This window comes from Citrobacter amalonaticus (assembly GCF_018252635.1).
Taxonomy (GTDB): domain Bacteria; phylum Pseudomonadota; class Gammaproteobacteria; order Enterobacterales; family Enterobacteriaceae; genus Citrobacter_A; species Citrobacter_A amalonaticus_E.
On the sequence record NZ_JAGTXM010000009.1, the window covers coordinates 1 to 57,671 of the forward strand.

Here is a 57,671-nt window from a genome sequence, read left to right on the forward strand (position 1 = left end):
GCCATAACGCCATGGATGACGGCAAAGACCGTACCTTCCAGCCGTTCGTCGAAGCCAACTGGATCCACAACACGCAGAACTACAGCGTGCAGATGGATGACATCAACAACGACGTGAAAGGCAGCCGCAACATAGGTGAACTGAAAGCCGGTGTTGAAGGCCAGTTGACGAAGAACGTCACCCTGTGGGGCAACGTCGCCCAGCAGATTGGCGACAATGGCTACAGCGATACGCAAGGTATGCTGGGGCTGAAATACAGCTTCTAATCCCTCCCCCGTGGCAACATGGGGGATTTCCACTAACTTTTATGATTTATCAGGCCAGACCGGTTTTGAAGGATCAACACAGTAAAGTTTAACTGTATAGATTTCCCATAATTCCAGCCTTGCAACCTCCTCACGTGTCGCGATGCCGAACTTTACAGCTCTCTCAAGCGGTAAAATCACACGCTCTGCATCTGCCATCAGTCCCGCTTTCATGGCTTCAGCTTGCGCAATGGCTAATTCGTGATCCACTTCAGGCGGAACATAATCAGCGACCCCATCAGTGAAATTGGTTATACACCCGTCAAAAATAAAACGGCCATTATCATCTGAATCGTCGACCATCGCCGTGTATGGTACAGAGAAATTCATTTCTTTGAACTTCACCATACAATCAATCGCGGTTTGCTCCGCATTAGCCCACACAGGAGCGCTGATTTCCTGAATTTCCATGCTGACTCCCGGCGTAAATCCCCTGAACAGAAAACCCCTGCGCACTGGTGACCGGCACAGTAATCCAGCCACCGTTGTCTTTTCTTCACTGGGCAATGTAGCGAATTGCCCCCTCTGGACGGTCTCTTGGGACAACGGACAAAAGGCAAGCGCAGGAGCTCTATGATCAGCTGAAAGCCGAAGCCTGTTGTTATTTTTGCACTGGCGACGGGGTTGCGCAGATCGAACATCACCGATCTGGAGTGGTCGCAAATTGATATGCAAAGGAAGGTCGCGTGGATTCATCCGGAAGACGCGAAAGCAGGGAGGGCGATTGGGGCCGCCCTGAATGAATCGGCCTGCAAGGTCCTGCGGGATCAACTGGGGAAACATAACCGGTGGGTCTTTGTTCACACTGAATCATCCGTTCGCCCGGATGGAACCAGAACAAAGGCAGTACGCAAATGCGATCTGATGCTAACACGGCGTGGCGTGCGGCGTTAAGGCGGGCTGGGATAGAAAATTTCCGCTTCCATGACCTGAGGCATACCTGGGCAAGCTGGCTTGCACAGTCCGGCATGCCACTCAGTGCACTACAGGAAATGGGCGGGAGGGAGAGTATCGAGATGGTGCAGCGTTATGCACATCTGGCACCGAATCACCTGACGCAACATGCCATGCAAATCGACTCATTCCTGGCGGGGAATGGCACAAGGCACTTTTGCTGAACGGGTGTATATGGCGTGAAGCCATGTAGTTGTTGGTGCGATAATAGGAACAAAACAAACAAAATCAAGTTATTGAATTATATGTTATTACATATATTACCGTTTGGTAGATACCCCCAAAAGTACCCCCGTAAGAATTTATGCTACACCATCAGATCACAAAAAAGTTTTGCCGTGGTCATCACACGCTCACGAAGCACCTATTTGGTCGAAATTCCAAGTTACAGAAGACACAAACCTTAGTAAAAAAAGTTCAAAAACTTGAATTTTCGTAAATAACATTTAGATCACAAACAAATAAGTAATCAACAAAAGCATAGATAGGAATAAATTTTTATAATTTATTGAAAATTCTATAAATTAAGAGCACAAAAAAAATAATAAAATTTGTGCTCTTAAGAATACCTTAACGCAAAGAAATTATAGATGATAATTTATCTTTTAAAACCTTAGCTCTGCCTTTTGGTATATAAGAAACATCTAATCTCTTACACATTTCTTCAACCTCAGCATTATCATGAACTGAATAAACTATTATTCTTTTCCCAGAAATCCCTTTCGTTCTTGCTTGCTGCGCAATGAACAAGCCTCTAAAATCCTGAAACACCTTAGGTTTCTGCTGAAGTAGTACTTCAATCTCAGGGGATACAGGTACGTTCAAATCAATTATCAACGCTAAAAAATCTTCGTTATCAGTATATTGAAGCACTTTATAAGCATCATGAACTGATGTTATGAAGTTTGCAGAATGGCCTAAAGATTCAGTGAAATCTTCTAACCAATCAAGAAACATAGGTTCATCGTCAAGAATAAAAATTTTTTTCATTTTATAAATCCATTTGGTATTCTAATTTCAAATTTCGTAACCCCTGCTAATGAATGATGAGCAGAGATTGTTCCGTTAAATGCGTTTTCAATTATCAACTTGCATATATGAAGCCCAAGACCTGAGCCTGATGATGTCCTTTGCTGTGCACTTTTGGCTCGATAACCAATCTCAAATAGATCTTCATCATTTGAAAATGGTTCGCTATAACCTTCAAATGTTATAATGAGATCATTAGTTCTTTTTTGTAAATTATTCTTGATAGTCAAAGTTGAACCAGGCTTACCATACTTCACTCCGTTATCAATCAAATTCATAAAAACTTGTTTCAGTAAATTTGGATCTCCATGAACACAATTTTGAATTGTTCTATTTTCCAATTCAATTTTTATATGTTCATTCTGACCTTGGTCTTGGAAAAATTGAGCAGATTCAATGACCGCTTGAGGTATGACAGTTGTCTTAAGAGATGAATGCGATATAGAGGCTGTGTTACCAGAGGCATACTCAGCAAAATAAGAAAGATTTCGGATCAGTGACACTGTATATTCTAACTGTGATCTGGCACGCCGTAGTCGCTGCTCTCTTTTGTGCTCGGGCACAACTCCATCGATCAGATTATCAAGTGCCCCAATTACACCACTCATTGGATTTATTGCTTGATGTGTAATATTTTGTATTAAAAATAAAGTTTCTTTATTATCCATTTTATCCGCCTTTCAGATTAACTCTAAAATAATACTTCTTTGCTCTATGGTGATAATAAAATTTGACAATCCAGATATTACTTTTAGATGACTTAGCTCTGATTCCATTAGCTCTCTCAAAAAAATAAACTTAATTATTTTTGATGATTCCTGAATAATAACTGGCTCTTTTTTGAGAACAAAATACAAATATGCTAATAATGCTCTCATGGAGTATTTGTCAAAAGGTAAAAAGCTAACGTTGTCAGTATCAACCCAATCGAAATAATCATTTGCCGTATGCTCTTTGAAACAAAATCCATAACCTGATTGGACATCTAGCATGCGGTTGGTGATCAGTTCACTAAATGCGTGTAAGAGCAATAACTTTGCCTGCGAAACCTCGCCTATTTCAGGAGATAGAGAATTTGTTATCCTAAGGAGAAAGTCTATAGATGGTAAAAAAGCCTCGAGCTTTGAGTCTACCTCAGATTTCAAACCATACTTCTTAGCAATTTGCGAATGTAAATTTAATTTCGCACAGAGTTCGACTTCCCCCCAAAATCTAATTGTAGGTTTTTTATTTGAATCATTCCAAATTCTTACCTGATCTACCGCTTGTGGGGACAGTGAGGAGCTCGTTACGAATAAAAGAATATCTGCATTATGATTTTCAGCATAAGCAATTTTATTCCAAACAGTTGGCCAATCTACTGAAGATGCATAACGTTTACACTCAACATACCATTTTTGCCTTTGATATTGCCCAGACAGGTCGGATATAAAGAACTCACCTTCAATATCCCTACCCAAATCACTACCCGGAGTTCTCCAGACTGCGTTTCTTAATCCTAATGCAGTAACAATATCGAATGTCAAATTTTCGAATTGTTCCGGTGTTAAGTTCAATATATTCAATTTATAGCCTCAAAATTAGTTTGATACTTCGCAGCTTACCCGTGGTATAAATTCTTAGCTTGGTTTATTGAGTTAAGATAGCATGTTGAGTATTTAAACAGCCAGACCATAACTCAGGTGCACAGCTCAACTTTGTAAACCAGGAGACAATTACAAAAGAAACTATTAACATTCAGGGCTTTGTAAAAATACTACTTACACTAGTTAATTTTTACAGCCCCTTAAAATATATATACTTTTCAGAATGAAGCAACGGTTACTTTCAATCTGGCTGCGGGAAAATACCAGGTCGTCACCGATGAGATTGCGCTCCATGCGTTCACGCAGTCGTTTGATGATGCCCGGCGGCAGCTGCTTGGTGTCGTGCTTAACTTCAGCCTTTGCCACCAGCTCAAACACGATCGCCTGTTCTTCTCCCGTCATGCCGGCGGCCAGCTCGTCGCAGCTCACGCTATCCCAGTGCATGTACCCAATGTGATCGCCAGCAAGCCGGGCAGCATCCTTGCGCTGCTGGCGAACAATCTCGATCCCCTTCCGGGTCGCTCTGGCTTCCGCTGCTTTGGTCTGCTTCGCTACGATGATTGTTGCAATGCCGGTTTCCCAGTTGATACAGGAGTAACGGAAGTTGCACACGTCGCTGGTACGCCAGCCGGTAACGGTCGCAATATCCCACCAGAGTAAAACCCAGTCCGGCTGAGTCTGCTGGATGCGCTCGCGCAGTTTGCGCTGCTCTTCCCGTTCGTAAACGGGGGTCATGGTGCGGGAGCCTTTCGTGGTAGTGGCTTTTACCACGTTACCGCGCAGCTCGCGGGCTTTTGCTGTCAGGGTCTGGAGGTTAAACATGCTGTACCTCCTCAACGCGAAAACGACACGCCAGAATACAGACACATCCTGCGGGCGTTTTTTCGCGTGCTTCGCGCTCGGTGGAAGCAGTAACATTGACGATCTGATTTGTGAATTCGCCCAAGGTGAGAAAACGCCATGTAAATTCAGGGCGTGTTTGGGTAGACTTAGTGCAAGCCATAATGTTACCTCAACTAACGTTTTGGTTAGACGCCCTGAAAGTGTTACCGCACCTCGGGGCGTTGTTTTTTTTACTTTCTGTGTGTAATGTGTCATTACACATAAACACATTACATCGGGTGTAATTGACGTGTCAACACACAAAAACCAAAGACGTGGTAATCCTCCGTTCCAGTTTCGGCTCGATCCAGAGTTACGAGACATGATGGAACAAGCGCAGCAGCAAGACGGAGATGAGTCTTTAGCTGCATGGCTGAAAAGAATTATCCGTAAGGAACTACAACAACGTGGTATCGAACCAAAACAGTAGAATATTTTGAAATCAATACTGCCCTGTAAAATCCGTTGAGATGGAACTTTAAAAAACATGAAAAGATTTAGAGAGTTATTACTAAAAACTTTAGGTGCAAAAACCTCACTTTTTTTATTGGTAGTTTTTTGTATCCTTAGTTTTGCCTTTGGGCAAGCTTTAAATGATATGAACCTATTTGCTAGCTCTGGGGCTATCATTTCTGTCTTTGGGCTTTTGTATACAATAAAATATACAACGCTCAAGAAGTTGTCTAACCAAGAGGCTGAAGTCTCTTCAAGAAGTGGTGTTACGGGACCACCACTCACAGAGGAAGAATACAATAAAATTGTCGAAGCAAACCTAAAACAAGCTAGGATTGACGTTCGTGAAGAACTTAAATCTGAGATTCTTGGTGTAGGTCTTGCGATTTTTGGTACTTTTGTTTGGGCGTATGGTGGATATATTACAATCATCCAACCCTTTGCAGTATGGATGCAAACTATTCTCGGCATGAGATAATAATTGAGTTTTCCGTTCAATGTTATATTGAAGGAAGCGGCGTTTATACTCGCTTCCTTCATACCTATAAATCCAAGTTTCTTTGCTAAGTAAAATGAAGATATGACTTTCTCGAGATTGGGAAAATTAAGCATTCTCTCCTCCATTTCGGGAGGCATCAATACAAGAATTTATCCAATCATCAATTTCACTTTCGATAAAGGCAATAGCACGCGCACCAATCTTAATGGAAGAAGGGAACCTTTTCTGAGCCATGAGTCTATAGATCCAAGCCTTGCTATAGCCGGTTCTGCGCTGAACTTCAGGTAAGCGGATAAGGGATTGGGACATATATACCTCTCGAAGTCTAATGTGGTCTACGAGGTATATTTCAGCAAAAACATGCGGGTAGTTGTGGAAGTCACGGTAAATCAGTTGGAAGCAGCTCTTCCACTGAAATAGAAGTACGGCCAGAAGTTTTAGAACATGTAGATCGACTTTTTGGAAATCCTTACGAGCTATTTGGAAGCGTATGTGTTCAGAGCTTCATTAATTAGCATAGTCAATGCCTTATCTGTAACATCAATGCCATCACCATGTTCCAATATGCTTCTTGAAGCACTCCTAGCAACTTCGGATTTGTTCAAATTTTTACCGCGAACATATTTACCACCGGATTTTTCAAGCGCAATAGCCATTCCAGCGGTCAGTTTTAACGCAGTATCTTTACCAGCAAACTCGCCCCACCCGCTTCGTAAAGGCTGGTACTTTTCGCTAGAGCTATCTGGATCACATCCAAACCAACTATCTGTAGCTGATATTTCTTTAACAGCCCAAGGCCAAATTTCATTGGAATAAAAATCAGCTCCAGTGATATCTCCGCCAGGTAAGCTAGACCATGTTCTCTTGGGATGTAGTTCTTCCTCGTTTACAGCACTCAAAATTATCCTCAAGTAACTGGAAGCAATGTTGTAGATCTCAGGAGGGAATTTAGCTTTCAACTCATCTAAGCGTGAACAACTGTACACGCCAGCCATAGCCATTGCAGCCTGCTCAGCAGTGACCACACGTTGTCGGCGAAGATGATGGGGCATGTTGAGAATGTTTTCTCGCATAAAAGCTTCCTGCTAACGATAGTCTACAGAAGTCTACTACTGTCAATTAGCACTGTCTATACATACAGTCAAGTGCTTTTCCCAAACGTTCCGTGCACTACATTTTCGCCGTTTTCCAACGCCTCCATATAGTCGGCATACCACTGGAGCATTTCGCGGCGGCCATCCAGATACTGGGCGTGGTTGTACGTTCCTCGTATAGAGTTTTTGTCGACGTGTGCCAGCTGCGTTTCAATCCACGCGGTGTTGTAGCCCTGTTCGTGCAGGATGGTACTCATGGTGTGCCGGAAACCGTGCCCGGTGACTTTTCCGTTATAGCCAATCCGCTTAAAGACTTGGTTTATGCTGGCTTCACTCATTGTTTTTCGCGGATCGTTACGACCTGGGAACACAAGCGGGTAATTGCCTGTTAGCTCTTGGATCTGACCAATAAGCGTAAGAGCTTGCCTGGACAATGGAACCACATGAGGGCGACGCATTTTCATGCGTGAGGCGGGTATTTCCCAGACCGCCTTACTGATATTGATTTCATCCCAAAATGCCCCACGGAGTTCGCCGGGACGCAATCCGGTGATAATCAGCAAACGAGCAGCCAAAACCACTAACTCGCTTCCTGAATATCCTGACAACGCATTGAAGAAATCAGGCAATTCTTTAGGTGTGAGGAAAGGAAAATGATTGGACTCGTGCCCTTGCATCGCGCTGGTGAGATCCGGGGCGGGGTTATACTCAGCTCGACCGGTGACTATTGCGTAACGGAAAACTTCCCCACAGCGCTGCCTAACTTTTCTTGCCTTTTCGGTAGCGCCGCGCCCCTCAATGCGCCGTAGCACATTCAACAGTTTAAGCGGTTTGATTTCGGCTATTGGTTTTTTGCCAATGTATGGGAACACATCTTTATTGAAGGCTTCGAGGATGTCTGAAGCATAACCAGCAGACCATTTTTTTAGTTTGCTGCTGTGCCATTCAAGCGCAATATCTTTGAAGGTGTTGTTTAACTGAATTTCACGGGCAATCTTCTCCTCCCGTTTCGCTTCCATAGGATCGATACCCCCAGCGATACCCCTTTTCGCTTCTTCACGTTTTGCCCGAGCATCGGCCAATGTGACTTCAGGATACACACCAAGCGCTAACAGCTTCTCTTTGCCGGCTACACGATACTTGAGCCGCCAGTATTTGCCGCCATTAGGTTTAATCAGGAGATACAAACCACCACCATCAGCCAGCTTGTAAGGCTTATCTTTAAGTTTGGCGGCATCCACCTGCCGGGCGTTTAGTTTCACTTGGGGGTACCTCCTCTAGACCGAACAGCATATACCCCCATAAGTACCCCCAAACGACCGTAGATTTCAGGGAACTTTAGTAGACGTAGAAATACTAAAAGGGGCTGTAAAGCGCAGAGTACAAGGGGTTTCAGTGAACTTTAGTAGACTTGGGGAGACGTTAGAATGGTGCCGATAATAGGAGTCGAACCTACGACCTTCGCATTACGAATGCGCTGCTCTACCAACTGAGCTATATCGGCCCTGATTAGGACGTGGCCACGAGTGTGAACACGGGGTAGAAGGTTAAAACTAACCGAGTGATGCGTCAATAGCCTTGCGAATCAAGTGGCTGATTTTGCATCACCCGGCATTAATTAGGCACGAATCGTATCGTCACCAAAGCCAATCCACTTGTAGGTGGTCAGCGCTTCCAGCCCCATTGGACCTCGGGCATGTAATTTTTGCGTGCTGACGGCGACTTCCGCCCCGAGACCAAACTGCCCGCCATCGGTAAAGCGGGTCGAGGCGTTGACGTATACCGCAGACGAATCCACTTCGTTCACAAAACGGTTCGCGTTGTACATGGTACGCGTCAGGATGGCGTCGGAGTGTTGAGTGCCGTGCTCGCGAATATGCGCGATGGCGTCATCCAGGTCAGCGACGATTTTGACGTTCAAATCCAGCGACAAGAACTCGTCGTCAAATTCTTCTGCCTTCACTGCCACCACGTGTGCCGGCCCTGTGCTCAACGAGGCGATCGATCGCTCGTCCGCATGCAGCGTCACGCCGCTCTCTGCCATCTGCTGGCTCAGCGCAGGCAGGAAACGCGCAGCGATATCCTGGTGCACCAACAGTGTTTCCACCGTGTTACAAGTACTCGGACGTTGCGTTTTCGCATTGACGATAATCTTCAGCGCCGGGGCAATTTCTGCGCTGTCGTCGACAAAGATATGGCATACGCCAATTCCACCGGTGATAACAGGAATAGTCGACTGCTCACGGCACAGCTTATGCAGCCCCGCGCCGCCACGCGGAATCAGCATGTCGATATATTTGTCCATGCGCAGCATTTCATTCACCAGCGCACGGTCAGGGCTTTCAATGGCCTGAACCGCCGCTTCCGGTAGCCCGCAGGAGGTTAACGCCTGTTGGATCACGCGCACGGTGGCTGCATTAGTGCGATATGTCTCTTTGCCGCCGCGCAGAATCGCCGCATTGCCCGTTTTCAGGCACAGGGAGGCGACATCGACGGTGACGTTTGGACGCGCTTCATAAATGACGCCAATCACGCCCAGCGGCACACGGCGACGTTCCAGACGCAGCCCGCTGTCCAGCAGCCCTCCGTCAATCACCTGCCCGACCGGATCCGCCAAATTGCAGACCTGACGGACGTCATCAGCAATTGCCTTCAGGCGCGCAGGCGTCAGCGCCAGGCGATCAAGCATCGCCTCGCTCAGACCGTTCGTACGCGCTTCGGCCACGTCCTGCGCATTTGCGTTCAGGATAGCGTCCGTTTGTGCTTCAAGTGCATCAGCTATTTTTTCCAGCACGCGATTTTTTTCGCGACTGGAGAGCAGCGCCAGTTTGTACGACGCCGCTTTAGCAGCAATGCCCATTTGTTCCAGCATTTATGCTCCTTAACGGGTAATCATGTCATCGCGATGGACAGCGACCGGGCCGTATTCATAGCCAAGAATCGCGTCGATCTGCTGCGAGTGGTGTCCGGCAATGCGGCGCAGCGCGTCGCTGTTGTAGCGGCTCACGCCATGGGCGATATCGCGCCCTTCCAGGTTACAGATGCGGATTACTTCACCACGTGAGAAGTTGCCTGTCACGCTTTTAATGCCTTTTGGCAGCAGGGAACTGCCGCGTTCCAGGATAGCCGCCGTTGCCCCTTCATCCACGGTGATTTCACCAGCAGGCGGCGCGCCGAAGATCCAGCGCTTACGGTTCTCCAGCGGAGAAGCCTGCGCGTGGAAGCGAGTACCGACAGAGATACCTTCCATCACGTCACCAATCACCCCAGGCTTGCTGCCAGCGGCAATGATGGTGTCGATACCGGCACGGCAGGCGACGTCAGCAGCCTGTAGCTTGGTGCCCATCCCTCCGGTTCCCAGCCCCGACACGCTGTCACCGGCGATGGCACGCAGGGCGTCATCAATCCCGTAAACATCTTTAATAAGCTCGGCCTGCGGATCGGTACGTGGATCGGCCGTAAACAGTCCCTGCTGATCGGTTAACAGCAGCAGTTTGTCCGCCCCGGCCAGAATCGCCGCCAGCGCGGAGAGATTGTCATTATCCCCCACTTTAATTTCCGCCGTGGCAACCGCATCGTTTTCGTTGATGACGGGAACGATATTGTTATCCAACAGCGCGCGCAGAGTATCGCGCGCATTCAGAAAGCGTTCCCGATCTTCCATATCCGCACGCGTCAGCAACATTTGCCCGACGTGAATACCGTAAATCGAAAATAGCTGTTCCCACAGTTGAATCAGTCGACTCTGCCCGACCGCCGCCAGCAGTTGCTTGGTGGCAATGGTCGCGGGCAACTCCGGATATCCGAGGTGTTCACGCCCGGCGGCGATAGCGCCCGACGTGACGATAACAATACGATGCCCTGCGGCATGCAACTGCGCGCACTGACGAACAAGTTCTACGATGTGGGCACGGTTAAGGCGGCGCGATCCGCCCGTTAGCACACTGGTGCCGAGTTTTACCACCAGCGTCTGGCTGTCACTCATGATTCTCTGCCGTTCAAAATAGGGAAAATGATAGTAAACGAACGTTTTATCAGGACTGACCCCGGTTGCCAACAAGCAGCGCACAAAGCATGGAATTTTGTTGTGCTGGATCAGCAAGCGTAGCGGCAGCGTTTGACGTTTTTATTACCGAAACAGAAAAACATTCTTTTTTAAACTTATTCTTACTTTGTCATAAAACCTTCACCCCAGAACGATAAAACCCCTCCTGTCTTTCAACGGGGATCACACCCAGTAAATAGTAGCGCGTACTTTAAATCAGGACTGAAAATGAAAAAGAGCACTCTGGCATTAGTGGTGATGGGTATTGTGGCATCGGCATCCGTGCAGGCAGCGGAAGTGTTTAACAAAGACGGTAATAAACTGGATGTGTATGGCAAAGTTAAAGCGATGCATTACTTCAGCGATAACGATGACAAAGACGGCGACCAGACTTATGTCCGCTTTGGTTTTAAAGGCGAAACGCAGATTAACGATCAACTGACCGGCTACGGTCGCTGGGAAGCTGAATTTGCGGGCAATAAAACCGAAAGCGAATCCGGTCAGAAAACGCGTCTGGCGTTTGCCGGGGTCAAACTGAAAGATATCGGCTCATTCGATTACGGTCGTAACCTGGGCGCACTGTATGACGTTGCCGCCTGGACTGATATGTTCCCGGAATTTGGTGGTGACGGCCTGGCGCAGACCGATAACTTTATGACCAAACGCGCCAGCGGCCTGGCGACATACCGTAATACCGACTTCTTCGGCGCGATCGACGGCCTGAACATGACTCTGCAATATCAGGGCAAAAATGAAGACCGTGACGTGAAGAAACAGAACGGTGACGGCTTCGGAACATCTTTGAGCTACGACTTCGGCGGCAGCGATTTCGCAATTATTGGCGCCTACGCCAACTCTGACCGAACCAATGAGCAAAACCTGCAGGCGCGCGGCCATGGGCAAAATGCGGAAGGTTGGGCGACCGGTCTGAAATATGATGGAAACGATATCTATCTGGCGACCATCTATTCTGAAACCCGCAACATGGCGCCGATCTCCGGTGGTTTTGCCAACAAAGCACAAAACTTCGAAGCCGTCGCGCAATATCAGTTTGATTTCGGCCTGCGTCCGTCCATCGGTTACGTTCAGTCGAAAGGTAAAGATATTGAAGGTATCGGTGATGAAGATATCGTGAAATATATCGATGTCGGCGCAACGTATTATTTCAACAAAAATATGTCAGCGTTTGTTGATTATAAAATCAACCAGATTGATGACAACAACAAACTGGGCGTCAATAGCGATGACATCGTGGCGCTGGGTATGACGTATCAGTTCTGATTCCTGAATAGGCCGGATAGTCTGACTTATCCGGCGAATAAAATCGTGAGGCCGGATAATTCATCCGGCCTCTTTTTGAATTACGCCGTTAGCTTTACCGGCTCATCACGGAAATCGTCAGCCGGTTCCAGTGACAGATGCAGCGTGTTTAACAGCTCGCGCAACTTCTCATGAAACTCACGCAGGGTATATTCCAGTCGCTCAACCACTTCTTTATCTTTGATCGGTACTGTCGTCCAGTTGCCTGCTTTATCGAACAGACCAAATTTGTAGCTATAGGTAAAACGCTTTTCCTGCGCTTCCAGTTCCATCCACCAGCCCCAGAATTCGCGAAGTTCAGGCGCGGGCTTCACGTTGACGCAAACGGCCAGACAATCGAAAAAGAATCGATTATCTTCGCACTTCCCTTCCCGGATATAGGGGCCAAGCGCGGTGAATTTCTTGATCAATCTGCTCTTCGGGTGTCCACTCGGTAACGTCATTGCGATCTCCTGTTGTGAAGCAACTGTTTTACCAAAACAGTAGAATTTAGCAAATTTTTAACACAATCTCTTTTCAATCCAGCGGGTGATTTCCTGTAACGCGTTGTCAAAATTCCGATACACCGGATTGAACGGAATCTCCAGCAGCTTACCGTCAGAAGATGAAGAGGTGATTAAGCGCGACTCCTCTTCCGGACTGAACGGATCGTTTTTCCAGAAGCCCGACAGCATAGGCGTCGGGCAACGTCTGCCGAGCAGTCCTTGCACCTTCAGCGAATAACGATTGAGCTCCACGCGCAGCGCTTCATCGGACGCATCGTGCATTCCTAGCCGGCTCGCCAGAACGTCAAGATACATTTCCGGTACCGCCCCCTGACGCAGAGGATCGCTCAGCAATGCATGGACAACCGGACCAAGGCACGCCACCGCTTTCAGACGCGATGATTCAAGATAGGCCAGGCGCACCGCCACGTTGGCACCAAAACGGAATCCGAACGCCGCCACCCGGGTATGATCCACCCACGGCACATTCGGCAGCGCTTTCAGCACGTGCTGATGCAACAGGCTGGCGTCCTGAGAGAGTTTCCACTTTGAAGAGAAACCGACGGAAGGCATGTCCAGCGTGAGCATAGCAATGCCACGCGGCGCAAAATAGCGCTCATACAGGGTGTAGTAATCGGTTTGCATCGAATCCAGACCACCGCACATGAGCACCGTCGGGAAAGGGCCGTCGCCTTTTGGCATATGCAAGAACCCCGTGACGGGCGAACCACCAGGTACCGAGAACGACATCTCGCGCAGCGTACCGGGCAGTCGATGCGCGGCTTCCTCATAGGCGCGGTTAGCCAACGCCTGCGCCTGCTCTGCCAGATCGTCCCCTTTCAGGTGCGGATAGGCGGCAATGTTATATAACGTCGAAGCGTGCAGCCAGTAGCGTCCACTGCGCTCAGGGTCCGTTTCCTGACAGGCTTTCTGCTGCCAGTCCATCGCCTGTTTTGCCCATTCATAAATCCAGTTGCCGCCACGATAACCGATGACCGTATCGTAAAGATCGGCATCGGTGCGTTCAGCATCGCTCATCACGATGCGCGCCTGGACATCAAGAATTTCCCGCGGATCCACCCCTCGCCAAATCCACATCAGGCGGTTAATCATGCGATACCAGTGGGGAATGTTCTTGCCATCCAGCGCCGATTGCACAGGCGGTTGCGTCCCGGCATTAAAACGACGGACAAGGGTCGACGTTTCGGGATGTTTGAAACGGGGTTTGAACAGGATTTCGCTAAGATTAGCCTGTGACATGCGTACAGCCTCCTGAAGTACTCACTGAGGCTTATTGTAACCCGACACCGGCTAAATAGAACAACGCCCGGCAGTGCCAGGCGTTGAAAAAGTCAGTGATTAGCGGCCTGAAATCGGCGGAACGAAGGTCACGCCCATGTCCCACGGCTGCTCAATCCAGGTATCCTGCGGGATATCAATCACGTAATCATCAACTAACGGACGGCCCGCTGGTTTCGCGAAGATGGTGACAAAGTGCGCTTTTGGATACATATCACGGATAGCCACGGCGGTACCACCGGTATCCACCAGATCGTCAATGACGATAAAACCTTCACCGTCGCCTTCTGCGCGCTTGAGAATTTTCAGCTCACGCTGGTTGTCATGATCGTAGCTGGAAATGCATACGGTATCGACATGACGAATGCCCAGTTCACGCGCCAGTAATGCGCCCGGCACCAGACCACCACGACTAACGGCAATAATGCCTTTCCACTGTTCTGAAGGCATCAGGCGGTTTGCCAGTTTGCGTGCATGAATCTGCAGCATGTCCCAGGTGACGACGTATTTTTCGCTCATGTGAAGTGTCCCAGCCTGTTTATCTACGGCTTAAAAAGTGTTCAAGGGGGAAATGGGTTGCGCGAGATTATAGAGATCTGAGCCACCAAAAACCAGTGTTTCGCGGAATCGGGCCCTCTTTTTACGTGCTTTATACTCGCAGCGGGCGCAGAAAGTGGTATTCTCAAGCGCATCTCGCAAGCCAGACTTGTGGTAATAATTAACCTGCTAACCCTGTGACCTGCAAGCTTGTTTGCAGTGCATTTAAAGGAGACTTATCGTGTCAGAACTGTCTCAACTCTCGCCGCAGCCGCTGTGGGATATCTTTGCAAAAATCTGTTCTATTCCTCATCCGTCCTATCATGAAGAACAACTCGCGGAACACATTGTCGGCTGGGCTAACGAGAAAGGTTTCCACGTCGAGCGTGACCAGGTCGGTAACATCCTGATTCGTAAACCCGCTACCGCCGGGATGGAAAACCGTAAACCGGTGGTTCTGCAAGCGCATCTGGACATGGTACCGCAGAAAAACAACGATACCGTCCACGATTTCACTAAAGATCCGATTCAGCCGTATATTGACGGCGAATGGGTTAAAGCGCGTGGCACCACGCTGGGCGCCGATAACGGCATCGGGATGGCTTCCGCGCTGGCGGTTCTGGCCGATGACAGCGTCGTTCACGGCCCGCTGGAAGTGCTGCTGACCATGACGGAAGAAGCGGGTATGGACGGTGCATTTGGTCTGCAGGCCAACTGGTTACAGGCGGACATCCTGATCAACACCGACTCCGAAGAAGAAGGCGAGATCTACATGGGGTGCGCGGGCGGGATCGACTTCACCTCTAACCTGCCGCTGACCCGAGAAGCCGTTCCGGCGGGTTTTCAGACCTTTAAGCTGACGCTGAAAGGGCTAAAAGGCGGTCACTCCGGTGGCGAAATCCACGTAGGTCTTGGCAATGCGAACAAACTGCTGGTGCGCTTCCTGGCCGGTCATGCTGAAGCGCTGGATCTGCGTCTGGTCGACTTCAACGGCGGTACGCTGCGTAACGCGATTCCACGTGAAGCCTTTGCGACCGTTGCCGTTGCGGCGGACAAAGCCGATGCGCTGAAAGCGCAGGTCAACGTTTATCAGAACATCCTGAAAAACGAGCTGGCGGAAAAAGAGAAAAACCTGGTGGTTCTGCTGGAGAGCGCTGCGAACGATAAAGCCGCACTGACCGCGCAGTCTCGCGATGGTTTTATTCGTCTGCTGAACGCCACGCCGAACGGCGTGATCCGCAATTCCGACGTCGCCAAAGGCGTGGTTGAAACCTCACTGAACGTGGGCGTCGTCACCATGACCGATGACAACGTCGAAATCCATTGTCTGATCCGTTCGCTGATCGACACCGGTAAAGACTATGTTGTCAGCATGCTGGATTCGCTGGGCAAACTGGCGGGCGCGAAAACCGAGGCCAAAGGAAGCTATCCTGGCTGGCAGCCGGATGCGAACTCGCCGGTGATGCATCTGGTGCGTGAAACCTATCAGCGTCTGTTCAACAAAACGCCGAACATCCAGATTATCCACGCGGGTCTGGAATGCGGTCTGTTTAAGAAACCGTACCCGGAGATGGATATGGTTTCTATCGGGCCAACCATCACTGGTCCACACTCACCGGATGAGCAGGTGCATATCGAAAGTGTCAGTCATTACTGGACGCTTCTGACCGAACTGCTGAAGGCGATTCCAACGAAGTAAAGCATTATCGTAAACTGCCGGATGGCGCTGCGCTTATCCGGCCTACAGAGGAAAGTCATTGTAGGCCGGATAAGGCGCTCACGCCGCCATCCGGCATATCACAACTACAACCCCAGTAATAACTGCCGTTCCAGTTGCGGATCCAGCAGAGTAACATGAAGTCCAACCAGACGAACGCCCCGCCCTCCCCGGCGTTCGTCCCAGGTTTTACGCGCGATAGAAATCAGATCCTCTTTATTTAGTCGCGGCCAGACGTGTTCCTGAGTGGTTTGCTGAAAATCATTAAACTTTAGCTTCACCCCCTGACGGGCGATGAGCAGATCGGGTTTCACTTTCGCCAGCCGTCGTTCAAGTTCCGGATATAACCGCTCAATAATCGCTTCACAATCGGACCACTCATGAATATCTTCCGCCATGGTGCGTTCAACGCCGACCGATTTGCGTAAGCGTTCATTATTAACGTCCCGTTCGTCAATTCCCTGGCTGCGTTCCCACAATACCCGACCAAACTTCCCGAAGCGCTTAAGTAATGTCGCCAGATCACACTGCTGAACATCACCGCAGGTACGAAGCCCCATACTTTCCAGCTTCGCCGCAGACACTTTACCGACGCCGGGAATTTTCCCCAACGGTAACGTTTGGAGGAACGCCGGCACATCATCGGGTGTGATGACATATTGGCCATTGGGTTTATTTAGATCGGAGGCGATTTTGGCCAGAAATTTCACTGGCGCCACTCCCGCCGAGGCGGTCAACTGGAGTTCATTGAAAATCGTCTGGCGTATTTCCTGGGCGATGAGCGTCGCTGAGCCATGACAGTGGGTACTGTCCGTGACATCGAGATAGGCTTCATCCAGCGACAGCGGCTCAATGAGCGAGGTGTAGCGTGAAAAGATGTCCTGAATCTGGCGGGACGCGTCCTTATAGGCTTCGTAGCGTCCGGGTAATAACGTAAGGTGTGGGCACAGCTTCAACGCCATTCCGGTCGGCATCGCGCTACGTACGCCAAATTTACGGGCAGGATAGTTTGCGGTACTGATGACGCCTCTGCGCTCACGGCTGCCGCCAATTGCAATAGGGATGTCGCGCAGCGCCGGGTTGTCACGCATCTCAACCGCTGCGAAAAAACAGTCCATATCAACATGTATGATTTTGCGCATCATCCACCCCCTGAGGCACTGTTTAAGTATACAGTAATTTTCAGCAATGAGAAGACGAGGAAAACGCGCTAAAGTGAAACGCGACGGAGTGCAACAAAAGAAACGTCTGAAAGTGTTTTAGTCTAAATTGTAAACGCACCACGAGAGACTTGCGAAAAACTGTCGTGGTGTTAATGTGAGCGAGCCAAATCCAGATTAGTCCGATTTGGGGATCTTATTTTAGCCGTTCTGGCGTGTGCAATCGTTTTATCAAGGAACAAGCAGTATGCGTAAAATCGCATTATTTATTGCGATGCTTTTGATCCCGTGCGTGTCATTCGCCGGCTTGCTGAGTAGCAATAGCTCCACGACGCCCATCAGCAAAGAATATAAGCAGCAATTGATGGGATCGCCGGTCTATATTCAGATCTTCAAAGAAGAACGTACGCTCGATCTCTACGTCAAGATGGGTGAACAGTATCAACTTCTCGACAGCTACAAAATTTGTAATTACTCAGGCGGATTAGGTCCAAAACAGCGCCAGGGTGATTTTAAAAGTCCGGAAGGTTTTTATAACGTCCAGCGTAGCCAGCTCAAACCTGACAGCCGCTTTTATAAAGCCATTAATATTGGCTTCCCCAACGCCTATGACCGCGCTCATGGTTATGAAGGTAAATATCTGATGATTCACGGTGCCTGCGTCTCGGTTGGCTGTTACGCTATGACCGACAGCGGCATTGATGAGATTTTCCAGTTTGTCACCGGTGCGCTGGTCTTTGGTCAGTCGAGTGTTCAGGTCAGTATTTATCCCTTCCGCATGACTGATGCCAACATGCAGCGTCACAAGTATTCCTATTACAAAGAGTTCTGGTCGCAGTTAAAACCGGGATATGATTACTTTGAGCAAACCCGCAAGCCACCGACCGTGTCGGTTGTCGATGGCCGTTATGTCGTCAGCAAGCCGTTGAGTCACGAAGTGGTTCAGCCGCAACTGGCGTCAAACTACACGCTCCCCGAGACAAAATAGCGCCCACTCGCCTGGCATAATCTTTTGCCAGGTTTCATTGCCTGTCAGCGGTTGCGTGGCAATCACCGTGACCACATCGTTGGGTGTGGTCTCTGAGCTGAAGTCAATTTCCACATCCTGATCCAGTAACGTCGCCACACCAAACGGCGCACGACGAGTGATCCAGAACAGATTCGTTGAGCAGAATGCCATCACGTAGCGGCCATCTGACAACAGCATGTTAAAGACCCCTTTCTCACGCAGTACGCCCGCCAGCGTCGCGATATACCTGAATACCGCCGTCATATTGCCCGGCGTGCGCGGGTAGCGCTGGGTGAGTTTGTGCAGCAACCAGCAGAACGCCTTTTCGCTATCGGTTTCACCGACCGGACGAAAATTGCCGGTTTCCAGCGTCTTATAGCCGGAGAGCTGGCCGTTGTGCGCATAGGTCCAGTTGCGGCCCCACAGTTCACGCGTGAAGGGATGTGTGTTCTCCAGCGCCACCTCGCCCCGGTTCGCCTGGCGAATATGGGCAATCACGGAACAGGATTTGATCGGGTAGTCTTGTACCAGTTTGGCGATGGGGGAATTAAAACTGGGTTGCGGATCTTTGAACGTCCGGCAGCCTTTGCCTTCATAGAAGGTTATGCCCCAGCCGTCTTTGTGCGGCCCGGTTCCTCCACCGCGCTGGACCAGCCCGGTGAAACTAAAGCAGATATCGGTAGGCACATTGGCGCTCATCCCGAGCAGTTCGCACATACATCACCTCCACAACTGCGGGGGCGCAAGCCCCCGGCGAAGACTTATTTAACCATCTCTTTTTCGATCAGCTGAATCAGGATATGAATCACTTTAATATGAATTTCCTGAATACGGTCAGCATAACCGAAATGCGGAACGCGGATTTCGATATCGGCGGTACCGGCCATTTTGCCGCCATCTTTACCCGTCAGGGTGATCACTTTCATCCCCTTTTCGCGTGCCGCAGCGATGGCTTTGATCACGTTACCCGAATTGCCAGACGTCGAGATACCTAACAGCACATCGCCTTCGCGCCCTACCGCTTCCACATAACGGGAAAAGACGTAGTCGTAACCAAAATCATTGCTGACGCAGGAGATGTGGCTGACATCGGAAATCGCAATGGCCGGGTAGCCCGGACGGTTTTCGCGATAACGCCCTGTCAGCTCTTCTGCAAAGTGCATGGCGTCACAATGAGAGCCGCCGTTACCGCAGGAGAGTACCTTACCACCCGCTTTAAAACTGTCTGCCAGCAGAACCGCCGCGCGCTGAATGGCGTGAATGTTGGCGTCATCTTTTAAAAAATTAGCCAGCGTTTCCGCCGCTTCGTTCAGTTCGTTACGAATAAGATCCTGGTACATGAGGATATCCTTCAGCATGAATGTAAATGACAGGATGCAGTGTACCGGATAGCACTGGCAGCGAGAAGCACAAGCCACCTTGATGGCGACAGCTTTTGATTTTTCGTGCCGCTGTAAACGGCAACAATGTGAGCTTTGTTGTAATTATTTTGTAAACACATTGATAAAAGATTTTACATCCACTACAACCATAATATCACAAGTGGTCAGACCTCCTACAAGCAAGGGAGCTTTTCGTTATGATGATTTTGAGTATTCTCGCTACGATCGTTTTGCTCGGCGCGCTGTTTTATCACCGCGTGAGCTTATTTCTCAGCAGTCTGATTTTGCTCGCCTGGACGGCTGCGCTTGGCGTGGCCGGACTGTGGAATATCTGGCTCCTGGTTCCACTGGCCATTCTCCTCGTGCCGTTCAATGTCACGCCGATGCGTAAATCGATGATCTCCGCGCCGGTTTTCCGTGGCTTCCGGAAGGTAATGCCGCCGATGTCGCGTACGGAGAAAGAAGCGATTGATGCCGGCACCACCTGGTGGGAAGGCGATCTGTTCCAGGGAAAACCGGACTGGAAAAAACTGCACAACTATCCGCAACCGCGTCTGACCGCCGAAGAGCAGGCGTTCATCGATGGCCCGGTGGAAGAAGCGTGCCGCATGGCGAACGACTTCCAGATCACCCACGAGCTGGCCGATCTGCCGCCGGAACTTTGGGCGTTCCTGAAAGAGCATCGCTTCTTCGCGATGATCATTAAGAAAGAGTACGGTGGGCTGGAATTCTCCGCTTACGCCCAGTCTCGCGTGCTGCAAAAACTGTCCGGCGTCTCCGGGATCCTGGCGATTACCGTGGGCGTACCAAACTCCTTAGGTCCAGGCGAGCTGTTGCAGCATTACGGTACGCAAGAGCAGAAAGACCATTACCTGCCGCGCCTCGCGCGTGGTCAGGAGATCCCTTGCTTTGCGCTGACCAGCCCGGAAGCCGGTTCTGACGCGGGCGCCATTCCGGATACCGGTATTGTTTGCATGGGAGAGTGGCAAGGCCAGCAGGTGCTCGGGATGCGCCTGACCTGGAACAAGCGTTACATCACCCTCGCGCCTATCGCCACCGTCCTGGGGCTGGCGTTTAAACTCTCCGATCCGGATAAACTGCTGGGCGGCGATGAAGAGCTGGGGATCACCTGTGCGTTAATTCCTACCTCAACGCCGGGTGTGGAAATTGGTCGTCGTCATTTCCCGCTGAACGTCCCGTTCCAGAATGGTCCAACGCTCGGTAAAGACGTGTTTGTGCCGATCGATTACATCATCGGCGGCCCGAAAATGGCCGGTCAGGGCTGGCGTATGCTGGTGGAATGTCTGTCGGTTGGTCGCGGTATTACGTTGCCGTCAAACTCGACCGGCGGAGTGAAATCCGTCGCGATGGCGACCGGTGCCTACGCCTACATTCGTCGCCAATTCAAAATCTCCATCGGTAAAATGGAAGGGATTGAAGAACCGCTGGCGCGCATTGCCGGTAACGCTTACGTGATGGATGCCGCCGCGTCCCTTATCACCTACGGCATCATGCTGGGTGAGAAACCGGCGGTGCTGTCGGCAATCGTCAAGTATCACTGTACTCATCGCGGTCAGCAGTCAATCATTGACGCGATGGATATTACTGGCGGTAAGGGCATTATGCTGGGTGAAGGCAACTTCCTGGCGCGTGCTTACCAGGGCGCGCCGATTGCCATCACTGTGGAAGGTGCCAACATCCTGACCCGCAGCATGATGATCTTCGGTCAGGGGGCAATTCGTTGCCACCCGTATGTACTGGAAGAGATGGCGGCTGCACAGAATAACGATGTCACTGCGTTCGACAAACTGTTGTTCAAACATATCGGCCACGTCGGCAGCAATAAGGTGCGCAGCTTCTGGCTGGGTCTGACGCGCGGCTTAACCAGCCAAACGCCGACCCGCGATGCGACGAAGCGTTATTATCAGCATCTTAACCGTCTGAGTGCGAACCTCGCGCTGCTCTCCGACGTGTCAATGGCAGTGCTGGGCGGCAGCCTCAAACGCCGCGAGCGCATCTCCGCCCGTCTGGGCGATGTGCTAAGCCAACTGTATCTGGCCTCGGCGGTACTGAAACGTTATGACGACGAAGGCCGCCATGAGGCCGACCTGCCGCTGGTTCACTGGGGCGTTCAGGATGCGCTGTATAAAGCGGAACAGGCGATCGACGATCTGCTGCAAAACTTCCCGAACCGTCTGGTTGCCGGTCTGCTGAAGGTAGTGATCTTCCCGACAGGCCGTCACTATCTGGCCCCATCGGACAAACTGGATCATAAAGTGGCGAAGATTTTGCAGATTCCGAGTGCCACCCGTGACCGTATTGGCCGTGGTCAGTACCTGACGCCAAGCGAGCATAATCCGGTGGGATTACTGGAAGAGGCGCTGCTGGACGTGATGGCCGCCGATCCAATCCACCAGCGTATTTGCAAAGAGATTGGCAAAAACCTGCCGTTTACCCGTCTGGATGAACTGGCGCAAAACGCCCTGGCGAAAGGCTTAATTGACAACGACGAAGCGGCCATTCTGGTCAAAGCGGAAGAAAGCCGTCTGCGCAGCATCAATGTGGATGACTTTGACCCAGAGGAGCTGGCGACGAAGCCGGTAAAGCTGCCAGAGAAAGTACGTAAAGTCGAAGCCGCATAACGTTTACGCCTAACCTTTTAGCCTCGCTTCGGCGGGGCTTTTTATCGCCCACATTTCCTGAAATCACGTGCTACAGTGTCAGAATGCCGTTCGACGAGGAGCCCCTACCGTGCCTGGTTTGAAAATTACGCTGCTGCAACAACCGCTGGTCTGGATGGATGGCCCGGCGAATTTGCGTCACTTTGACCGTCAACTGGAAGCCATGACCGGACGCGATCTGGTCGTTTTACCGGAGATGTTCACCACCGGTTTTGCGATGGAAGCCGCCGATCGCTCACTGGCGGAAGAAACACTTATCGCATGGCTGCGCGAAAAAGCGCAGCAGACCAATGCACTGGTGGCCGGAAGCGCTGCCATTCAAATTGAACAGGGGGCGGTGAACCGTTTTTTTCTGGTTGAGCCACAAGGCATGGTTCACTTTTATGACAAGCGCCACCTGTTTCGTATGGCTGAAGAGCATCATCATTACCAGCCAGGCAACCGCCGCGTGATCGTGGAATGGCGCGGTTGGCGCATTCTTCCACTGGTTTGTTATGACCTGCGATTCCCGGTCTGGTCACGAAATCTGAATGATTACGATCTGGCGCTGTATGTCGCCAACTGGCCGGCTCCACGTTCGCTGCACTGGCAAACGCTGCTGGCTGCACGCGCAATTGAAAATCAGGCCTGGGTCGCCGGGTGTAACCGCGTCGGCACAGACGGTAACGGCCATCATTATCGCGGAGACAGCCGAATCATTAATCCGCAGGGGGAAGTGATTGCAACAGCGGAAGCCCATCAGGCCACGCGCATTGACGCTGAACTGTCGCTGAGCGCATTGAAAGAGTACCGGGAAGTCTTCCCAGCCTGGCAGGATGCCGACCCGTTTATCCTGCGCTGATTTTTTGAGAGACTAAAACAACGAAAGCCTTAATCATTGCTGACTCAGGCTTTCTGAGGCATTGATGTGGGTCGCACTTCTTTAGTGAGTCGCCAGCCCTATCGGATCCTGACTGATAAACCTGCCGCACTCCGGCGCATAATATCTGAACAGATTATAGTGAAGCCCCGTTTCTTCATCATAATACTGTCCCGGTAGCCGCAGTGGCTGCTCAAAGTAGGTCCCGCTGTTGCTGATATCTCCCCGGTTTTCACCAAACCCCGCCTGGTAGCCGGCCCACACCAGCGTACCGTCCGCCGCGATCACCTCCTGCACCGTGCCCGACACATCCGTGTGGTAATACCCGATTTTCCGGCTTTCTCCGCGCCCCGTCACGCATGCTACCGGCGTGTAAGGCTGCTCCGCGTCGTACAGGAACGTCCGCTTTCCCTGCCACGTCGTCTCCTGCAACAGCCAGACCCCTCCCACACAAACGTGCTCCGGCTCTGCTCCCGCCCGGTCGTGTGCCGGTCATACGTCACCTTCCTGATGCGCCTGCCCAGCGCGTTCCAGGTGTAACGGTCCTGCTGTTTACCGGGGTGGCTGACCGTCTCCGGCAAACCCAGGCGGTTATAGCGGATGCGGACCGTTTTTCCTTCCGCATCCGTCACCGCCGTCAGGTTGCCGTCTTCATCATATTCATAGCCGGTGCTGCGCCCTGAACAGTCGGTGTACATCGTCAGTTGCCCGCGCGCATCATGCACCAGAGCAACTTCTCCGCCCCGCGCGTCGGTACGCGTGGCCAGCAGCCCCTGTTCATCGTACCCGTACCGCGTGATACGCCCTTCCGGGTCCGCCTCCTTCACCACCCGGCTCAGGGTGTCGTATTCCAGCGTTACCGTACGTTCGCCGGGGAGTTCCACGGCAACAGGGAAATGGTTGTCGTTACACGTGAAGCGGTACATTCCGCCACCCGGTGTCCGGTGCGCGGTCACATACGTCTGTTCATCAAACCACCATTGCCACTTCTGCTCCGGCTTGCCGCTCACCACCGTCTGACCGCCCGCAAAATCGTACTGAAAACGGTAATATTCGCCGTCGCTGGTTGTGTGCTCCGCCACCTGACCATCATCGCCGACAACAACGAGGTGCAGGAGTTGCGTGAGCAGCTTTATCAAGCTAAACAGATGGTTAAGGAGATTAAGGATGCGGTTGTTTAGTGGACTGAACGAGAATTAGATAATAAGAAGCCGGGAAGAGTTGGTTTCTTTCCCGGCTTTAATTCTATTTTATTGTGGGTATTCCCCTGTTTATTAAGTTATAAATATCTCAACATATGGTTAAGTTCATCAATAAAAACATGACAGGCAACATCTTCATTTGAATAATATTTTGGATCACTTCGCTGTCCCCGTTCGCTATAAAAAATGATCCATATTTCATTTTCTTTTATTAAACATAGAGATTCATTTTTCACCTCAAGCACAGAGTAACTATCTTTAGGATAGTTATTATTAATCAAAAAGTTAACAAGAGAACGATTATCCACATTTAGACCCTCTGACCTTTTTTAAGTGACCTGAATCAAGATAACTTTGGACGGAATTATCTAATTTATATTGTGTTCCCATTCCCATCTCGCCAAACCACGGAGCAATTTTACTCTTGGAAACATTTTCTATTGGTTTCATAACCTTATAAACTGAGTACGGTGATTCATTTGTTCCAGGGGGCAAAGCTCTCATTGAATATGGTGTATTAACAGGAGAAAGGTATTTTCCTCTGGGATATCCATACCTATCGATTTCCATCCCTGGCTCCAGGGTTACATTTTCTACAATTCCAAATGCACCATCATTAGGCGGCCAGGAAGTCACAGGCAGATTGCTTAATCCAAGCGGATCGATCCACCTTAGCGGATTCGGTGCATACTGATAAAGGTTTAATCCCCCCGCCAGCCCGATCGGGTCGGGACAACGAATCTATCCGATCGGCGGATCGTACTACCGATTTTGTTCGTATATTCCTGACATTACCGTGTCATAATTCATGTGCTACCGCCATACCTTGATAAAACAAGCTATCTGCACGATACCTATTTTACTATATAATCAGCATGTTAAGTATCAAAAATTCATCCAAAACACTGCGCCGTCTTAAAATCGGCTATGTCGGCATTTCCCACACCAACCCACCGGATATACGCGCAGCCCCAGCCTGCACCTTAAGGGCGACTGGCTGGCGGAGGCGGGGTTTGAGACCGGGACGGCGGTTACCGTGAAGGTTTCAGAAGGGTGTCTGATTTTGATTGCGGAGTGCAACGAGGCACAGGAGCTGCGGAAGGAACTTTATCAGGTTAAATAGGTGGTTAAGGGGATGAAGCGCGGGATATCCGGCGTACTGCGAGAAGTGTAAAAATAAAAGCCGGGGAGATTTAATATTCTTCACGGCTTTGTTCTGTTTTATTATATTTTATACTCCGCTAAAATAGCGGTAGCATAATCTACTATTTTATCAAGCTTATTTTCCTCTGCAATAGAAAAATTAGCATATTGTGCCATTGCTCTACATGTAGATAATTCTTTTATAGATTCTAAATGATTATTTAAATTTTTTATATTCTCATATCTTAATAAAAAGAAATTAGCAGACTGTATCTTTCCATTATTTTTCAATTCAATGATTATTTCATCTAATGCATTAAGCAAATTTTTTGTTTTCATTACCACGGAACCTTTGTTGTATTGGTTACCCAAACATCAGGAACATTCGATATCACAGCCTGATATCCACCGCCGGGATATCCAGCACCTTGAGCTGCTGCATTTCCCTCACTTAGCCATGTACCCTGGGGGGTTCTAAATTTTGACACATCAGTAATATCCACACCCCAATCATGTCGAATAGCAAGTTCTTGCCTTAATGCATCTTCTGATAAATATAGCTTATTTGTTAGCCATGAAAATTTTCGACCCGTTCTATTATCTATTCCATGATATTTATACAAAAACTCATCTTGAGTCAATTTCCTGTTTGTATACATTCCATTTTCAAAAGTTGACGCTATCCTATCTGGTAATTTAGGGCCTGGATAAGAACTGTCTATATCTGTTTTGCACAGTCCGAGTGGGTCAATATATGACAGCGGATTCTGTACATACGCGTAACTGTTTAACCCGCCTCTCAGCCCTATCGGGTCAGGGCTTATATACCGCCCCGTCCCGGCATCGTAGTAGCGGTGTAAATTATACCACAGCCCGCTCTCTTCATCACCCCACTGCCCTGCAAAACCCGCATCACAGCTTTCGCGGTCACTGGCGGGCGAGTCGTTCGCCGCCGGAAGTCCCCACAGGCTGCGCTGCCGCGTCCACACCTTCCGACCGTTCGCGCTGTACATCTCCTGCGGCGCGCCGTCCGGGCCGGTCACTATCGGGTAAAAGTTGCTACGGTCATCATTCGCCGCCCGGCTTTCCTTCGCCAGCAGTTCAAATCCACCCCGGTAGTGCCACTGCTCACGCAGCGCCGGACTGCCGTCCGCATACCGCTTCTCGCTTGCCGACAGCGCCATCCCCAGCCACTGATAACGCACTTCGCTGATGGCGTGCGGACTTCGTTTCCACGCTGCGCGGATGATGCTGCGTTTTGCCGTTCTTCTGCCAAAGGCGTCGTAGCTGTACTGCCACACCTCTCCGTCCGGTGTCTTTATCTCACGCAGCCGGTCAAAATCGTCCCAGCGGTAGCGCCATTCCTGCGGACGGAAGCCGTTCTTCTGTTCTGTGCGCTTCGTGACGCGACCGCAGGTGTCGTATTCATAACGGCTGTTCCCCGCCTGGCTTACGCATTCACGGCTGTACTGGTGCTGCGACAGAATGCCGTTTATCCGGCTTTCCGCTATCTGCTCGTTTACGGTATAGCGGTAGCGTTCTTCCTGCGCCGGGCCGTCGGCGTCCAGCCGCAGTACGTTCGTTATCTGGTCTCGCGCATCGTACTGGTAACGCGTTTCCCGTTCTGCGCGCGTCTTCGACCACACTTCATGCCCGGTCAGGCGGCCCGATTTATCCCACGCGTAACGGTGTTCCCCCAGCGGTCGCCATGACGCCACGCTCGGGTGACTGCCGGCCAGCCGCTCCGCGCCCTGTTTTTGCCATGCCGTACGCCCGCAGGCGTCATACCCCTGCTCCTGCCTGTACACCGCATGGTTCAGCGGCGTCTGTGTCAGCCAGCTTTCCTCATCCTCCGGGCGGTAACGTCTGCTTTTTTCCAGGCCTGAGGGGGAATGACCAAAGTCCATCCGGTGGCCGTTGCTGCGGTAGCCCGTCAGAATGCCGGAAGCATCATATTCTCTCTGTGTTTCCCCGTCCGGCGTTGTGGTGCCCGCCAGCCGTCCCGCTTCATCATAGCGGTATTCCGTGCGCTGGCCGTCCTGCTCCTCCGCCACCAGACGGTGCTGCTCATCCCACTCCAGTTTCACCTCGCTGGTCAGCGTGTAGCCTTCTTCGCTGGCATCACTGCGCTCATACACCTGCGCGCTCACCATCCGGTCATGGCGGTCGTACTGATAACACAGTTGCTGATGGTCGCCGCTGATGGTCGTCACCCGGCCATACTCATCACGCGCATACCGCCACACGCTGCCGTCCGGACGGTGTTTTTCAGCCAGTCTGCCCTGTTCATCGCGGATATAGACCGTTCTGCGTCCCGACCAGTCATCCTCTCCGGCCATCTGGCCCGCCGCATCGTAGTACAACCGCCAGCGCTGGTTACCGCTGCGCGTAAGCTGCGTCAGCCTTGCTGCGCCATCGTAGTCGCAGAGTATCCGCTGCCCGCCCGCGTCGTCCACTTCCCGCAGCAGGTCGAACGCCCCGTGCCGGTAACGCGTGGTCTGGCCCATCGCCCCGGAATGCACCGCGATTTTACCTTCGCCGTCGTAGCGGAAGGTTTCTGCGCCACCGTCGGCCCGGATAACCGCACTCAGCTTTTCATGCGGATTATCGTCTCCCGGACGATACCGCCAGTTCGTGCTGCGGCCTTCCGCATCCACCCGCCCCGTCAGCCGCAGCCAGCGGTCTTCCGTGTAATGGGTTGTGCGGCCTTCTGCATCGGTATGACTCAACAGTCCACCGCTGGCGCTGTAATGCCACTGCTCATGGCTGCCGTCAGGGTGCTGTACGTCTTTCAGCAGCCCGTCTTCGGTATAACGGTACTGCCATTTCCAGCCGTTCACCTCCCGCTGCGCCAGGTTCCCTTCCGTGTTGTAGCGGTATGCCGCCGTGGTACGGTGGTCTTTATAGGCGGTTAACAGACCGAACTCGTCCCACTGCCATTCACGTTTACGCCCGTTCTCGTCCGCTTCATTCAGGACACGCCCGGCGTAGTCGCGCTTTATCTGTGTGATGCACCCGCCCGGCTGGCGGATACACAATGGCTGGTCGTATTCGTTACGTTCCCACTCCGTAATACGACCCAGCGGGTCACGCTGTTTTTTCAGCAGCCAGGTCTCATCAAACCACAGCGTGGTGGTGGCCCCGGTGGCGTCGGTATAGTCGGTTCTGCGCTCATCCGGGAAATAGCGGAAAGTATCGTTATACAGGCCTTCCTGTGTACCCGTTGCAATCACCCGGCCTTCATCGTCATAGCGCAGGTGGAAGTGCGTCGGGCCATTGTCGCGCCAGGAACTCAGCCAGCCCTGCTCTGTGTAGGTGTAATGCAGCGCGCCGTTAAAACGGGTCTGCACATCGCTCAGTCGCTGTTCATCGCCGTGGCTGATATAGTCATAACGCACCAGCTCGCTGCCGTCGGCTTCGTCTGTAACCCGATATATCTGCCCCTGTGGGCCGCACATCACCCGCAGTTGCAACCCGCTGCTGTGCGTCACGTTTGTCAGGTGACCGATGGCGTTATAAGTGAAGAGGATTTGATTGCGGTTGCGGTCTTTTATCGCTGTCAGCCGCAGGCGGCGTGCGTCTGAAGTGACGGGCATAAAGATATAGCCCAGTTGCGTGTGTTCGTCGAAGATAATGGCCCGTTCATGGTTGCCCAGGAGGCGATAGTGCGGAACAAGCAGGTTACGGCTGTTGTATGGCTCCTGTGCCGTGGCATAGGCCGGGCATAAGCCTTCTGAATCAAAATAAGTCGCATGCTGTCCATCTTCATCAAATTCCAGATATTGCGACCAGTTACACAACCAGCGACTGCCCAACAGGCCGCTGACCGGGTGGCGGCCAGAGTAAGCCCGTTTCAGCGTCAGCGGTAAAATATGCGGATAGTAAAAATCGGTACGGTAATCCAGATACTCACCCGTTCCGGCGTCCACCGGATCGCTGAATCCCTGGCTGATACGTTCATTTGCGGCTCTGTTTAACTGCTTTGCCCCCCAGAGCGCAGTTAACACTTCCAGACCCGACACAACAGATTGTTCCAGTACCGTCATATCCGCATTAATCGGCCCATACTGTCCGGTTGTCTTATCCGCCGTGATGGTTTTACATCCTTCCTGAATCACTGCCGAACAGGTGATTTTATGGCCCTTACGCGCCAGCGGCAGGCTGTTGACGGAAATAATTTTACTGCCTTCGGCTATCTGTGGAGGAGGTGTGCCAGGATCTTTACTACAGTCAACGGGATCTGTAACACGAGCCACCGCTTTTCCTTCAAAAGAGACATTCGGTGAGCCCTTTATGATCTGCCCGGTTTCAGACGCCCAACGGGAGCCAATGGCCATGACAGCCCCTCCCACAAATCCCCCGGCAAGTCCTCCGGCTCCGGCAGCAACCGTGGCCGCAAGCACCCCCAGTGCGGCACCACCTGTTGCGACGACCAGCGCCCCCACCGCAATCCCGACAATCAGCCCACCAATCAGCCCGCCAATCGCCCCCAGAAAAGAGTTATTATGAACAATATGATGCCCCACGCAGGCCGGAATATCCGTGGGGCCTGAAACCGCGTGACCTTTACCCACTGTATCCATAAACCAGTCGCCAGCCTTGACCCCCAGCCACCCGCCCAACATCCCTCCCGCAAGCCCTGCCAGCAAAGGGCCGCCAAAGCCAGCAACAGCTTTGGCTATTCCGGCAGCACAGGTATTCGCTGCCGCTGCCGATATACCTACTTTTGCCGTAGCCCCCACCATACTGGCAACCATAATGCCAGTGCTGGCAATATGTCCACCCGTAGCAATGGCGCTTACTGTTCCGGCATTACTTTCGCGCTGATCCAGCTCTGCCAATTTTTCCTGTGCACTTTTCTCTTCCGCCATCTGCTCATCCCTCCAGCCTGTCCGGCAGAATTATTTCCCTTCCTGTGGCATCCCAAACTGAAAATTCAGTAATGCCGCTCGCATGGCTTTTCGATCCTCTTCTGACAGCGCCTGTGTTGAGGAATAGGTCAGCGTCAACACCTGGCGTTCGTTCTGCATTACCAGCAGTAGCTGTTGTATGGTCACGCCCTTGTTATTCCAGCTAAACTCCCAGTATTCCGCCGGATGTTTCTCCACATGACAGCGTTCTTCTACCGTAAACACCATTTCTGTCAGCTCAGTACGAAATTTCTTTTTCTGCACCGCCAGATAGTCATCAAACTGCGCGCCATCCGGTAATATTTCACGGGTCACAACGACATTCGCGCCGGCAACCGCACTCAGCACTGGCGTCAGAATATTCATGCTGCTGTCCTGCCAGTTTCCCGGCAGGGTGAAATGTCCTTCATTAATGAGATACTGCATTGTTATTTTTCCCTGAAAAATCATGAAATGGATTACTGTGGATTCAGCGCCAGATGGGTGGGACCATTAAGCGTAATAGTGCCGTCTGAATTCATCACGAGAGTGCTGCTTCCCACCGTCAGCGTAATCTGCGTGGCCGCAGTCAGGTGAATAGCGCCAGTTTTTGACGCAATGGTAATGTCTTTTTCCACCGTTTCAGTACTGGTGCCCAATTTCACGGTCAGCGTCTGATTCCCTTCTGTTATGGTGATATCCCGGTCTTTCTTAATGGTTTCGGTATGCTTACCATCAACAAATTCCGTGCGGTCGATCTTTACCGTGGATGTTTCGTTATGAATGATGGTTTTCGTGCGATCGGCCATCACCGTGTGGGTTTCGTTATTTTTTACCGTGGTATTCAGGTCTTTTTCAGCATGGAACTTCACCTCTTCCGCACCTGTTTTATCGTCGAAGCGCAGCATGTTTCCGTTCGTCGGTCCGCCCTGAAGCGAGTGGCTGAATATCCCGCTCTGAGACGCCATTCCCGGCAATCCCCACGGCGGCATAGTGTCCTGGTTGTAAGTACGACCCACAATGATTGGCAAATCCGGATCGCCGTTTTTGAAATCCACCAGCACTTCCTGGCCGATACGCGGGATCTGGATCATCCCGAAACCCTTGCCGGCCCACGGATAGCTGACACGGATCCAGCAGGAGCTGTTTTCATCGCGCTTACCGTAGCGATCCCAACCAAACTGCACCTTCACCCGGCCATATTTATCCGTCCAGATTTCCTGCCCCGCCGGGCCGGTGACGATAGCGCTCTGCGGGCCTTTGGTGTGGGGTTTGCTCACCGTCCGCTGCGGGCGGTAGACTTCGCTGGTTGGATGCAGTTCAAACGTGGTGACATAGGTAAAATGCTGATCCTGACCGCTATGCTGCGCGTTGTCCTGCAAAAACAGCGTGGTCTGCACCAGCAGGTATTCCCGGTTGACTTCAGCCGTCGGGTAATTCATCAACGTGAAGGTGTATCCTGTCATCAGCGTGCGGATATTCCCTGCACCGCCAACCCGGCTACCGGGGCTACGTTGTTCCTCCATGCGGATGCGCGTGAGCATCTCGCCTTCACCTTTATTGAAATAATCTCCCGGCCATTCATAATGCTCATAGGTTGCATGGCCTGTCTCACGCGGGTTTGCTACTGTATTTGCCAGCAGTGAGCGTGGTTTTGTAAAGTCGAAATCGTCCAGCACCCACTGCCCGGTGCGCAGGCTCTCATCTGCTGTGATGGTGTGGATAAACTCTTTATCCAGTTTCAGCCCCTCCTGGTGCCATTCCACTACTGGCGAGTCCGGGCACACCTTATGAGCGTTAATGGCGTCAGCCAGTACCAGCGTGTGGCTGTCTTCGCTGTGTTCGAACCACCAGTAGATGCCCCATTCCTGCATCAGCCGCTGGATAAAATCAAAATCGGTTTCCCCGTACTGTACCTGCCAGGTACGCGACGGATAGTTCTCCACCAGTCGTTTTTCCACCGGATAGGGGTATTCAGCCAGGACTTCATCAAGAATATCCACCACCGTTTTGTTCTGGAACGCTTTATAGTCGCTGGTGTGGGTCAGTAGCTTCAACCATGGTTCAATACGCAGTTCATACACCACCGAACGGCCTTCATACCCAGCAACTCTTGCTGCCGTCACCAGACCGCTGATAAACCGTTTGCCGCCGCCGTCCAATTCCATATTGACACACAGGTCTTTGCCCACCATCGGTTTGAGCGGCAAGTTAGCGGCGGGTGAGACATAACCCAGATTCAGCATATCCGGGGTTTTTAGCTGCACAACATAGGTAAACAGGTAGCCAAGTTTTTCTGAACCGTTCAGACTGGCAAACAGCAGCATCTGCGGCGGCACTGCGCTACCGCTCACTGTCACGTTATGAATCCCTGGCCCGCCTGTAGCACCGGAAGCAAGCGACGACACCGCATCCTGCGCTGAGTCTGCCATATCTGATAGACCCGCCGCCACTGCAGTGGCCTGTGCAGCTACCGCAGCTTTTACCAGTCCTGAAGGCTCCGGCAGGTTGCCAAACAGAGAACCCAGCGCCTGTTCTGCTATCTGTTCTGCAGCCCCCGCCGTATCTGCGACGGCTGAAGTTGCCGTGATACCGCCAGTTATAGGCGGCGTGGTGACGACAGGCCCCCTCCCCGGACTAGATTTTTTACCTGTGGATATAAAGCTCATGGTGTTTACTCCTTTAATACCGAATCAAAATAAAGTTCCTGGCGGCCAGAATACATAGGAAATGACTATCCACTGCCCATTTTTATAATGAAGCCAACATGTCAAATTTAAATCCACCTTCAGGTGCCAAAACATTTCCTTAATAGGAACATTTCTGAATTCAGGGTTAGTTGACCGATAAACGCTCTCTATGCCACCATAATATTCTCCAACGAATTCATAACGTGGCTTTATATATTCACGCTCTGGCTTACTGTATTTTTTCAATAAGACTGTCTCTTGAACTCCATTATACATACCGCTTGCATTCAGATAAGCATGCTCAGGAATATAAGCAACACCATTCCCTGCAACTATCATAAAAAGAATTATAACAATATACATCAATTTCATTTTTTTACGCTTTTTACAAAAAAATTAGCGCCAGGCACTATTCTATTTAAACGTTCAATGACATGCTGCATATAACGAGCACGCAATTCCATCCCAATACTCATTAACGCACTGGCATCCCAAGAGAATGGTGTTATTGCTTTATCTGCATCATCACTATAGTATTCTTCGGCAAGATATCCAACGATATGCCCAAGCTCGTGAACCAGCCCAATTTGCGGGCGACAGATATTTGATACACCAAGACATTTGACAGCCGCAATTAAATCTTTGGAATCGAGCTCAACATACCTACTTCCCCATATAATTTTACTCTGATGAAAACTATTTGGAACGTCATTATTGATTTTAAATACTACCACATTCCAATATCCACGCTGATTGGTTTGAACTATTTCTATCGTAAAAGGTAAACTTGCCCCCTTAAATTTCATAGCAAAATCTGATTTTCCAGAAACAGAAAATAAAATCTTATTATTCCACACCTTGTTAATAGCAAGAATAACATTTCCGTGAAAAGATTTTTTCTCTATATCTGCCCAGTCATTTTTTGCATCCCATCTTTTTATCCAATTATACTTCCATCTTAATAATAAAGTGATCGCACCAGTTTCGCGATCTATTCTTAAATCGCCCCAACTGTCATTATCCCTGATATAACGCGCATCCAATATTATATCATAGTAAGCATCATATGCCTTCTGAATAGTCTCATCACGAGAATCACCCATGTTCATCTCCATTTATTATTGACTCATTTCCCATCAATGTGCTTATTGTCATATTCTTTGCATTGATATTTTCAGAATCAACATGCGCACATTCACATACAACCCTTCGCTGTTTTGCCACCAGTATCAGCCTGATGGTTCCAGTAATGCACCAACAGTGACTCTACCGCTTGCTCCGTTGCTCACGTCAACCGGCACTAACACTGCCGCTTTCACCGGCTACAGGCGGTGTGGTGATGGCGGGTCCACCATTCCCAACAGATTTGTTACCCGTGGATACAAAACTCATAGCGTTAACTCCTTTAATACCATATTAAAATAAAGCATCTGGTAGTCTGGTTAATATTGACAAGAAATTTAAATTGCACTGTTTACAGTAAAATCAGCCAAATCATTATAGACACCAGAATAAGCATGAATAATAACGATCACATCAATCATCTTATTTTTTTAAAAACAAATAAAATAAGTGGCATACAAATTAAAAAGCCAACAAAGGAAACAAGAGCTGAATTGTTATGATCAGACAGTAATTGCTTCGCAAACCAAACACATTGAGAAGGAGTGAAATCCCCCCCCGAACTTACTGTCTCCGAAAAATTCACTGCAAATACAACATTAAAACAAAACATCAGAACATAATAAATTACACAGATAAACATAATACATCCCCAACGAATCCAGAATTTATTTTTCATTATATGAACTTCCTGATAAGCCACCCAATGTTCCTCCAGAATATGGCGTTCCAGCCCCCACTAAAGCCGAACTCTCCGCCCCTGCCCCCATTATTGCACCATTTGAGTCCTCAGCAGAAGGTTCTATATTTCCAGCATTGTGATATTGCCGCCTGAATTCACTAGTCATATCCATTACCTGCATTGATGAAAAATCAGCGTTCTTTTTAACAAGGTATCGCAGCAATGAATATGGGATCGTGAAATCGATTTCAGTATCTACAGAGCGCTGTGATGAAGCTCCCCCTCCTCCTGGTGACAGCGGAGTTGGCAACATGTATTTCGTTTCAAAAAGCTTTGAGTTAGAATATTTAACCGCAGCAATAGAATGAGTTGTACAATTATTTCCTGTCAAATCATAGACATCAATCGTGCGGCCCCGAGACTTTGTTCTTCCTGTCATATTTTCAGATGGAATAGCTGGTTTTGCTGCATTCCATAACCCCTCAAAGAATTCACGCACCAATATCGGATTAGCATCATTGATTTTAAATGCACGTGCTTCCATTTGATAAAGCTCATAGTGGTAATAATACCTGGCATCATCTCCTTCAAAGAAATTTAAAATGCCATCTCCTACTGTCATGCTGGACCCGGTTCTTCCGTATCGCCCGTAAGTGTACAGATAAACGGTATTATTCATATGTACCGAAACAAAAGCATGACCAGGGCCATTTATCTCAACCCATAAAAATACGCCATTCAATAATAAATTATCTTCTGGTCTACAAATACCTGCAAAGTCGCTTTGCATTCGCGTTGTCTGTGCAACCTTCCACCTGTTTTCCGCATTTTTCATTCTTCATTGCCTTCGTTATCGGTCACTCTCAGCCTCAGCGCATCCACATATCGTCCTTCGCTGTTCTGCTGCCAGAACCAGCCCTGTCCTTGCTGCGCCTGCATCAGCATTTTTCCCGGCCAGCCCGGCCACGGCAGATAACGCACGCCCGGTAGTTCAACCACTGGCACATCGGGCAATCCGGTCAGTATCCGGCTGCGCTGGGGCACACGACGCAGCCCGCGCAGCCACTGCGTCCATCGCGACCCCGGTTGCCACATTGCCCATAACTGGTCTGTCTGCACCGCCAGCCGACCATGCCGCTCTGGCTGTGGCGATACGTGCTGCGCTGCTATTCTCGCCAGCCAGTACAGCCAGCCCTGCGTTTCCGGCAATGTCTCTTCCAGCCATTCCCGCCCGGTACGCTGATATATCACCAGCGGCCACGGCCTTCCCACACTGTCGCGCGAAGCCACCAACACTCCGGTCAGCCATTCATCCCTGCCACCTGCGGGCAAAAATCCCGGTGCCATCACAAAGCTCCAGGGCAGTGGATGATGGAGTTCTGGCACCGGCGTTTCAGGCGGTGACAGCCGCATCCAGCCATCATGCGTTTCATCGGCATTAGCCTGACCTTGAGGCTGCACAATATGGCGTCCGTGACCCAGCCAGGTCTGCCTGTTCAGCCACCCCTGCCAGACCTGTCCCTGCTGCGCACTTACCCGCCAGCGTACATAATCCCGCTGGTCCGGCAGTTTACCGAAGATGGCCGGGGCCGATATCCCCACTGCCCGGCGCATTACAGCGTTCTCCCCGGACAGCTAAAGTCCTGCAACAGATCCCGGTTCACCGGGTTAAAATCCCGCCCGGCGGTGATTTCCAGCACTACCCGGCGACCATCAAAATCGTATTCCACCTGTTGCGTTCCCCGCACCGCCGTCTCCTGCGCCTTCCCGGCGTCCAGCAGGTGAAACAGCGCCCATGGCCCACCGGTCAGCAGCGTGGAGGTATCCTGGCGGATACGCGGGCTGGCGGTGATTTCCGCCATTGAACCGTTGCGCGGCCCCGGCCAGTTCACCTTCAACGGCCTGTCCGGCCCGTGGGCGTAACGCAGCACCTGACCGTCAATGTCAATCACCAGTTCCGTAATAGCCGGGTCCATCTCCACCACGCGGATTTGCATCGCCCAGGAGAACTTTTTCCCGCCTTCCCCGTTAAAGAACACGCTGCGGATCTGCTTCGCCTGCTGAAACGGTGTCAAATCCGGCCCCTGCAACGTCATGTTGCCTTCGGTGGGTTTGTAGCGCCACGGGTTGCTGGCGGTGTCTACAATTGGTGCCAGTTGTTTGCTCCAGAACGCATCCAGCACGCCGCCTGTCGCGAAAATGCGGTTAAAATCCTCAGTGCTGACTTCCTGCGGACTGTCAGCGAACGGGTAGCGCCCGTCAACGGCATCACGGCAGTCGTCGCCAATCACCGCTTCCATCTGTGCGTTCAACACCTCGCCGGTTCCGGCGTTGATTTTGCGCGTCCCCTGCTGCGTCAGATCCAGCAGGATATTTTTCAGTGGTGCAGGCAGTTTCGCCGCCTCCAGTTGTAATTTATCCGCCGCACTAATGCGCCCCGGCAGGGTACTTGCCGCCAGCGCGCTGTCAGCAATGGTGAGCTGGGTGTAATACTCGTTGAGCATAGTCAGCAGTGAATTAAGCTGCGGCGCGCTGCCACTTTGCCCGGCATTATCGCCATGCCCGGACACCACTTCGCGCAGCGCGGCGAAACGGTCATCCACCAGCGTTTTCTCAAGCCGTTCTTCCGGGTGGATATCCTGAAACAGTTTCGCCGTCTGCGCCGCTTTGGCAGCATTGCCGGATAGCCTGTCCTGCGCACGTTGCGCCAGCGCTTTCTGTTTTGCCTGTGCGTCCAGCGGCGGCACCAGTGTTGTTTGCTCCACTACCGCTTTTCCGAGCCGCATCAACGGTGAGTCAGGTGACGCCAGGATACGCAGTACCTGTAAATCATACGCAAGTCCCGAGCTACCCTCTTCTCCAGCGCTGTTGATGCTGTGAATACTTTCCAGAAAGTCCTGCCAGCGGCGGGCGTATTCCGCCAGGTAGAGACGGCGTACTTCGCGGGTAACCGGGAGTTCCTGTCCCGGTAGCTGGTTCATCACAATATCAGTCGTTTTTTTTTGCGTGCTTTCCCGGCCCATCACCCAGGCATCGTCCGCTGACGCGGCGGCGACGAACTCCGGCAGCCGTTTATCGAACAGTTCCCGGTAGCCTTCGCGGGTGAAAATGCCGGGCACACCCCGATCCAACGGCGCACCATCTGTACGCACAAAGACCGTTCCGGCATCCGCACCCACCGCGCGTACCAGCGTGAACTCCTGCGGTGCTTCGCTTTCCATAGCAGCCAGCGCCCGCGCATAAATGCGCTCGGTGCTGGTATGTTTGTCCAGAAATGCGTGCGCCTGGCGGATGAGATCCTCGTCCCGGTCATATGGCGAATGTACCACCCGGCTACCATCAAACAGGGCCTCGATATGTTCCAGTACGGCAGCACGACCGCCAAATTCCGTCACGCTGTCGTTGTTTTCCAGATCTTTGAGTACCCACGTCTGGATCTCTGCTGCGTTGTATTTATCCTCATGATCCTTATCCAGATTCAGTAGCAGATAGACACGCAGGGCATCATATGCCGCTTTGCTGTCCTGGCGACCGATGGCGTCCGCCAGCACATATTCCATACGTTTCACCAATGGCGGCAGCAGTAGTTGATCCAGCAGGCGGTCATACAGTGACACCACGCTGCCTGTCACTGGCGGCACGCTGTACAACCCATAACGCCAGGCCAGCGGCGGTGAGTCCGGGTCAAGCCCCGGCCAGGCAGACAGCGCCCGCGCCTGGTTCAATAACGCCGGAACAGGCTGCATCGCGGGTTTTCCGATATACGCGTTGACATCACCATCCAGCAGTGTTGCTCGCGCACTGACCTCTTTGAGATAACTACCATTACCAAGCAGGCTGCCCTGCATTCCCTGCCACAGCCAGACGGCCAGCGCCAGCACCAGCAGGTGTCCGCAGGTACGCAGCAGGCGATAACGCCAGGCCCACTGGAGATTAGGTTCCACCAGGTGCGCTTCGCGGAAAATAAACCGGGTCAGCAGATCGTGCAGAAAGTAGCTGCGGTTACCGTCCGGTTGGACAGGTGGCTGGGAAACCGCGCTCCCGCCACGGGCGTTTCTCATCGCCCGGACAAAGCGCTGCCAGATACTCATCTGGTCGGCCACAGCATCCGCCTGCGCCTGCGCCGCGCTGGTGAAGAACACCCCACGCAGCGTGTTGTGCAACTGGGTGGCGTCGAATTTTGAATCGAGGAAGATCTGGTCAATGGCGTCCAGCAGCGGTATGCCCAGCGCGGCAAATTCACGCGGGAAACCATACAGCCGCTGACGGCTGTGCAGGTCGTATTCTTCCTGTAACCGGGTATCCAGCCCCTGATCCAGCCGTAGCGTCAGACGCGCCAGTTCCTGTTCGCAGGTAGCGTGTAACGCCTGTGGGTCGTTCGCTTTACGCCTGCGGCTGTAAGGCAACGCGAAACCCCAGACCTGCGCACGGAGATGGCTGGTCAGCGCCCGGAAATATTCCGCAAAGCCCGGTAGCAGATCCATTTTGGTAACCACCAGGTACACCGGGAAACGAATACCCAGCGTCTCGCGCAGTTCAGCCAGCCGCGCGCGCATCGCAGCGCAGACCGCCAGGCGCTCTGTCGGAGACTGCGTTGTCAGATCTGCCACGTTCAGCGTCAGGATCACACCGTTCAGCGGCGCGCCGGGACGGTGTTTACGCAGCAGGTTGAGAAAGCCCAGCCACTCCCCGGCGTTACGCTGGGATGCGTTTCCTTCACCACCGTCATCATGACGCGCATAACGCCCGGCGGTATCAATCAGCACCGCCTCGTTGGTGAACCACCAGTCACAGTGCAGCGTACCGCCGCCCGGCACGGTCAGGATACGCGAAGTCTGCTCCATCTGTTCAGCCAGCGGGAACTGCAATCCGGTATTAAGCAAAGCTGTAGTTTTACCATCTCCAGGGCTGCCCACCACCATGAACCACGGCAGTTCGTACAGGAAACGCTTGCCTTCAAATACCTTACGCCAGCCGGGTATATCCACCCGCAACTGTTTCAGTTGCCGGACCGCCCGCGTGACAATGTGGTTGACGGTCCGCAGATCGGCTTTGATTTCGCCTGCAACCGGCACATCGTCCCCGCGCGGATGCAGGAAACGGCGCAGTAAATGTTCATCCACCTGCAGCGCCCGCCACAGCCTGTACAGGCCATACAGTGCGTAAACCAGCAGGATCAGGCCAATCAAAGTCAGGCGGATCCAGAGCGGCGCAAACGGACGTACCTCGCCAAATGCCAGCAGCGGCGAGATAAATCCAAGGACCAGACACAGAATACTGACGCCGATTATGCTCATCGACCAGTTGACCAGCCACAGGAGGAGCAACATCAGCAACAGGGCAATCGTCACCACCCGGCTGCCGACCGACGCCAGCGGGTGGAGAGTGTCAAATGAGATCAAAGGTCCGACGAACCAGACCAGCAGCGCCAGTATCACTACGGCAACGACTGCCAGCGTACGCCGGGAAAAAAGCAGGTTGAGAAATTTTTGCATTATTGCTCAGCACTCCATGCGGTAATTATCAACAATAAAAGGCTAAAAGCTGAAAATGTTTTCCCGATTCAGCACAAACAAAATAAATGACGTCCTGCAATATCACCAAACCTGTAAAATAAAAATTTTGGAATCAGTGAAGTATAATGAGCATACTCTCCACTTCTCGAACAGCATGAATTACATGCAATTTTTAATTCACATCAAAACGCTCTGGACAGAATAATATAGCCATTAAATCTTACAGAGCACTCATTTTCATTTATAAGACTGGATGCAATAAAAACATCTTTTTCCCTGTTAATGTTAATATAGGTATATTTTGCCACAATTGACTTTGTATGATTCTCATAGTAACTATCAAAATAGGATTTTTCATCTAACGTTGCTGTCTTATTTCTGGCTTTATCCTTTTCATAATCAATCTTAGCCAAAGACTCTGCGTAGAGTTTAGACACAGGAGAGACATCAAGAACCTCTACCCTTGTTTTATTTTTTTAAATGGTTGAGGTGTTTATATTCAAGTCACGTTTCATTGCATCAAATAACGATAACTCCATTGAGGCTCCAACCGTAGCACAGCCATTAATTTGTGCATAAGAAGTTACAGGTATACCAGCTAACAGGCAGACTATTACCTTAAACATATTAATCCTCTACCACTAATATTTTATCCGAACTGGCAGCAATAACTTTGCGATAAGGTAAATCCAAAATTATACAGTCATCAGAAGCTTCTCCTGGATGGGCAGAACTCTCGCCGTGTATCATAAAACCGTCGCGCCCGCACATTTTATTTTCAGGATAAGGAGTGAGCCTCATCGTCCATGCTCTTGCTCTGACATGAAAAAATGCAGGCCCAATTGTATATGTACCTCTTGGCAATGGCCCATTATTTCTTACACATTCATTAACGGAGTCATTTTTAATACCCAATCTACCAGAATATCTGGCATCGAACTGATATCTACCATTTAAGTAAAATGAATGTGCATTAATTTTGTATACCCAAGGCATTATACTGTCTCCTTTTTGTTAAAAAATAGTCAGGTCAGAACGGCTTGTTTTATTATTAGTTTTCCGACCTAACCATATCCATATTCATTCACTTCACCACTGGCTTTGGTGACGATATGACTGACCATGCGCAGCGCCCGCCACAGGCGGTACAGGCCGTATAGCGCATAAACTGCCAGAATCAGGCCAATCAGCATCAGTCGCAGCCACAACGGTGCAAACGGACGGACATCGCCAAACGCCAGTAACGGCGAGACAAAGCCAATGACCAGACACAGGATAGTGACGCCGATAATACTCATCGACCAGTTCACCAGCCAAAGAAGAAGCAGCATCAACAACAGGATAATGGTAACGCCCCGGCTGCCAGCCGACGCCAGCGGGTGGAAAGTGTCAAATGAGATCAAGGGTCCGACGAACCAGACCAGCAGCGCCAGTATCACCACGGCAACGACTGCCAGCGTACGGCGGGAAAAAAGCAGGTTGAGAAATTTTTGCATTATATTTCGACTCGCTATACTGTAATCAATAATAGCGGAATATTGGGACAAGCAGATAACTTTCCACTACAGTCCTTTAAAACTAAAATTACTTTTTAATTACATGACATTGAGATTGATATTATTTATCAATAATGCTGTAAAAAACACCTCATATTCAGCGTAACTCCCAGAACCAGATCTGTTTACAATTGTAATAACAGTGCGAATGACATATTGCTCCGGCGCTGGTCGGCTCAATCAGGTCAATATGACTGCCGCTACCACCGTCATACCCATCAATTTTCCAGAAGAATACCACGCCTCTTTTATTACCCAATTCGGTCTGGAATTTAGCCGGTTCGCGCCAGATCTCTGGCTTACCGAAAACAGATGCATGAGAAAGTTCATCCGCCAGATTTTTAGCACCCGTTTCAAGTCGCCTGCCTTTCCATTTCCCTTCTTTTATAGGGAGGAGACGCCCTTTAAATTTTACTCCTGATTTAATCAGTGCCACGCTCATTCGTGCAGCACAGGTATTTTCAAATTGAACCCCAAGTTTTCCTTGATCATAACCAATACCTGCATAAAACTCTTTAGACTCAACAAAGTCAGGGTTACTGAAATCTGCCGAATTATGATTTTTTTTTAGCGTTGAGAATGAAGGTTTCATTTTTTCCTCCTGTATCACATGGATACTCCATTAATTTTCTAACAATAAGATCTGCTGCACGACCATTAAGTTCTTCACTCGATTTATTTTTGAGAGAAGTATAGACGGCTTCATTTAGCGTCAGAGTCTTAAATAAATCATATCCACACCATAATTTATTTTCTGTTGCATCTTCGACGCCAAGCAAATAGATGCTTGCCCTGAATTTATCCTGTTGATGACCCGATACCCATAACCGGAAGAAGTCGTTACCGGAAAGGTTATATGCTTCTGGCGTCAGAGACTGAACAGGAGATAACCTGGAAATGTTTTTTGTCTGCGGAACCTTGCCCTGACAGGGATAATTTTTAACTAAGGCATCCTCAATCATTATTGAAGCCCTTAAATCAAACTTTATTATTGACTGCCTTTCAAGCCAAGCCAGGACCGTCTGGTTTATTATCGCCCTGTCAACCTGTTCATCAACACACCATGTTTTACCTTCAGTTGCATCCTGCACTCCCAATGCATACATTAGGATATTTACTTTTTCCTGTGAATCATTAATGGCATGAAATCGCAGGAAGTCACGAGTACTCAAATTAACATTATCAGGGGAAATCAATCCGGCAAAAAACCTGGAATCTGCAGAAACATTACCAGATAACAAACAGCACAAAATAATCAAAAGAATATAAAAAGGCCGTTTTATATTACGTCCTTCTGATATCCAGTAATAAGACCTGGTTATTTCCCATATTGATAAATGAATAGAAACATTGCAGTCCAGATTTTTCATTTTTCTCACTCCACCACCAGAATTTCCACCCGGCGGTTCTGTGCCTGTCCGGTTTTGCTGCGGTTATCGGCCACCGGTTCGGTGTCTCCCTTTCCGGTCACGGTAATGCGCCCGGCAGGTACACCACCGGATTGCAGCAGCGCCGCCACTTCAGCCGCCCGTTTTTCCGACAAGATCTGGTTGGACGGAAACGCCGCAGAATGGATCGGCTGACTGTCCGTATGGCCGGTGACGGTCACCGCGCCGCCGACATGGGCTATCTCCTGCGCCACCTTGTTAATTACCGGTCGCAGGGTGTCATTTACCGCTTTTTGTCCTGCCACAAACATCGCATCACCACGGAAAACCACCAGGCTGTGATGTTCATCCTCATCCACCGTCAGCAGACCACGGGCAATTTCATCCGCCAGCAGGATTTTCAGCCGCAGTTTTCGTACCGGCACCGGCGGTGGCGGCAGATGTTTGCCGATGGCGTCAATTTGCTGCTGCACGCCTCCGGTCTGCGCCGCCATTCGGTAGCTGTAAAGCCCGAACAGCGACAGCATGACCAGCAGGGCAATCCCGGCGCTCAGCCAGACCGGCACCCGGCGCATACGCCGCAGTTTCCCGCTGACGGCCCCCTGAAATCCCGGAGAAAGCACGGGCGTGATCGGATCGCGGCGTTGTGAAAGCTGCGTCAGGAGTTGCTGGCGAATGTCATCAAGCTGTTTACGTCCGTCAGGCCGCACGCTGTAACGGCCTTCAAACCCCAGTCCGAGCAGGTGATAAATGATTTCCAGCACGTCGCCGTGCTCCTGAAAGCTACCCGCCAGACGCCCGATTATCTGGAACAGCTTGATACCGCCCTCGCTTTCACCGTGAAAGGTTACCAGCAGGCTTTTTCCGGCCCAGACACCACGATGTCCCCACGGGGTATTATTGGCGGCTTCGTCCAGGGCCGTACACAGGCAGTAGCGTACCGCCAGCACATGCTCACGCCGCAGGTTCGCCTGATCGCATAATGTCTGGTAAAGATGTACCTCGCGTTCCAGCAACGTGCGGTAATGCCCCACAAATCCGGCCTCCAGTTCACGGGGCATCTGCGCCAGTGCGCACAACAAGGGGCGGGCAGCGGTCAACAGAGGATTTGCAGCATTTTTGATTTCAGCCAGCCGGAGTTTGAGATCCGGACCGTCCTCAATCACAACCTTCATATCACGACGATTGTCAGTTACAGCTGCGTCAAGTTCCTTCCCGTCACTGAGTTGCGTCAGAGCCTGTGCGGCAGGCTGAAGAACCGGTTCTCCCGGTGCTAGTGTGATGGTGTTGTCCGTCATTTATCCCGTACTCCCCACAATTCAGTCTCCAGCCCTGGAAATTCCCCGGCTGTGTGCATTGCCATACCGCCATAACGGGCAATGTGTTCCCAAAGCACCCCGTCGCGTCGGATATCGTAATAAATGTACCCGGACTGGAACGGGATCTGGCGTGGTGGTACTGGCAGTACCTGTAAAACCAGCCCCGGCAAATGCGAACGAATAAGTTCCGGCAGGCGTTCGGACGGTCCGATTTTGGTCTGGGCAGAAAAATGTTGCAGCAGGGTATCGGCGGGCATCTGTGCTTTCACTGCCAGCACCAGAGCACTAAAGCCAGACAGTTCGGAAGGTTCCACCACCGCATTCAGAATACCGTAAGAACCTTCTTCCAGCGTGATACGCTGTGCGCCCCGGATAAGCACGGCATTCAGCAGGTACTGCACTTCATCCACCACGGATTTCAGCCCGGCATACGGCGTCAGGTGTTTATATTCCGTATATTCCGCAGGACGGCGCGTCTGTGGTCGCACGTAGGTGGACAGTTCTCCGGCCAGTTCGGACAAATAGCGGTAAAGCACTTCCGGCGATAACTGCGTTTTCGCCAGGTGGAGCAGCAGCGGATCATAGCGGTTGAGGATTTGCAACAGCAGGTAATCCGACACCTCTGCCGCTTCCTGACCGTGACTGTCACTGCCGGTCAGTCGTTCCGCCAGCGAATCCGCACGCATTTTGATGAGATCGTTGATCCACGACAGCCAGGTGCGCATCAGCGGGCTTGCCTGATAATCTACCACCGGCGGGATCAGATCGTGGTCGATATCCACCCGGCCATCAGGGTGTATTCCCGTGATACGGGTCAGCGGCAGGCCGATCCAGGCCCCCGTTACGGCCTTTTCCGGCAATAACCGCAGGCGCAGATGGCTGAGCTGTATCAATTGCGCCCCCCGGCCCAGCGAATTCGCGTCGCGAATGTCATTTTCATGTACCGAGAAACGCGCCAGCGACTCCGGGTTATTGTCAAAACTGGTTTCCTCGCTGTTCGGCGTACGTACTGGAACCGCGAGGCAAATTTGTTGATTGAGGTGCTCCGGCAGAATAGTCAGCGGCGGCGGCAGTGGCGTGTGACCCGGCGCATTAAACGGTGTACCGTCGACAAAAATACCCGCCGCCTCTTTGAGTACCAGTTTGCCGATATTCAGCGCTTCGCCATCGATTTCGTATTGACTGAACCCCCAAAAAAAGGGCGACAACGGCAGACTGCGGTGGTGAATGACGTGTTCCAGATAGCGTTCCTGTTGCTGAAACATCTGTGGCAGCAGAAACTGTCCTTCGCTCCAGACAACCCGGTTATTCCAGCTCATAATTCATTTATCTCGTTCGGTGATAACAATAGTGCTCTGCTCTAATTTCGCATCAAGATGCACTTTCTTTCCCGGCATCATCCGGCTGTACCAGGCGGATTCAGGGGCTACTGGCGTTGTATAAATTTCCCGCCAGACGGATTTGCCGAGGTTGCGGTAACCCGCCAGCACGCCCAGCGCGGTAGTCTGCGTATTTAACTGACGGCGCAGGGTCTTCACCTCACCAGGCCGCAGAATGAAACTGTCGCGGCGCAGCAGGTCATCAGCAAGGACGACTTTGTCTTTATCCTGGAGCGACCAGTAGTCCGCTGCCGTAAACGCAGCGTCATTTTTCAGCTCGTAAATGCGTACCTCTATGGGGGCGGCCTTCTCCTGGCTGTCAGGATTTACGTTGTCAGAAGCCGTCACGGTCAGATCAAGTTGCAGCAGCTCATGGGCAGGCGGCTTATCGCTGTTACTGCCGCACCCGGAAAGTAAAGACATAGCTACCGCACATAACCCTATAAGGTTACGCCGTCTATTCACCGAATTTTCCTTAATAATCAAACAATAAAAAACCGACCTGGCATAATGCCGGGCCGGGAAGCACAGATTAGATTTCTTTGTTGGCTTTGAAGTCGTAGCCTGCGGTGATGGTGCCGCCACTGCCGCCCTGCTGGTTTTGCACCACGTATTCTTGTTTTACGGTGCTGAAAGAGAGTTCCACCGTTTCACGGGACGCAATTTCACCCTCCTTGCTACCGTTGGGTGAAACCACGGCAACAATAAGGTCGGTGAAAGTGTATTTGAGGTATTCCAGCGGATTGCCGCCCGCCTTACGCATGGTCAGGATGGCCTTCGGAATATGCTTGCCGGAGGCGCAGTACTTGAACAGGTTCGGGCTGGCGCGATCGATGTAGTGATCGAATTCAAGATTGGTGACAGACACTTTGCCGGAACCCAGGCCGCTACCCGCATGCATGGTGGACTCCTGGTGAATATTCCAGCGCCAGCTCAGCACTTCAATTTCATTTTTATGTTTGTCGTCCATTGACTCGCCGTCAATGCCGTCAATTTTCAAAAAAATGTCATAAGCCATTTTTATTTCCTTATTAAGTATTTCTAAATAATCCATGAGTTACACAGCACCTGCGTGCAGGTAAATCATTGCCGTACAAAACCCTCTTCACCGTCATATCAGGTGAATAAAAGGCTGTATATTTTCCGGTAATGAAAACCGGGCAATTTTCATTTACATAACAAATATATTCAGAATGGAAATTAATATCCCTCACCAATAGTTCATAAAGAAAAATTCATAAAATACTGTCGCCTTACTTACAAACCAATTTTGCGGGAACGCTGTCAGGACTCAAGCACACGGTTACTGGATTTTTTTACCTTCCTGGAAAGCAATACATTCCATTGCCCATAACGACAGGAAAACCACACTCCGCGCTGGTTATCATCAGCATCCAGTTTCCACCGTGTACCCTTCTCCCCCTGCTTCTCAGAATCCTCTCGCTTCAGATCGCCTCATGCCTCTGGCTTACCTGATGTGATAAATCCACCGTCATTCCATATACGATCGGAACGCGATGAGAGGTTCCAGCCTGTTATTACCGAAGTTACTGGTGCTGTTTTTCCCGATACAAACTCCGGGCAAACAATTTCAAACTGATCCGCTAGAACGGGGATTGATGGGCAAAGCATTAGCAATCCGATAAAAACCTGACTATTCAACAATAGGATAAATTTCCACATTGTTGCGCCATCGCCATGCATTCCGTTTAGCATAATCAATCACCTTCCCTTCGTTTGGTAACAAAATTTACTTTCGGGTTAACTCCGACTGCGGCATAAAAACACAACCATCGGTATTACTCGCAAGCTATTGACACTACTTTTTCTCTTGGCTGCTCTTTAAGGTATGGAGTTCTACAACTTTTGGCTGATACAGGTACAGTTTGCGATAACCATAATTGCCCACTGTTATAAACACAGGAAATCCAATACTTGTCACTTTCCTTTCCTGTATTAAACGTGGTGTCCCATTCCAGCCATTCTTTACCCTTTATCTTTTTTGTCTCCGGTTTCAGATCTCCACGTTTTTCAGGTTTATCCAACGTTATCACAACACCATCCAACCAAAGGCGAGGTTCGTAGCGAGAGGAGACTTGCCAAGGTACAGGTACTGCTGACTCCAAAGCCATTGTTGAAGCCGTGATATTTATAAATGAGGGACAGATAGCTTCCCAAGCTACAACGCATTGGGAATAAAGTAATACTACACTCGACAACAAAGGAATAAGGAAACGTACAAGCATGATATTTTCTCGTTATTCAATTACATAAAAGGCTTCAGCGTTATTACTGGCATCAGGGTATGAACCATCACTACGCATCCCGCCTCTGCGAGGAAGTTTACGCTGAGAAACTTTCGTTTTCTTACCTTTCCACTGATCCATAACATAAATAAAGTTGGCATCTTGTCCCAAATAGAAGGCTGCATGTTTGTGAAATCCCGCTCCTGATGCCGGGTATTTTCCGTGCACAAAAGTCGCAATAGCGGCCCCTCTGGGTATGGACATGTCCCCAAAAACTTTCTTACCCTGTCGCCAAGTAGCGGTTGCCCCAAGATGTGCATATTTTTTGACTAAAGCGACGCATTCTTGGTCGCCCACCATTTCTGTATTCTGTAATGAATTCACAAGGCTATAGACATACGCCATATATACTCCAGTACATTATCTGATTAAATCAGGCATTACCCTGTTTCACTGACGGCAGTTTCGTCACCAGACGCAGCGATCCCGTTAATCCTTCAAGCTGGAAGTGCGGACGCAGGAAGAATTTCGCATCGTAATAGCCAGGGTTGCCTTCCACTTCTTCCACTACCACTTCAGCGGCAGCCAGCGGACGGCGCGCCTTTGTTTCCTGTGAGGAGTTCATCGGATCGGCATCAACGTAGTTCATGATCCATTCGTTCAGCCAGCGCTGCATGTCCTCACGTTCTTTAAAGGAGCCGATTTTGTCGCGCACAATGCATTTAAGGAAATGAGCGAACCGCGAACAGGCGAACAGATACGGCAAACGGGCGGAGAGATTGGCGTTAGCCGTCGCGTCCGGATCGTAGTATTCCTGTGGTTTTTGCAGTGACTGCGCACCAATAAAGGCAGCGTAGTCTGAATTCTTACGATGTATCAGAGGGATAAAACCGTTCTTCGCCAGTTCCGCTTCGCGGCGGTCAGAGATAGCGATTTCCGTCGGACACTTCATGTCCACACCGCCATCATCGGTCGGGAAGGTGTGACAGGGCAGGTTTTCCACCGCACCACCGGATTCCACACCACGGATCAGCGTACACCAGCCGTAGTGTTTGAAAGAGCGGTTGATGTTCACGGCCATCGCGTAAGCCGCATTGCTCCAGACGTATTTGCTATGGTCAGCCCCGTCGGCGTCTTCTTCAAAATCGAACTCATCCACAGGATTAGTTTTCGCGCCATAGGGCAGGCGGGAAAGAAAACGCGGCATTGTCAGGCCGATGTAACGTGAATCTTCGCTGGCCCGCAACGAGTTCCACGGTGCGTATTCCAGGTTCTGGGTAACAATTTTGGTGAGATCTCGGGGGTTTGCCAGTTCCTGCCAGGAGTCCATTTGCAGAACAGAAGGCGATGCGCCAGCAATAAACGGCGCATGGGCCGAGGCTGACACTTTGGCAATGGAGCTGAGTAAGTCCACATCCGGTGGCGTGTGGTCGAAGTAGTAATCCGCAATGATGCAGCCGTAAGGCTCGCCACCCAGTTGCCCGTACTCTGCCTCATACAGTTTTTTGAACAGCGGGCTTTGATCCCAGGCGATCCCCTTGTAACGCTTCATGTTTTTCCGCAGTTCATCCTTAGACAGGTTCATGAAGCGGATTTTTAATTTTTCATCAGTTTCAGTGTTGTAGACAAGGTGCTCGATTCCACGCCATGAGGATTCCAGTTTCTGGAACTCAGGGTGGCTCAGAATCAGTTTAATTTGCTCCGTCAGCTTGAAATCAATCTGTGCGATGATAGCGCTGATGCTTTTATAGGCGTCATCACTGACAGTGACAGAATTAGCGAGTGCCTGCTGTGCCAGCGTCTGTACTGCGGCTTCCACAGCTTTTGCCGCCTGATTGGTTTTTGGCCGGAAGGCCTGACTCAGCAGTGCATCAAACTCCGTTGATTGCCGGGTAATAGATTGTGCAACAGTGGATTCATCTGCCGCCAGAATAGTATCGTTAGACATGAAAACTCCTTAAATTTCGCAATTATTCCGCTGAACCCACTTCGTCTGTCACCGCATCGTCTTCAGCCACAGCAGGCTTCGGCGCATTAGCCAGCGCTTTCAGTAGAGTCGGATCCTGAAGCAGTTTATTGATCAGGTTTTCCGCACCTGCCTTACCATCCATATACGTTTGTAGGTTGGCAAGCTGGGTACGGGCCTCCAGTAGCTGGTTCAGGGCATCCACCTTGCGGGCTATCTGTGCCGGAGAAAAATCGTCCATATTTTCCAGCGTGATATCGATCATTAACTGGCCTTCTCCCGTAAGCGTATTCGGCACAGCAAATGCCACGCGCGGTGCGATGGCCTTCATACGTTCGTTGAAGTTATCAATATCAATATCGAGGAATTTGCGATCCGTGACCGGCGGCAGCTCTTCAAGCGGCTTTCCTGCCAGATCGGCCAGCACCGCCATGACAAACGGCAACTCGATTTTTTTCTCGGAGCCGTAAATTTCCACGTCATACTCAATCTGCACGCGAGGTGCGCGATTGCGGGCAATAAACTTCTGCGCGCTGTTGTTGATAGCCATAGTCCTTCATTTCCTTATCAGTCATCCGGCGACCGCACGGCGGCGGTTCGGCGGCACGGTTTAAAAAACATACTCAGAGAGTATTTTTGTAATTTCGCTGTTTCCTTTGTATTTTTCCCGCAGGTCCGGGAGCGCCTTTTTCGCCGGGGGACAATAAGTATCAACACCTTTTTCTATGTTACTTTTGTCCTTTTCAGGTAACGAGCTGCCCCATTCCCCTGCTAAATGCTGGCACATCTCCGCATTATCCAGAACATGCTGAACGTCCTGCGGAAAAGACTGTTCCCCTGAGGCACTGAACGTAAATACCGTCAGGATAATGATGGATAAAATCTGAGAGCGGGCTGTCATATTAAGTGTTCATCTGAGGAACAATTCGTTTCAAAAACAATCTGCTCATCGCTGTTAACACCAATACAAATGTGCGTAATGGACATTTTCTCTGTCATCGCCTGTAACCAGAAACGCGACAGATGCGGCAAAATGAACTGTTCGATATAGCCGATCAGCAGGCGTGCACCGGTTTCGTGCATCGGGCAATGCGCCACGATATGTGCAATCAGGTCATCGCCATAAACCAGTGTAACGCCATGCTGTCCCACCATCCGCGCCGCCAGCCTGTCGAGATGGAGACGGGCAATGACACTCCGTGCGCTTTCATCCAGCGGCATGTAGGGGATCACCGTCATACGTCCCAGGAACGCAGCCGGAAAATGTTTGCGCAACTCCGGCATTAGCGCATCCTTCAGTCCCGCCGGGTCAGGCGTCAGCGCAGGGTCTTCACAGAGCTGACTGATAAGTTCAGAACCCACATTGGTGGTCAGCAGCAGGGTGGTGTTTTTGAAATCAATGTGGACGCCTTCACCATCTTCCATTCCACCTTTATCAAACACCTGATAGAACAGTTCATGGACATCATGGTGAGCTTTTTCAATCTCATCGAGCAGCACCACACTCCAGGGATGACGGCGTACCGCCTCCGTCAGTACACCGCCCTGGCCGTAGCCGACATAACCGGGAGGTGCACCTTTAAGCGTGGAGACGGTGTGAGATTCCTGAAATTCACTCATATTGATAGTGATAAGATTCTGTTCGCCGCCATAGATGGCTTCTGCCAGAGCCAGCGCGGTTTCAGTCTTGCCTACGCCGGACGGCCCGGCCAGCAAAAACACACCAACAGGTTTACGCGGATCGCCTAATCCTGCCCGTGCGGTCTGGATACGTTCTCCAATCTGTGCCAGTGCATTCATCTGTCCGGTGACGCGTTGCGCCAGGCGATCAGGCAGTTCCAGTATCTGGCTGGCTTCGTCTTTCACCATGCGCCCGGCGGGAATACCGGTCCAGTCAGAGACAATTTCCGCTACCACCGCTGCGCCAACCTCCGGGAATACCAAGGGATCTTCACCTTGCCAGGTTCTTAACGAGGTTTGTGCCTGTTGCAGCGTGGCTTCATCGTACTCGCCCGGTTCTGCCTGACGATGCTCCTGCAACGTATGCACCAGTTCCAGCTCTTGCTGCCAGCGGGCTTCCGCTTCTGCCAGTTCGGTTTTCAGTGATACGATCCGTACCGCCAGAGCATCACCGCGTTCCGGGCGGATCCCCATTTGCGCCTGCTTTAACAGTAGCGCCTGTTCCATTTCGGCGGCTTTCAGCTGCTGACGCAGATACTGCACATGTGCAGGCGGCGTGTGCAGCGACAGCGCCACGCGGGCAGCAGCGGTATCCAACAGACTGATGGCTTTGTCCGGCAACTGACGTGCTGGAATGTAGCGGTGCGAAAGTTGTACTGCGGCACGTACCGCTTCATCCAGAATCAACACGTTGTGGTGTTTTTCCAGTGTCTCCACCAGACCACGCACCATCGCCACCGCAGCGGTTTCTTCCGGCTCTGCTACCTGCATTACCTGAAAACGTCGGGTCAGCGCTGGATCTTTTTCGATATGGCGTTTGTATTCACTCCAGGTGGTCGCACCAATGGTGCGCAGGGTGCCACGCGCCAGAGCGGGTTTCAGTAAATTAGCTGCATCCCCCGTGCCAGATGTACCGCCCGCTCCTACCAGCGTGTGGACCTCGTCAACAAACAGGATAACCGGTTGCGTCGAACGCGCAGCCTCTTCCAGCAACGCCTTCAGACGGGATTCAAATTCCCCCTTCATGCTGGCACCTGCCAGCAGCGCGCCCACATCCAGTGATAGTAGCCGCACATTGCGTAAGGCAGGCGGTACTTCTCCCTGCGCAATCGCCAGTGCAAATCCTTCCACCACTGCCGTTTTCCCGACCCCCGCCTCACCGGTCAGTAGCGGGTTGTTCTGGCGGCGGCGCAGCAGAATATCTGTCATGGTGCGAATTTCGTGTTCGCGACCTGTCACCGGATCGATGTTGCCTTCACGCGCCTGAGCGGTCATATCCTGACAATATTTTGCCAGCGCTGATTTTCCATCCTGGATCTCACCAGAAAGCGCCTGGCTGCTCTCACCGGGTGTCGCTGACGGCAGGCCAGAACCGTCCCGGGACAACTCCAGCGTTTCGGGTGAGGACTCAATCAGCGAAGGCAGAACTTCTGGCAGCTCGCTGGCCGATATCCCGGCAAGCGGCGCACAGATACTCCCCAACACCCGATACAGCTCTGGCGTGGTCAGCCACGCCAACAATAACCAGCCACTGCGGATTTTGTTATCACCATAACGGATGCTTGCCAGCATCCAGGCTTTTTCAATGGAGAGGTCAATATGATGGGAAAAATCACTGATTGCACTGGCCCCTGCGGGCAATAAATCCAGTTGCCGAAGCAGCGATTTTTCCACATCAGAAGCAGCAATACGATAATGCCGAAGAACATGGTGAATATCATTGTCCGGTTGCTGAATTAACTGATGTACCCAGTGAGTCAGTTCAACATAAGGGTTGGAGCGTAATTTACAGAATGTTGTTGCTGATTCCAGAGATTGAAATAGCGACCTTGCCAGCTTTCCATATAGTGCGCTGCGTGAAACAGTAATTTCCATCTGTTACACCTGATGACGTAATAATTCATATAAAGAATACATAAACGCATATGTACACATAAAAAAAACCACACAGAAAGAATCATCAAAATACACAAACAAAACAATGATACAGATCACGGATTGCAATGGAACTAAATGGTTAATATCTTTTTCATTAAAGAAAAACAAGAAAGAAAACAACCATTTCAATAATTTAGTGGGTATGAGATTAATCAAAAAAAACATCTATTGATTCACAAAATAATTAACCAAAAAGCAAACCCGTCTTGTAATATATTAAGCCAACATAAATTACCTGTCAGGGTAACTGATATAACTACAACGCCTGGATATACCTATCAAGTGACATTATGAAACCAGAAAACACATGGATATTACAAAAGATTCAGGCACAGGGTATTGCAGACAACACCGTCTATATCGCCGGGACACAAATAGTGTTTACAACCCCTGCGCCCCAGGTTCCCGTTTTTGAACTTAACGAAAATACCGATATTGCCCTCAGTCTGATTCGTCACGAGGAAGCCTGGTGGATTATCAATTACTCCGATGAATATTGCTGTGCCGTAAATGATCAGATTCTGGAATCACACCGCCGTATGCGGCTGAATGAAGAGGATGTTATTGAATGGGGTCTGTCTACCTGGCGTCTTGTCCGACAGCATACATTACCTCAGGTAGCACATTCTGAAAACATTCAACCGCTAAGAGCAACTCTCCCTGAAGCCATGACCGAATATCTGGATCTGGACTGGTTTAAACGCCAGCAACTGAATCCGCAAAACCCGTTCGATATTATCCCCGCCCACGGAGCAATGGCCACAGAGGGCTCATCAATAACAGATAACACACTGACTCAGCTTTATCATGAATACCAGCAGGCACTGTTGTCACCTGTGAAGGAAGCCCGGAGCCGAATGGATCTGTTTGCCCAAAATACATTGTCCACACAGGATCTGGCCTCGCTGCGTGACAGGGCAGCGGAAACGGGGACGTTACAGGACATGGTGACCGGTGAGATGAACATTGACACTATTCTCAATGTGCTGGACGCCACCGGCGACGATGAAATGCCCTGGCCTGCCATGGATAGGGTCCCGGATATCCTGCACCTGCTTTCCCCCGAACAAATAAGACAGACCTCGAATCACGATATCCTGCCTGATCTGACGCAGCGGGAGCACCGTATCATTGGCATTGACAGCCATTACCGGGTAAGCCCCCCGCATGAAAAAGGAAAATCTTCCCATGAAGAAAAATGACACGCTGCCCATCTCATTGTCTGCACTGTTGCAGGAACACACTCTGACTGATGGCCTTCAGATGGCTGAACAGCAGGTTCGGATTCATCCGGCGCAGGTCGCAGGTCGCCACAGCCTGTTTCAGTTACTGTGCATTACAGGAGACTGGCCACGGGCGCTGCAACAGCTCCAGCTATGCGCCCGGATGGATGCAAATTATACTCAGGAGGCTCAATTGTTCGGGGAATTGATCCGCTGCGAAATGTTCCGTCAGAGTTGTTTTCAGGGCGAACAGCGTCCAGGTTTTATTCTGCCGCCTCCCGCCTGGATGGAAGATCTGCTGGGCGCTCTCGGCTGCAATGCTCGCGGCGAAATTAATGAAGCCGATGAACGCCGAAGCCGCGCGCTGAACGCCATGACAGATATCAGTGGGCAGTGGAACGGTGGTGAATTCGACTGGGTTAGCGACAGCGACTCCCGGACAGGACCGGTGGCTGAATTGGTCATGGGCGGCGTCTATATCTGGCTACCAATTTCGCAAATCCGCTCACTGGATTCATCTTCTCCAACTCGCCTGACCGATCTGCTCTGGAAACCGGTGAACATCACGCTGGTGAATGGTGATTCGCATGGTGCATGGCTGTTTACCCGCTACAACGGTTCCGAACATGCTGCTGATGCCCTGCGCCTGTGCCGGGAAACGGTCTGGCAGGATGGGCCAGGAGAGACCGTCGCGCAGGCACTGGGGCAAAAAGTGTGGCTGACCAGCCACGGTGATATCAACCTGCTGGATCTCACCAACTGCACCTTCGCTATTCAGAAGGAGAGCGCCGCATGAGCGTGTCTCGTCAGCCTCCCGGCAATCATCTGCTGCCCACACTGTTTGACAGATTGTGTGACGATGCCCCGAACCAGAAGCGCGACCGTGATATCAGCGTCAACCCGGTACAGCTTAAGGAGATTATCCGCCGGGATTTGTCATTTCTGCTCAATACAGTCAGTCATGAAGATGATATTGATAGCGGACGTTACCCGCAGGCAGCGGCATCCGTGCTGAACTACGGTCTGCCACCGCTGGCAGGCAGTTTTATGTATGAACATAAATGGGATGATATTCGCAAGGCTATCCTGAGAGCCATTACCCGTTTTGAACCCCGCCTGAAGGCATCCACGCTGCAAATCATCCCACTACAAGATGAACGCCGTCAGAGCGGTCACAACACACTACAGTTTGAAATTCGCGGAGAAATCCTGACGCTGCCTTATCCGACGGAGTTTCGGGTACGCAGCGCCCTGGACATGGAACAGAGTCGTATTACGTTTTTCTAACACAGGAAATAATTCATGGATCCACGGCTACTTGAATATTACAACCGCGAACTAAGCTATCTGCGGGAAACAGGGGCAGAATTCGCCGCCCGCCATCCTAAAATCGCCGCCCGGCTGGGGATGAAGGACACAGATATTGCCGATCCCTATGTGGAGCGCATGATTGAGGCGTTCAGCTTCCTGACCGCCCGCACGCAGCTCAAAATTGATGCCGAGTTTCCCCGGTTCACTCAGCGGCTGCTGGAGGTTGTCAGTCCCAATTACGTTGCGCCCACACCCTCAATGACCGTGGCCCGGTTGTATCCCGATCCTCAGGAGGGCGATCTGGCAAAAGGTTTCACCGTGCCGCGTGATACGGCTTTTTTCTCCACGATCCCCGAAGGCGAAAATACCGCCTGCCAGTTTCGTAGCAGCCAGGATGTCACATTGTGGCCTTTATCTATTGAGGAAGTGCGCCTGACCGCCGCCCCTCCGGATATGCCCGCATTGCACCGTTATTTGCCCCCGAACATTCATGTCGCGGGTGCCCTGCGTATCACCCTGCGTACCTTCGGTGAACTGACTTTTAGCGAGCTTGCCGGACCGGATCGGCTGCCTTTTTATCTCTGTGGTGAAGAGCGTATTGCCTCGCATTTGTTTGAACTGCTGCACACCAGCGCCGTCGCCACGCTGGCTGGCGAGCCAGGACATTTTGACGGCGCACTGGACGTTAATCTGAAGCAACCTGTCACGCACGAGGGGCTTGAGCCAGACCAGGGGCTACTCCCACTCGCCTGGAATGTGTTTCACGGCCATAATTTGCTACAGGAATACTTCGCCTGCCCGGAGCGTTTTTATTTCTTCACCCCGACCGGCCTTTCTGCCGGGCTACAGAAAATCAATGGCGGCGTGGCAGAGATTGTCATATTGCTTGACCGCCTGCCGCCGGACTGGCTGCTCCACCTGACGGATGCCGCACAGTTCAGTCTGTTCTGCACGCCGGTGATTAATCTCTTTCCCCGCACCACAACCCGGATCGAAGTCACCCACAGCGTGACGGAGCAGCATCTGGTGGTGGACCGCACGCATCCACTGGATTATGAGGTATTCTCCGTACAGGAGGTGGAAGGGCTGGAGGCCGAAACCACACGGAAAATGATATTTCGTCCG

General features: G+C 51.0%; 53 protein-coding genes, 1 tRNA gene and 9 pseudogenes (1 of these 63 running past the window's edge). 15 read left to right on the plus strand and 48 right to left on the minus strand.

Annotation, left to right across the window (positions count from 1 at the left end; all coding sequences use genetic code 11):
• A partial coding sequence (locus KE671_RS21620) for an autotransporter outer membrane beta-barrel domain-containing protein (protein WP_206164689.1) occupies positions 1–266 on the plus strand: 266 nt, incomplete at its 5' end.
• Between the two features lie 39 nt (positions 267–305).
• On the opposite strand, the gene KE671_RS21625 is transcribed toward KE671_RS21620, so the two are convergent.
• The gene (locus KE671_RS21625; RefSeq protein ID WP_241029981.1) at positions 306–716 is read right to left on the minus strand and encodes a tail fiber assembly protein; all 411 of its coding nucleotides are present in this window, start codon (positions 714–716) and stop codon (positions 306–308) included.
• Positions 717–896: 180 nt separating this feature from the next.
• Here KE671_RS21625 and KE671_RS21630 point away from each other — a divergent pair.
• Positions 897–1,423: pseudogene (locus tag KE671_RS21630) on the plus strand (site-specific integrase); the annotation flags it as partial.
• A 406-nt stretch (positions 1,424–1,829) separates the two neighbouring features.
• Here the strand turns inward: KE671_RS21630 and KE671_RS21635 are convergent.
• The 5 genes and pseudogenes from KE671_RS21635 to KE671_RS21655 all read right to left on the minus strand — a co-directional run bounded on the left by KE671_RS21635 (position 1,830) and on the right by KE671_RS21655 (position 4,877).
• Entirely contained in the window at positions 1,830–2,249 is a 420-nt protein-coding gene (locus KE671_RS21635) for a response regulator (protein WP_206164690.1), read from the minus strand.
• A complete protein-coding gene (locus KE671_RS21640) occupies positions 2,246–2,956 on the minus strand; it encodes a sensor histidine kinase (RefSeq protein ID WP_110293202.1) in 711 nt (236 codons plus the stop codon). Before KE671_RS21640 ends, KE671_RS21635 begins: the two co-directional genes overlap by 4 nt.
• Positions 2,957–2,968: 12 nt before the next feature.
• Positions 2,969–3,853: a restriction endonuclease gene (locus KE671_RS21645; protein ID WP_206164691.1), complete on the minus strand. Its 885-nt coding sequence runs from the start codon at positions 3,851–3,853 to the stop codon at positions 2,969–2,971.
• 249 nt (positions 3,854–4,102) lie between these two features.
• Positions 4,103–4,696: pseudogene (locus KE671_RS22870) on the minus strand (tyrosine-type recombinase/integrase); the annotation flags it as partial.
• A complete protein-coding gene (locus KE671_RS21655) occupies positions 4,689–4,877 on the minus strand; it encodes a host cell division inhibitor Icd-like protein (RefSeq protein ID WP_071788720.1) in 189 nt (62 codons plus the stop codon). The gene KE671_RS21655 and the pseudogene KE671_RS22870, both read right to left, overlap by 8 nt.
• 129 nt (positions 4,878–5,006) lie before the next feature.
• Between KE671_RS21655 and KE671_RS22875 the strand changes: the two genes are divergently transcribed.
• Complete coding sequence (locus KE671_RS22875) at positions 5,007–5,186, plus strand: hypothetical protein (RefSeq protein WP_229264069.1); 180 nt, start codon at positions 5,007–5,009, stop codon at positions 5,184–5,186.
• 57 nt (positions 5,187–5,243) lie between these two features.
• A complete protein-coding gene (locus tag KE671_RS21660) occupies positions 5,244–5,687 on the plus strand; it encodes a hypothetical protein (protein WP_038434560.1) in 444 nt (147 codons plus the stop codon).
• Between the two features lie 126 nt (positions 5,688–5,813).
• On the opposite strand, the gene KE671_RS21665 is transcribed toward KE671_RS21660, so the two are convergent.
• The 6 genes from KE671_RS21665 to proB form a co-directional block, all read right to left on the minus strand.
• Positions 5,814–6,017: a helix-turn-helix transcriptional regulator gene (locus tag KE671_RS21665; protein ID WP_038434559.1), complete on the minus strand. Its 204-nt coding sequence runs from the start codon at positions 6,015–6,017 to the stop codon at positions 5,814–5,816.
• 167 nt (positions 6,018–6,184) lie between these two features.
• Positions 6,185–6,781, minus strand: coding sequence for a hypothetical protein (locus tag KE671_RS21670; RefSeq protein WP_206164692.1), 597 nt, complete (start codon positions 6,779–6,781; stop codon positions 6,185–6,187).
• Positions 6,782–6,849: 68 nt separating this feature from the next.
• The gene (locus KE671_RS21675; RefSeq protein WP_206164693.1) at positions 6,850–8,064 is read right to left on the minus strand and encodes a tyrosine-type recombinase/integrase; all 1,215 of its coding nucleotides are present in this window, start codon (positions 8,062–8,064) and stop codon (positions 6,850–6,852) included.
• A 166-nt stretch (positions 8,065–8,230) separates the two neighbouring features.
• Positions 8,231–8,306 (minus strand) — tRNA-Thr (locus KE671_RS21680).
• A gap of 114 nt (positions 8,307–8,420) precedes the next feature.
• Positions 8,421–9,674 carry a glutamate-5-semialdehyde dehydrogenase gene (gene proA / locus KE671_RS21685; RefSeq protein ID WP_206164694.1) on the minus strand — a complete coding sequence of 418 codons (1,254 nt, stop codon included), beginning with the start codon at positions 9,672–9,674 and terminating at the stop codon, positions 8,421–8,423.
• A gap of 9 nt (positions 9,675–9,683) precedes the next feature.
• Positions 9,684–10,787, minus strand: a complete 1,104-nt coding sequence (proB, locus tag KE671_RS21690) for a glutamate 5-kinase (protein ID WP_042324793.1) — start codon at positions 10,785–10,787, stop codon at positions 9,684–9,686.
• A 288-nt stretch (positions 10,788–11,075) separates the two neighbouring features.
• Here proB and phoE point away from each other — a divergent pair, with 288 nt between their 5' ends.
• Complete coding sequence (phoE, locus tag KE671_RS21695; RefSeq protein ID WP_206164695.1) at positions 11,076–12,128, plus strand: phosphoporin PhoE; 1,053 nt, start codon at positions 11,076–11,078, stop codon at positions 12,126–12,128.
• An 80-nt stretch (positions 12,129–12,208) separates the two neighbouring features.
• Here phoE and crl read toward each other — a convergent pair whose 3' ends face one another.
• The 3 genes from crl to gpt all read right to left on the minus strand — a co-directional run bounded on the left by crl (position 12,209) and on the right by gpt (position 14,470).
• Entirely contained in the window at positions 12,209–12,610 is a 402-nt protein-coding gene (gene crl / locus KE671_RS21700) for a sigma factor-binding protein Crl (protein ID WP_206164696.1), read from the minus strand.
• Between the two features lie 57 nt (positions 12,611–12,667).
• Positions 12,668–13,912 (minus strand): esterase FrsA, encoded by a 1,245-nt coding sequence (gene frsA / locus KE671_RS21705; protein WP_206164697.1) that lies wholly within the window; start codon positions 13,910–13,912, stop codon positions 12,668–12,670.
• Positions 13,913–14,011: 99 nt separating this feature from the next.
• Complete coding sequence (gene gpt / locus KE671_RS21710; protein WP_061076518.1) at positions 14,012–14,470, minus strand: xanthine phosphoribosyltransferase; 459 nt, start codon at positions 14,468–14,470, stop codon at positions 14,012–14,014.
• Between the two features lie 259 nt (positions 14,471–14,729).
• Between gpt and pepD the strand changes: the two genes are divergently transcribed.
• Together pepD and KE671_RS23140 are read left to right on the plus strand one after the other, a co-directional pair.
• The gene (pepD, locus tag KE671_RS21715; protein ID WP_206164698.1) at positions 14,730–16,187 is read left to right on the plus strand and encodes a cytosol nonspecific dipeptidase; all 1,458 of its coding nucleotides are present in this window, start codon (positions 14,730–14,732) and stop codon (positions 16,185–16,187) included.
• Positions 16,187–16,306, plus strand: a pseudogene (locus tag KE671_RS23140) (hypothetical protein); the annotation flags it as partial. The gene pepD and the pseudogene KE671_RS23140, both read left to right, overlap by 1 nt.
• Here KE671_RS23140 and dinB read toward each other — a convergent pair.
• A complete protein-coding gene (gene dinB, locus KE671_RS21720; protein ID WP_206164737.1) occupies positions 16,292–17,347 on the minus strand; it encodes a DNA polymerase IV in 1,056 nt (351 codons plus the stop codon). The pseudogene KE671_RS23140 and the gene dinB sit on opposite strands and share 15 nt — an antisense overlap.
• Positions 17,348–17,612: 265 nt before the next feature.
• Between dinB and dpaA the strand changes: the two genes are divergently transcribed.
• Positions 17,613–18,353, plus strand: coding sequence for a peptidoglycan meso-diaminopimelic acid protein amidase (dpaA, locus tag KE671_RS21725; protein WP_042997828.1), 741 nt, complete (start codon positions 17,613–17,615; stop codon positions 18,351–18,353).
• Here dpaA and KE671_RS21730 read toward each other — a convergent pair.
• A complete protein-coding gene (locus KE671_RS21730) occupies positions 18,324–19,091 on the minus strand; it encodes a class II glutamine amidotransferase (protein ID WP_046475925.1) in 768 nt (255 codons plus the stop codon). The genes dpaA and KE671_RS21730 overlap by 30 nt on opposite strands.
• Positions 19,092–19,135: 44 nt before the next feature.
• Positions 19,136–19,714 (minus strand): D-sedoheptulose 7-phosphate isomerase, encoded by a 579-nt coding sequence (gene lpcA, locus KE671_RS21735; protein ID WP_028017728.1) that lies wholly within the window; start codon positions 19,712–19,714, stop codon positions 19,136–19,138.
• A 239-nt stretch (positions 19,715–19,953) separates the two neighbouring features.
• Here lpcA and fadE point away from each other — a divergent pair, with 239 nt between their 5' ends.
• Both fadE and KE671_RS21745 read left to right on the plus strand, forming a co-directional pair.
• Positions 19,954–22,398: an acyl-CoA dehydrogenase FadE gene (gene fadE, locus KE671_RS21740; RefSeq protein WP_206164699.1), complete on the plus strand. Its 2,445-nt coding sequence runs from the start codon at positions 19,954–19,956 to the stop codon at positions 22,396–22,398.
• 109 nt (positions 22,399–22,507) lie between these two features.
• Positions 22,508–23,278 carry an amidohydrolase gene (locus KE671_RS21745; RefSeq protein WP_206164700.1) on the plus strand — a complete coding sequence of 257 codons (771 nt, stop codon included), beginning with the start codon at positions 22,508–22,510 and terminating at the stop codon, positions 23,276–23,278.
• 93 nt (positions 23,279–23,371) lie between these two features.
• Here the strand turns inward: KE671_RS21745 and KE671_RS22935 are convergent.
• The 3 genes and pseudogenes from KE671_RS22935 to KE671_RS22940 all read right to left on the minus strand — a co-directional run.
• Positions 23,372–24,324: pseudogene (locus tag KE671_RS22935) on the minus strand (RHS repeat domain-containing protein); the annotation flags it as partial.
• A 251-nt stretch (positions 24,325–24,575) separates the two neighbouring features.
• A complete protein-coding gene (locus KE671_RS21760) occupies positions 24,576–24,806 on the minus strand; it encodes a hypothetical protein (protein ID WP_206164702.1) in 231 nt (76 codons plus the stop codon).
• A pseudogene (locus KE671_RS22940) lies at positions 24,799–25,227 on the minus strand (glycohydrolase toxin TNT-related protein); the annotation flags it as partial. The gene KE671_RS21760 and the pseudogene KE671_RS22940, both read right to left, overlap by 8 nt.
• 146 nt (positions 25,228–25,373) lie before the next feature.
• Here KE671_RS22940 and KE671_RS22890 point away from each other — a divergent pair.
• Positions 25,374–25,621, plus strand: a pseudogene (locus tag KE671_RS22890) (SymE family type I addiction module toxin).
• A 101-nt stretch (positions 25,622–25,722) separates the two neighbouring features.
• Here the strand turns inward: KE671_RS22890 and KE671_RS21780 are convergent.
• From KE671_RS21780 to tssH, 27 genes and pseudogenes are all read right to left on the minus strand, one after another.
• Positions 25,723–25,980, minus strand: a complete 258-nt coding sequence (locus KE671_RS21780; RefSeq protein ID WP_206164704.1) for a hypothetical protein — start codon at positions 25,978–25,980, stop codon at positions 25,723–25,725.
• Positions 25,980–30,512 carry an RHS repeat-associated core domain-containing protein gene (locus KE671_RS21785; RefSeq protein WP_241029983.1) on the minus strand — a complete coding sequence of 1,511 codons (4,533 nt, stop codon included), beginning with the start codon at positions 30,510–30,512 and terminating at the stop codon, positions 25,980–25,982. Before KE671_RS21785 ends, KE671_RS21780 begins: the two co-directional genes overlap by 1 nt.
• A gap of 30 nt (positions 30,513–30,542) precedes the next feature.
• A complete protein-coding gene (locus KE671_RS21790; RefSeq protein ID WP_206164705.1) occupies positions 30,543–30,977 on the minus strand; it encodes a DcrB-related protein in 435 nt (144 codons plus the stop codon).
• 32 nt (positions 30,978–31,009) lie between these two features.
• Complete coding sequence (locus KE671_RS21795; RefSeq protein WP_206164706.1) at positions 31,010–33,199, minus strand: type VI secretion system Vgr family protein; 2,190 nt, start codon at positions 33,197–33,199, stop codon at positions 31,010–31,012.
• Between the two features lie 24 nt (positions 33,200–33,223).
• Positions 33,224–33,592: a hypothetical protein gene (locus KE671_RS21800; protein WP_206164707.1), complete on the minus strand. Its 369-nt coding sequence runs from the start codon at positions 33,590–33,592 to the stop codon at positions 33,224–33,226.
• Entirely contained in the window at positions 33,589–34,323 is a 735-nt protein-coding gene (locus KE671_RS21805; protein ID WP_094464963.1) for a hypothetical protein, read from the minus strand. Before KE671_RS21805 ends, KE671_RS21800 begins: the two co-directional genes overlap by 4 nt.
• A gap of 190 nt (positions 34,324–34,513) precedes the next feature.
• Positions 34,514–34,612, minus strand: a pseudogene (locus KE671_RS23145) (hypothetical protein); the annotation flags it as partial.
• Positions 34,613–35,010: 398 nt separating this feature from the next.
• The gene (locus KE671_RS21810; protein WP_241029984.1) at positions 35,011–35,859 is read right to left on the minus strand and encodes a hypothetical protein; all 849 of its coding nucleotides are present in this window, start codon (positions 35,857–35,859) and stop codon (positions 35,011–35,013) included.
• Positions 35,856–36,638 (minus strand): TagF domain-containing protein, encoded by a 783-nt coding sequence (locus tag KE671_RS21815; RefSeq protein WP_206164708.1) that lies wholly within the window; start codon positions 36,636–36,638, stop codon positions 35,856–35,858. The genes KE671_RS21810 and KE671_RS21815 overlap by 4 nt, the downstream gene beginning before the upstream one ends.
• A complete protein-coding gene (tssM, locus tag KE671_RS21820; protein ID WP_206164709.1) occupies positions 36,638–40,519 on the minus strand; it encodes a type VI secretion system membrane subunit TssM in 3,882 nt (1,293 codons plus the stop codon). Before tssM ends, KE671_RS21815 begins: the two co-directional genes overlap by 1 nt.
• A 203-nt stretch (positions 40,520–40,722) precedes the next feature.
• Positions 40,723–41,166: pseudogene (locus KE671_RS21825) on the minus strand (Shiga toxin A subunit).
• Position 41,167: 1 nt separating this feature from the next.
• Positions 41,168–41,536, minus strand: a complete 369-nt coding sequence (locus KE671_RS21830) for a tlde1 domain-containing protein (protein ID WP_206164710.1) — start codon at positions 41,534–41,536, stop codon at positions 41,168–41,170.
• Between the two features lie 104 nt (positions 41,537–41,640).
• Positions 41,641–42,036, minus strand: a pseudogene (locus KE671_RS21835) (type VI secretion system membrane subunit TssM); the annotation flags it as partial.
• Between the two features lie 157 nt (positions 42,037–42,193).
• The gene (locus KE671_RS21840) at positions 42,194–42,688 is read right to left on the minus strand and encodes a T6SS effector amidase Tae4 family protein (RefSeq protein WP_206164711.1); all 495 of its coding nucleotides are present in this window, start codon (positions 42,686–42,688) and stop codon (positions 42,194–42,196) included.
• Positions 42,651–43,466, minus strand: coding sequence for a Rap1a/Tai family immunity protein (locus KE671_RS21845; RefSeq protein ID WP_206164712.1), 816 nt, complete (start codon positions 43,464–43,466; stop codon positions 42,651–42,653). The genes KE671_RS21840 and KE671_RS21845 overlap by 38 nt, the downstream gene beginning before the upstream one ends.
• A gap of 5 nt (positions 43,467–43,471) precedes the next feature.
• A complete protein-coding gene (gene tssL / locus KE671_RS21850; protein ID WP_206164713.1) occupies positions 43,472–44,782 on the minus strand; it encodes a type VI secretion system protein TssL, long form in 1,311 nt (436 codons plus the stop codon).
• On the minus strand, positions 44,779–46,122 hold the full coding sequence (gene tssK / locus KE671_RS21855; RefSeq protein WP_206164714.1) for a type VI secretion system baseplate subunit TssK: 1,344 nt from the start codon (positions 46,120–46,122) through the stop codon (positions 44,779–44,781). Before tssK ends, tssL begins: the two co-directional genes overlap by 4 nt.
• A gap of 3 nt (positions 46,123–46,125) precedes the next feature.
• Entirely contained in the window at positions 46,126–46,605 is a 480-nt protein-coding gene (tssJ, locus tag KE671_RS21860) for a type VI secretion system lipoprotein TssJ (protein ID WP_206164715.1), read from the minus strand.
• A 109-nt stretch (positions 46,606–46,714) separates the two neighbouring features.
• Positions 46,715–47,200, minus strand: coding sequence for an Hcp family type VI secretion system effector (locus KE671_RS21865; RefSeq protein ID WP_094464945.1), 486 nt, complete (start codon positions 47,198–47,200; stop codon positions 46,715–46,717).
• A gap of 266 nt (positions 47,201–47,466) precedes the next feature.
• On the minus strand, positions 47,467–47,631 hold the full coding sequence (locus tag KE671_RS22975) for an STY0301 family protein (RefSeq protein ID WP_349291258.1): 165 nt from the start codon (positions 47,629–47,631) through the stop codon (positions 47,467–47,469).
• A gap of 6 nt (positions 47,632–47,637) precedes the next feature.
• Entirely contained in the window at positions 47,638–47,898 is a 261-nt protein-coding gene (locus tag KE671_RS22895) for a hypothetical protein (RefSeq protein ID WP_241029985.1), read from the minus strand.
• A gap of 83 nt (positions 47,899–47,981) precedes the next feature.
• Complete coding sequence (locus KE671_RS21875; RefSeq protein ID WP_206164716.1) at positions 47,982–48,428, minus strand: STY0301 family protein; 447 nt, start codon at positions 48,426–48,428, stop codon at positions 47,982–47,984.
• A gap of 12 nt (positions 48,429–48,440) precedes the next feature.
• A complete protein-coding gene (locus tag KE671_RS21880) occupies positions 48,441–48,833 on the minus strand; it encodes a BPSL0067 family protein (protein WP_195297461.1) in 393 nt (130 codons plus the stop codon).
• A gap of 28 nt (positions 48,834–48,861) precedes the next feature.
• Positions 48,862–50,376 carry a type VI secretion system contractile sheath large subunit gene (gene tssC, locus KE671_RS21885; protein ID WP_206164717.1) on the minus strand — a complete coding sequence of 505 codons (1,515 nt, stop codon included), beginning with the start codon at positions 50,374–50,376 and terminating at the stop codon, positions 48,862–48,864.
• A 22-nt stretch (positions 50,377–50,398) separates the two neighbouring features.
• Positions 50,399–50,944 carry a type VI secretion system contractile sheath small subunit gene (gene tssB / locus KE671_RS21890; protein ID WP_206164718.1) on the minus strand — a complete coding sequence of 182 codons (546 nt, stop codon included), beginning with the start codon at positions 50,942–50,944 and terminating at the stop codon, positions 50,399–50,401.
• A 60-nt stretch (positions 50,945–51,004) separates the two neighbouring features.
• On the minus strand, positions 51,005–51,295 hold the full coding sequence (locus KE671_RS21895; RefSeq protein WP_206164719.1) for a hypothetical protein: 291 nt from the start codon (positions 51,293–51,295) through the stop codon (positions 51,005–51,007).
• Positions 51,292–53,949 (minus strand): type VI secretion system ATPase TssH, encoded by a 2,658-nt coding sequence (gene tssH / locus KE671_RS21900; protein ID WP_206164720.1) that lies wholly within the window; start codon positions 53,947–53,949, stop codon positions 51,292–51,294. The genes KE671_RS21895 and tssH overlap by 4 nt, the downstream gene beginning before the upstream one ends.
• Before the next feature lie 353 nt (positions 53,950–54,302).
• On the opposite strand from tssH, the gene tagK reads away from it, so the two are divergent.
• The 4 genes in view from tagK to tssF are tightly spaced (at most 15 nt apart) and all read left to right on the plus strand, a layout consistent with a single transcriptional unit that may run on beyond the window.
• Positions 54,303–55,214 (plus strand): type VI secretion system-associated protein TagK, encoded by a 912-nt coding sequence (gene tagK / locus KE671_RS21905; protein ID WP_206164721.1) that lies wholly within the window; start codon positions 54,303–54,305, stop codon positions 55,212–55,214.
• The gene (locus KE671_RS21910) at positions 55,201–56,031 is read left to right on the plus strand and encodes a type VI secretion system accessory protein TagJ (protein ID WP_206164722.1); all 831 of its coding nucleotides are present in this window, start codon (positions 55,201–55,203) and stop codon (positions 56,029–56,031) included. The genes tagK and KE671_RS21910 overlap by 14 nt, the downstream gene beginning before the upstream one ends.
• Positions 56,028–56,522: a type VI secretion system baseplate subunit TssE gene (tssE, locus tag KE671_RS21915; RefSeq protein ID WP_206164723.1), complete on the plus strand. Its 495-nt coding sequence runs from the start codon at positions 56,028–56,030 to the stop codon at positions 56,520–56,522. The genes KE671_RS21910 and tssE overlap by 4 nt, the downstream gene beginning before the upstream one ends.
• Positions 56,523–56,537: 15 nt before the next feature.
• Positions 56,538–57,671: the 5' portion of a type VI secretion system baseplate subunit TssF gene (gene tssF, locus KE671_RS21920; protein ID WP_206164724.1), read on the plus strand. It continues 750 nt past the right edge of the window; only the first 1,134 of its 1,884 coding nucleotides appear in the window; the start codon lies at positions 56,538–56,540; the stop codon falls past the right edge of the window.

Excerpts from the sequence above, each read along its gene's own strand:
- KE671_RS21625 (WP_241029981.1), bottom strand. The coding sequence starts at position 716 with ATGGAAATTCAGGAAATCAGCGCTCCTGTGTGGGCTAATGCGGAGCAA.
- KE671_RS21635 (WP_206164690.1), bottom strand. The coding sequence starts at position 2,249 with ATGAAAAAAATTTTTATTCTTGACGATGAACCTATGTTTCTTGATTGG.
- KE671_RS21640 (WP_110293202.1), bottom strand. The coding sequence starts at position 2,956 with ATGGATAATAAAGAAACTTTATTTTTAATACAAAATATTACACATCAA.
- KE671_RS21655 (WP_071788720.1), bottom strand. The coding sequence starts at position 4,877 with ATGGCTTGCACTAAGTCTACCCAAACACGCCCTGAATTTACATGGCGT.
- KE671_RS21660 (WP_038434560.1), top strand. The coding sequence starts at position 5,244 with ATGAAAAGATTTAGAGAGTTATTACTAAAAACTTTAGGTGCAAAAACC.
- KE671_RS21665 (WP_038434559.1), bottom strand. The coding sequence starts at position 6,017 with ATGTCCCAATCCCTTATCCGCTTACCTGAAGTTCAGCGCAGAACCGGC.
- KE671_RS21670 (WP_206164692.1), bottom strand. The coding sequence starts at position 6,781 with ATGCGAGAAAACATTCTCAACATGCCCCATCATCTTCGCCGACAACGT.
- proA (WP_206164694.1), bottom strand. The coding sequence starts at position 9,674 with ATGCTGGAACAAATGGGCATTGCTGCTAAAGCGGCGTCGTACAAACTG.
- proB (WP_042324793.1), bottom strand. The coding sequence starts at position 10,787 with ATGAGTGACAGCCAGACGCTGGTGGTAAAACTCGGCACCAGTGTGCTA.
- phoE (WP_206164695.1), top strand. The coding sequence starts at position 11,076 with ATGAAAAAGAGCACTCTGGCATTAGTGGTGATGGGTATTGTGGCATCG.
- crl (WP_206164696.1), bottom strand. The coding sequence starts at position 12,610 with ATGACGTTACCGAGTGGACACCCGAAGAGCAGATTGATCAAGAAATTC.
- frsA (WP_206164697.1), bottom strand. The coding sequence starts at position 13,912 with ATGTCACAGGCTAATCTTAGCGAAATCCTGTTCAAACCCCGTTTCAAA.
- gpt (WP_061076518.1), bottom strand. The coding sequence starts at position 14,470 with ATGAGCGAAAAATACGTCGTCACCTGGGACATGCTGCAGATTCATGCA.
- dinB (WP_206164737.1), bottom strand. The coding sequence starts at position 17,347 with ATGCGCAAAATCATACATGTTGATATGGACTGTTTTTTCGCAGCGGTT.
- dpaA (WP_042997828.1), top strand. The coding sequence starts at position 17,613 with ATGCGTAAAATCGCATTATTTATTGCGATGCTTTTGATCCCGTGCGTG.
- KE671_RS21730 (WP_046475925.1), bottom strand. The coding sequence starts at position 19,091 with ATGTGCGAACTGCTCGGGATGAGCGCCAATGTGCCTACCGATATCTGC.
- lpcA (WP_028017728.1), bottom strand. The coding sequence starts at position 19,714 with ATGTACCAGGATCTTATTCGTAACGAACTGAACGAAGCGGCGGAAACG.
- fadE (WP_206164699.1), top strand. The coding sequence starts at position 19,954 with ATGATGATTTTGAGTATTCTCGCTACGATCGTTTTGCTCGGCGCGCTG.
- KE671_RS21780 (WP_206164704.1), bottom strand. The coding sequence starts at position 25,980 with ATGAAAACAAAAAATTTGCTTAATGCATTAGATGAAATAATCATTGAA.
- KE671_RS21785 (WP_241029983.1), bottom strand. The coding sequence starts at position 30,512 with ATGGCGGAAGAGAAAAGTGCACAGGAAAAATTGGCAGAGCTGGATCAG.
- KE671_RS21790 (WP_206164705.1), bottom strand. The coding sequence starts at position 30,977 with ATGCAGTATCTCATTAATGAAGGACATTTCACCCTGCCGGGAAACTGG.
- KE671_RS21795 (WP_206164706.1), bottom strand. The coding sequence starts at position 33,199 with ATGAGCTTTATATCCACAGGTAAAAAATCTAGTCCGGGGAGGGGGCCT.
- KE671_RS21800 (WP_206164707.1), bottom strand. The coding sequence starts at position 33,592 with ATGAAATTGATGTATATTGTTATAATTCTTTTTATGATAGTTGCAGGG.
- KE671_RS21805 (WP_094464963.1), bottom strand. The coding sequence starts at position 34,323 with ATGGGTGATTCTCGTGATGAGACTATTCAGAAGGCATATGATGCTTAC.
- KE671_RS21810 (WP_241029984.1), bottom strand. The coding sequence starts at position 35,859 with ATGAAAAATGCGGAAAACAGGTGGAAGGTTGCACAGACAACGCGAATG.
- KE671_RS21815 (WP_206164708.1), bottom strand. The coding sequence starts at position 36,638 with ATGCGCCGGGCAGTGGGGATATCGGCCCCGGCCATCTTCGGTAAACTG.
- tssM (WP_206164709.1), bottom strand. The coding sequence starts at position 40,519 with ATGCAAAAATTTCTCAACCTGCTTTTTTCCCGGCGTACGCTGGCAGTC.
- KE671_RS21830 (WP_206164710.1), bottom strand. The coding sequence starts at position 41,536 with ATGCCTTGGGTATACAAAATTAATGCACATTCATTTTACTTAAATGGT.
- KE671_RS21840 (WP_206164711.1), bottom strand. The coding sequence starts at position 42,688 with ATGAAACCTTCATTCTCAACGCTAAAAAAAAATCATAATTCGGCAGAT.
- KE671_RS21845 (WP_206164712.1), bottom strand. The coding sequence starts at position 43,466 with ATGAAAAATCTGGACTGCAATGTTTCTATTCATTTATCAATATGGGAA.
- tssL (WP_206164713.1), bottom strand. The coding sequence starts at position 44,782 with ATGACGGACAACACCATCACACTAGCACCGGGAGAACCGGTTCTTCAG.
- tssK (WP_206164714.1), bottom strand. The coding sequence starts at position 46,122 with ATGAGCTGGAATAACCGGGTTGTCTGGAGCGAAGGACAGTTTCTGCTG.
- tssJ (WP_206164715.1), bottom strand. The coding sequence starts at position 46,605 with ATGTCTTTACTTTCCGGGTGCGGCAGTAACAGCGATAAGCCGCCTGCC.
- KE671_RS21865 (WP_094464945.1), bottom strand. The coding sequence starts at position 47,200 with ATGGCTTATGACATTTTTTTGAAAATTGACGGCATTGACGGCGAGTCA.
- KE671_RS22895 (WP_241029985.1), bottom strand. The coding sequence starts at position 47,898 with ATGCTAAACGGAATGCATGGCGATGGCGCAACAATGTGGAAATTTATC.
- KE671_RS21875 (WP_206164716.1), bottom strand. The coding sequence starts at position 48,428 with ATGCTTGTACGTTTCCTTATTCCTTTGTTGTCGAGTGTAGTATTACTT.
- KE671_RS21880 (WP_195297461.1), bottom strand. The coding sequence starts at position 48,833 with ATGGCGTATGTCTATAGCCTTGTGAATTCATTACAGAATACAGAAATG.
- tssC (WP_206164717.1), bottom strand. The coding sequence starts at position 50,376 with ATGTCTAACGATACTATTCTGGCGGCAGATGAATCCACTGTTGCACAA.
- tssB (WP_206164718.1), bottom strand. The coding sequence starts at position 50,944 with ATGGCTATCAACAACAGCGCGCAGAAGTTTATTGCCCGCAATCGCGCA.
- KE671_RS21895 (WP_206164719.1), bottom strand. The coding sequence starts at position 51,295 with ATGACAGCCCGCTCTCAGATTTTATCCATCATTATCCTGACGGTATTT.
- tssH (WP_206164720.1), bottom strand. The coding sequence starts at position 53,949 with ATGGAAATTACTGTTTCACGCAGCGCACTATATGGAAAGCTGGCAAGG.
- tagK (WP_206164721.1), top strand. The coding sequence starts at position 54,303 with ATGAAACCAGAAAACACATGGATATTACAAAAGATTCAGGCACAGGGT.
- KE671_RS21910 (WP_206164722.1), top strand. The coding sequence starts at position 55,201 with ATGAAGAAAAATGACACGCTGCCCATCTCATTGTCTGCACTGTTGCAG.
- tssE (WP_206164723.1), top strand. The coding sequence starts at position 56,028 with ATGAGCGTGTCTCGTCAGCCTCCCGGCAATCATCTGCTGCCCACACTG.